The 42,503-nt window shown below is 61.0% G+C and carries 29 protein-coding genes; 20 read left to right on the top strand and 9 right to left on the bottom strand.

All coding sequences use genetic code 11. From position 1 onward, the window contains the following. A partial coding sequence (locus HX786_RS16990) for a ribonucleotide-diphosphate reductase subunit beta (RefSeq protein WP_073525043.1) occupies window positions 1–366 on the top strand: 366 nt, incomplete at its 5' end. A gap of 52 nt (window positions 367–418) precedes the next feature. After that, window positions 419–907 (top strand): DUF1289 domain-containing protein, encoded by a 489-nt coding sequence (locus HX786_RS16995; protein ID WP_003208512.1) that lies wholly within the window; start codon window positions 419–421, stop codon window positions 905–907. Window positions 908–1,031: 124 nt separating this feature from the next. On the opposite strand, the gene mdeB is transcribed toward HX786_RS16995, so the two are convergent. Continuing rightward, window positions 1,032–3,710: an alpha-ketoglutarate dehydrogenase gene (mdeB, locus tag HX786_RS17000; RefSeq protein WP_178912363.1), complete on the bottom strand. Its 2,679-nt coding sequence runs from the start codon at window positions 3,708–3,710 to the stop codon at window positions 1,032–1,034. A gap of 191 nt (window positions 3,711–3,901) precedes the next feature. On the opposite strand from mdeB, the gene HX786_RS17005 reads away from it, so the two are divergent. The 3 genes from HX786_RS17005 to HX786_RS17015 all read left to right on the top strand — a co-directional run bounded on the left by HX786_RS17005 (window position 3,902) and on the right by HX786_RS17015 (window position 6,668). After that, a complete protein-coding gene (locus HX786_RS17005) occupies window positions 3,902–4,828 on the top strand; it encodes a class I SAM-dependent methyltransferase (RefSeq protein ID WP_178912364.1) in 927 nt (308 codons plus the stop codon). A gap of 148 nt (window positions 4,829–4,976) precedes the next feature. Next, window positions 4,977–5,693: a phosphatidylcholine synthase gene (pcsA, locus tag HX786_RS17010; protein WP_003208507.1), complete on the top strand. Its 717-nt coding sequence runs from the start codon at window positions 4,977–4,979 to the stop codon at window positions 5,691–5,693. 195 nt (window positions 5,694–5,888) lie between these two features. Beyond that, window positions 5,889–6,668 carry a TSUP family transporter gene (locus HX786_RS17015; protein ID WP_178912365.1) on the top strand — a complete coding sequence of 260 codons (780 nt, stop codon included), beginning with the start codon at window positions 5,889–5,891 and terminating at the stop codon, window positions 6,666–6,668. Here HX786_RS17015 and nudC read toward each other — a convergent pair. From nudC to HX786_RS17035, 4 genes are all read right to left on the bottom strand, one after another. After that, window positions 6,636–7,469 (bottom strand): NAD(+) diphosphatase, encoded by an 834-nt coding sequence (nudC, locus tag HX786_RS17020; protein WP_008430294.1) that lies wholly within the window; start codon window positions 7,467–7,469, stop codon window positions 6,636–6,638. The genes HX786_RS17015 and nudC overlap by 33 nt on opposite strands. A 6-nt stretch (window positions 7,470–7,475) precedes the next feature. Then, window positions 7,476–8,288, bottom strand: a complete 813-nt coding sequence (locus tag HX786_RS17025; protein ID WP_177036883.1) for a crotonase/enoyl-CoA hydratase family protein — start codon at window positions 8,286–8,288, stop codon at window positions 7,476–7,478. A gap of 223 nt (window positions 8,289–8,511) precedes the next feature. Further along, window positions 8,512–9,807, bottom strand: coding sequence for an ATP-binding protein (locus tag HX786_RS17030; protein ID WP_177039754.1), 1,296 nt, complete (start codon window positions 9,805–9,807; stop codon window positions 8,512–8,514). 3 nt (window positions 9,808–9,810) lie between these two features. After that, the gene (locus tag HX786_RS17035; protein ID WP_008430287.1) at window positions 9,811–10,512 is read right to left on the bottom strand and encodes a response regulator transcription factor; all 702 of its coding nucleotides are present in this window, start codon (window positions 10,510–10,512) and stop codon (window positions 9,811–9,813) included. Between the two features lie 305 nt (window positions 10,513–10,817). Between HX786_RS17035 and HX786_RS17040 the strand changes: the two genes are divergently transcribed. The 7 genes from HX786_RS17040 (at window position 10,818) to HX786_RS17070 (ending at window position 25,771) form a co-directional block, all read left to right on the top strand. Further along, window positions 10,818–11,975, top strand: a complete 1,158-nt coding sequence (locus HX786_RS17040; RefSeq protein WP_177068195.1) for an efflux RND transporter periplasmic adaptor subunit — start codon at window positions 10,818–10,820, stop codon at window positions 11,973–11,975. A 12-nt stretch (window positions 11,976–11,987) separates the two neighbouring features. Next, entirely contained in the window at window positions 11,988–15,080 is a 3,093-nt protein-coding gene (locus tag HX786_RS17045) for an efflux RND transporter permease subunit (RefSeq protein WP_003214052.1), read from the top strand. A 43-nt stretch (window positions 15,081–15,123) separates the two neighbouring features. Beyond that, a complete protein-coding gene (locus HX786_RS17050; protein ID WP_003214055.1) occupies window positions 15,124–15,765 on the top strand; it encodes a DUF1345 domain-containing protein in 642 nt (213 codons plus the stop codon). Between the two features lie 82 nt (window positions 15,766–15,847). Beyond that, the gene (locus HX786_RS17055; protein ID WP_177055816.1) at window positions 15,848–16,687 is read left to right on the top strand and encodes an AraC family transcriptional regulator; all 840 of its coding nucleotides are present in this window, start codon (window positions 15,848–15,850) and stop codon (window positions 16,685–16,687) included. 125 nt (window positions 16,688–16,812) lie between these two features. After that, window positions 16,813–21,009 (top strand): YncE family protein, encoded by a 4,197-nt coding sequence (locus HX786_RS17060; protein ID WP_178912366.1) that lies wholly within the window; start codon window positions 16,813–16,815, stop codon window positions 21,007–21,009. A 188-nt stretch (window positions 21,010–21,197) separates the two neighbouring features. Next, window positions 21,198–21,797, top strand: a complete 600-nt coding sequence (locus tag HX786_RS17065) for a LysE family translocator (protein WP_178912367.1) — start codon at window positions 21,198–21,200, stop codon at window positions 21,795–21,797. 125 nt (window positions 21,798–21,922) lie between these two features. After that, complete coding sequence (locus HX786_RS17070) at window positions 21,923–25,771, top strand: Ig-like domain-containing protein (protein ID WP_178912368.1); 3,849 nt, start codon at window positions 21,923–21,925, stop codon at window positions 25,769–25,771. Between the two features lie 89 nt (window positions 25,772–25,860). Here the strand turns inward: HX786_RS17070 and HX786_RS17075 are convergent, their stop codons facing one another. From HX786_RS17075 to HX786_RS17085, 3 genes are all read right to left on the bottom strand, one after another. After that, complete coding sequence (locus tag HX786_RS17075) at window positions 25,861–28,128, bottom strand: autotransporter outer membrane beta-barrel domain-containing protein (protein ID WP_178912369.1); 2,268 nt, start codon at window positions 28,126–28,128, stop codon at window positions 25,861–25,863. Window positions 28,129–28,360: 232 nt separating this feature from the next. Next, on the bottom strand, window positions 28,361–30,394 hold the full coding sequence (locus HX786_RS17080; protein WP_087694387.1) for a hypothetical protein: 2,034 nt from the start codon (window positions 30,392–30,394) through the stop codon (window positions 28,361–28,363). A 144-nt stretch (window positions 30,395–30,538) separates the two neighbouring features. Continuing rightward, the gene (locus HX786_RS17085; protein WP_178912370.1) at window positions 30,539–32,530 is read right to left on the bottom strand and encodes a hypothetical protein; all 1,992 of its coding nucleotides are present in this window, start codon (window positions 32,528–32,530) and stop codon (window positions 30,539–30,541) included. Between the two features lie 276 nt (window positions 32,531–32,806). Between HX786_RS17085 and HX786_RS17090 the strand changes: the two genes are divergently transcribed. The 5 genes from HX786_RS17090 (at window position 32,807) to HX786_RS17110 (ending at window position 38,001) form a co-directional block, all read left to right on the top strand. Then, window positions 32,807–33,865, top strand: a complete 1,059-nt coding sequence (locus HX786_RS17090; protein ID WP_003214073.1) for a LacI family DNA-binding transcriptional regulator — start codon at window positions 32,807–32,809, stop codon at window positions 33,863–33,865. Between the two features lie 88 nt (window positions 33,866–33,953). After that, window positions 33,954–34,736: a sugar phosphate isomerase/epimerase gene (locus HX786_RS17095; protein WP_178912371.1), complete on the top strand. Its 783-nt coding sequence runs from the start codon at window positions 33,954–33,956 to the stop codon at window positions 34,734–34,736. Beyond that, a complete protein-coding gene (locus HX786_RS17100; protein WP_087694383.1) occupies window positions 34,729–35,673 on the top strand; it encodes a sugar kinase in 945 nt (314 codons plus the stop codon). The genes HX786_RS17095 and HX786_RS17100 overlap by 8 nt, the downstream gene beginning before the upstream one ends. Window positions 35,674–35,728: 55 nt before the next feature. After that, on the top strand, window positions 35,729–37,024 hold the full coding sequence (locus HX786_RS17105; RefSeq protein ID WP_003214078.1) for an MFS transporter: 1,296 nt from the start codon (window positions 35,729–35,731) through the stop codon (window positions 37,022–37,024). After that, window positions 37,024–38,001 (top strand): D-glycerate dehydrogenase, encoded by a 978-nt coding sequence (locus tag HX786_RS17110; RefSeq protein WP_178912372.1) that lies wholly within the window; start codon window positions 37,024–37,026, stop codon window positions 37,999–38,001. The genes HX786_RS17105 and HX786_RS17110 overlap by 1 nt, the downstream gene beginning before the upstream one ends. Window positions 38,002–38,151: 150 nt before the next feature. Here HX786_RS17110 and HX786_RS17115 read toward each other — a convergent pair whose 3' ends face one another. Then, window positions 38,152–39,777: a methyl-accepting chemotaxis protein gene (locus tag HX786_RS17115; protein WP_178903679.1), complete on the bottom strand. Its 1,626-nt coding sequence runs from the start codon at window positions 39,775–39,777 to the stop codon at window positions 38,152–38,154. A 235-nt stretch (window positions 39,778–40,012) separates the two neighbouring features. Here HX786_RS17115 and HX786_RS17120 point away from each other — a divergent pair, with 235 nt between their 5' ends. The 3 genes from HX786_RS17120 to HX786_RS17130 are packed head-to-tail and all read left to right on the top strand — an operon-like array spanning window position 40,013 to window position 42,471. Then, window positions 40,013–41,440 carry a nucleobase:cation symporter-2 family protein gene (locus HX786_RS17120; protein ID WP_008431217.1) on the top strand — a complete coding sequence of 476 codons (1,428 nt, stop codon included), beginning with the start codon at window positions 40,013–40,015 and terminating at the stop codon, window positions 41,438–41,440. A gap of 13 nt (window positions 41,441–41,453) precedes the next feature. Continuing rightward, complete coding sequence (locus HX786_RS17125; RefSeq protein ID WP_003214086.1) at window positions 41,454–41,915, top strand: LEA type 2 family protein; 462 nt, start codon at window positions 41,454–41,456, stop codon at window positions 41,913–41,915. 4 nt (window positions 41,916–41,919) lie between these two features. After that, complete coding sequence (locus HX786_RS17130; RefSeq protein ID WP_087694381.1) at window positions 41,920–42,471, top strand: GNAT family N-acetyltransferase; 552 nt, start codon at window positions 41,920–41,922, stop codon at window positions 42,469–42,471. Window positions 42,472–42,503: the final 32 nt, after the last annotated feature.

The following is a 42,503-nucleotide window of genomic DNA, read 5'->3' on the forward strand; positions in this document are numbered from 1 at the left end:
TCGATGCACCTGAACTTCGGCATCGATGTGATCAACCAGATCAAAATCGAAAACCCGCACTTGTGGGATGCCGAGATGAAGGAAGAAGCGACCCAGATGATCCTGCAAGGGACTCAGCTGGAGATTGAATATGCGCGTGACACCATGCCGCGTGGGGTGCTGGGGATGAATGCGGCGATGATGGAGGATTACCTCAAGTTCATCGCTAACCGTCGTCTGTCGCAGATTGGGTTGAAGGAAGAGTATCCAGGCACCACCAACCCATTCCCGTGGATGAGCGAGATCATGGACTTGAAGAAAGAGAAGAACTTCTTCGAGACCCGTGTGATCGAGTACCAGACTGGCGGCGCGCTGAGCTGGGATTGATTTAAAGCGGCCCCTTCGGGGGCCGTGTTGTTTCACCTGTCGATGTTTTTTTATGCCCAATCAAACCATCAAGACACCCTGCGTCGGCCTGTGCTCCACCGTCTACGGAGACCTGGTGTGCCGGGGTTGCAAGCGTTATCACCATGAAGTGATTCAGTGGAACGGCTACAACGCCGAGGAGAAACAGGCGGTGTGGCTGCGCCTGGAACAACTGCTGGTGCAGGTGATGACCAGCAAGCTGCAGGTACTGGACCCGCAGCGCCTGCGCCAGCAACTGGAGGACCGCAAGATCCGCTTTGTGCCCCACCAGTCGCCGTATTGCTGGGCGTACCAGTTGATTGCCCGGGGCGCGCGGGTGATTTCCAAGTTGGATGCGTATGGATTGGCGCTGTTGCCGGAGTTTCGCGAGCGCAATCTGGCAGATTTGCGGGATGCGATTGACCGGGAGTTTTTCCTGTTGTCCGAGGCGCATTACGAGCGGTATATCGCACCGGGGTTTCTGCGGGAATCGTTTGGGGCGCCGTTGATAGCCAGTATTTAGACAAACACACAGAACCAGTGTGGGAGCGGGCTTGCTCGCGAAAGCGGTGTATCAGTTGCCGGATATATTGACTGACACACCGCATTCGCGAGCAAGCCCGCTCCCACATTTAGATCTTTGTCGCTCAGGAGGTCCAGGACGGCTCGCGATCGGTCTGCACCCCATAACGCTCTATCGCCTGCTGGCAAACCTGCCTGTCCAGACTCCCCTGCTCCACCAACGCCGTCAGCGCCGCCAGCACGATGTGATGGCGGTCCACCTCGAAGAAATCCCGCAACGCCGCCCGGGTATCGCTGCGACCAAAGCCATCCGTCCCCAGCACGGTGTAAGCCGAATCCACGTACGACCCAAGCATCTGCGGCACCGCCCTTACATAGTCAGATACGGCCACCACCGGCGCGCCCTTGGGCAAACACTCCGCCAGGTGGCTGCGCCGCGCCGGCTGTTGCGGATGCAGGCGGTTCCAGCGTTCCACGTCACGGGCGTCCCGGGCCAGTTCGCTGAAGCTGGTGACACTGAACACTTCAGCGTCAACCTGCCAATCTTCCGCCAACAATTGCGCCGCTGCCTGGGCTTCGCGCACCAGCGTGCCGGAGCCGAGCAACCGGACCATGCCGCCAGGCTGCCCGCTCAGACGGTACATGCCTTTGATGATCGCCGCTTCGACGCCTTCCGGCAGGCTCGGCTGCGGGTAGTTTTCGTTCATCAGGGTCACGTAGTAGAACTCGTCCACATCGTGCTCCAGCATCTGGCGCATGCCATGGTCGAGGATCACCGCAAACTCGCCGGCAAACGCCGGGTCGTAGGCACGGCAATTGGGCACGGTGGCGGCCATCAGGTGGCTGCTGCCGTCCTGGTGCTGCAAGCCTTCGCCACCCAGGGTGGTGCGCCCGGCAGTGGCGCCCAGCAGGAAACCTCGGGCACGCTGGTCGGCGGCGGCCCAGATCAGGTCCCCCACGCGCTGGAAACCGAACATCGAGTAGTAGATGTAAAACGGCAGCATCCGCAGGCCATGCACCGAATAACTGGTGGCCGCCGCGACCCAGGAACTGATGGCGCTGGCTTCGCTGATGCCTTCTTCAAGGATCTGCCCGTCGGTGGCTTCGCGGTAGCTGAGGATCGAGCCGATGTCTTCGGGCTCGTAGCGCTGGCCGACGCTGGAATAGATGCCGATCTGCTTGAACAGGTTGGCCATGCCGAAGGTGCGCGCCTCATCGGCGACGATGGGCACGATGCGCGGGCCGAGGGCCTTGTCCTTGAGCAGATTGGTGAGCATGCGCACAAAGGCCATGGTGGTGGACATTTCCTTGCCCTCCGCCTGGGTGGCAAACGCGCCGTAGCCCGACACCGGCGGGACACTCACGGTGGGCGCCTGCTGGCCACGGCTCGGCACATACCCGCCGAGGGTGGCGCGGCGCTGGTGCAAGTAGCGCATTTCGAGGCTGTCTTCAGCCGGTTTGTAGAAGCTCAGGGATTCGGCCTGTTCATCCGACAGCGGCAACTGGAAGCGATTGCGGAAGGCGATCAAGGCCTCGCGGTCGAGCTTCTTCTGCTGGTGGGTGGTCATCTTGCCCTGCCCGGCCTCGCCCATGCCAAAGCCCTTTTTGGTCTGGGCCAGGATCACCGTGGGTTTGCCGGCGACCCGGCGCGCCGCGTGATAGGCCGCGTGGATCTTGACCATGTCATGGCCGCCACGCTTGAGCCGGTCGATCTGCTCGTCGCTCAGGCCCTCGACCAGTTTGGACAGCGCCTCGCTCTGGCCGAAGAAATGTTCGCGGTTATAGGCGCCGTCCTTGGCGGCGAAGGTCTGGAACTGTCCGTCCACCGTCTGCGACAAGGTGCGTACCAGCGAGCCGTCGGCGTCCTTGGCCAGCAAGGCGTCCCAATCCGAGCCCCAAACCAGCTTGATCACGTTCCAGCCGGCACCGGCGAACAACGCCTCCAGCTCGTCGATAATTCGCCCGTTGCCACGCACCGGGCCGTCGAGCCGTTGCAGGTTGCAGTTGACCACCCAGGTCAGGTTGTCCAGGCCTTCACGGGCGGCCAGGGTCAGGGCCGACATGCTTTCCGGTTCGTCCATCTCGCCGTCGCCGAATACGCCCCATACGTGGCGGTCGGTGGTGTCCTGCAAGCCGCGGTGTTGCAGGTAGCGCATGAACCGCGCCTGGAAAATCGAGCTGATGGGGCCAATGCCCATGGACCCGGTGGGAAATTGCCAAAAGTCCGGCATCAACCACGGATGGGGATAGCTGGACAAACCTCGGGCGCCCGCCTTGCCGGCACCGATTTCCTGGCGATAGTGGGCCAGGTCGGCCTCGCTCAGGCGCCCTTCAAGGAAGGCGCGAGCATAGATGCCGGGGGCGGAATGTGGCTGGTAGAACACCAGGTCGCCGCCAAAACTGTCGTTGCGGGCACGGAAAAAGTGGTTGAAGCCCACCTCGAACAAATCCGCCGCGCTGGCGTAGCTGGCGATATGCCCGCCCAGTTCGCCATAGGCCTGGTTGGCGCGCACTACCATGGCCAGGGCGTTCCAGCGCACCACTGAGGCCAAGCGTTCTTCGGTGGCCAGGTCGCCGGGAAACGGCGGTTGCTGCTCCACGGCGATGCTATTGATGTAGGGCGTGCCATGCCGGGGTTTCCAGGCGATGTGCGGCGCGCCGCCGGCATCCGCCAGCATGTCGAGGATCTCCCGTGCGCGCGCCGCGCCGGCGTTGGCCACCAGGGAGGCCAGGGCATCGCGCCATTCGGCCAGTTCTTCCTGGTCCATCGCTGTCTGACTCACTGCACTCGCGAAACCGTTCATGGGCACCTCCGGGCTTTTTTTCCAGTTTATGTCGGTGCCAAGGGATTTTTTGACTGTTGTGCGCCGCCTCTCGGGGCCTTTTGAGCATAAATCACTGCCAATCAGCAAATTCAAAGCACGTTGTGCTTCAACTCCCGAACACCCCGCAATTGTGTTTAAAATGCCGCCCGCTCAATGACCGACGTTGCCCGATGAACCCAGACGCACTCGCCACCCTGCACACCCATTTGCTGAACGCCCTGCAAACCGTCCCCGCCGAGACCCGGCGCCTGTTTCACGGGCGTGGCCGCTGCTGGCCGGGCCTGGAGCAACTGACGGTGGACTGGCTGCAAGGCGTGGTGCTGGTCTCGCTGTTCAAGGAGCCAGAAGCCACGGAGCTTGAGGCCTTGAAGCAGATGCTGGTGCAGATCGACTGGCGGTCATTTGGCGCCCATACCGTGGCGCTGCAACACCGCTACCTACCGCAAAGCACCACCGAATGGCTGCTGGGCGAGGTGGTCGACGAACTGACCATCACCGAAGGCGGCCTGCGCTACCTGATCGACCTGGGCAAAAAGCAGAACAGTGGGCTGTTCCTCGACATGCGTTACGGCCGCAACTGGGTACGCGAACAGGCTCATGGCCTGCGGGTGCTGAACCTGTTCGCCTACACCTGTGGTTTCTCCGTGGCGGCCATCGAAGGCGGCGCCGAGCATGTGGTGAACCTGGACATGGCCCGAGGCGCCCTGAGCCGTGGCCGTGACAATCACCGCCTGAACGGCCACGACCTGAGCAAGGTGACGTTCCTCGGCCACGACCTGTTCAAGTCGTGGGCCAAGGTCACCAACAGCGGCCCGTTCGACCTGGTGATCATCGACCCGCCCTCGTTCCAGAAAGGCAGTTTCCTTTTGACCAAGGACTACCAGCGGGTGCTGCGTCGCCTGCCGGATTTGCTCACGGCCCAGGGTACGGTGCTGGCGTGCATGAACGACCCGGCGCTCGGCGAAGACTTCCTGATCGACGGCGTAACCCGCGAAGCGCCTGGCCTGCGCTTTGACCAGCGGCTGGAAAACCCGCCGGAATTCCCCGATATCGACCCGCAAAGCGGCTTAAAGGCACTGGTGTTTCGCCAAGGCTGATGCCGAAACGTCCTGCGCTTGCTACGCTTAACCTACGCCGGGTGGTGAACCTTATCCCACCCTTCCCGGTCGATACCTGCACACTCTGGCCAGATTCGACGGTGCTACCCCGTCGGCTGCCCTGTTTCACCTTTTGGAGAACGCCCCTGTGATATCGACCCTGCATGTAGCCCGTCTCAAGGCCTGGGGCGCCCATGGTTTTACCGCCACCGGCGTGGTGCTGGCCTTCCTGGCCACCCTGGCACTGCTCGACAACCAGCCCAAGGCTTGCCTGCTGTGGCTGGGCCTGGCCTTGATCGTCGATGGGGTCGACGGCTCTCTCGCGCGACGGGTGAATGTGCAAACAGTGCTGCCAAGCTTCGATGGCTCGGTATTGGACCTGGTGATTGATTACCTGACGTACGTGTTTATTCCGGCGCTGTTTATCTATCGCTATATCGCCCTGCCGGACTTCACCCCGTTGTTTACGGTGTCGGTGATTCTGGTGTCGTCGCTGTTCTGCTTCTGCAACGTCAACATGAAGAGCAAGGACAACTACTTCGTCGGCTTCCCCGCCGCATGGAACGTGGTGGCGCTGTGCGTCTATATCATCCAGCCGGAAGCCTGGGTCACCTTGCTCACCGTGATCGGCCTGGCGTTGCTGACCGTGACGCCGATGAAGTTCCTGCACCCGTTCCGGGTCAAGCGCTTCATGCCGATCAATATTGCCGTGACCACCATCTGGTTGCTGTGCAGCCTGCTGCTGGTGATCGACTTCCCGTACACCAATCGCCTGACCCTGGGCCTGTGGTTGCTGATGTCGGCGTACTTCCTGGGGATCTGCATCTGGCGGACCGCACTGGAGTGGGTCGAAACACATAAATAGCCAAGCGGGCACGGTTGAAATGTGGGAGCGGGCTTGCTCGCGAATGCGGTGGATCAGCCACTCTATCCGGTGACTGACACTGCGCATTCGCGAGCAAGCCCGCTCCCACATTTGGATCGCCTCGACCCAGGGTTATGGGTAAGATACCGGCCTTTCGCGCAGCCCTTGCTGCGCCCTGCCGACTAAGTCTTGCCCATGCCCTTCGAACTCAGCGTTGACCTCACCACCCTGGCGATCCTCGCCGTGGTTGCCTTTATCGCCGGTTTCATCGACGCCATCGTCGGCGGTGGCGGCCTGCTCACCACGCCCGCCCTGCTGACCGCCGGCATGCCGCCCCACCTGGTGCTGGGCACCAACAAGCTCAGTTCCACCTTCGGCTCGGCCACTGCCAGCTTTACCTTCTACCGGCGCAAGCTGTTTCATCCGCGCCAGTGGGTGCATGCCATCGTCGGCACCCTGGTCGGTGCACTCACCGGCGCGGTCGTGGCCCATTACCTGCCGGCAGAAACCCTGAACAAGATGCTCCCGGTGATTGTGTTCGGCTGCGGTTTGTATTTGCTGTTCGGCGGCACGCCCAAGGCGGCGCTGGACAACGACGCACCGATCAAGAAGAAATGGCAGTCCCCCCAGGGCTTTGGCCTGGGTTTCTACGACGGCGTCGCCGGCCCGGGCACCGGGGCGTTCTGGACCGTGAGTACCATGCTGTTGCACCCCATCGACCTGGTAAAGGCCAGCGGCGTGGCGCGCAGCATGAACTTCGTCAGCAACGCGGCGGCGCTGACGGTGTTCATTTTCAATGGCTCGGTAGACTGGATTGTCGGCCTGTGCATGGGCGTGTCGGTGATGTGCGGCGCGTTTTTTGGCGCACGCAGCGCCATCAGCGGCGGCGCCAAGTTCATTCGCCCGGTGTTCATCACCGTGGTGCTCGGCCTGACGGTGCGCCTAGCCTGGCAGCACTGGTTCAGCGTGACCTAGGCGACGGGCCAGGTAGAGGTCGATCAGGTAGCGCGCAATCGAGCGCGACGCCGGCAACGGCGGCAGTTCATGGATGTTGAACCACTGCGCGTCTTCGATCTCGTCAGCCTGGGGCACGATGTCGCCGCCGGCGTACTCGGCGTGAAAGCCCAGCATCATCGAGTGCGGGAACGGCCAGCACTGGCTGCCCATGTACTGGATGTTCTTGACCTCCACCTGCACTTCTTCACGCACCTCGCGAATCAGGCAGTCCTCGGCCGACTCACCCGGCTCGGCAAACCCCGCCAGGGTGCTGTAGACCCCCGTGACAAAGCGCGGCGAACGGGCCAGCAGGATCTCGTCGCCACGGGTCACCAACACGATCATGCTCGGCGAGATCCGCGGGTAGCTGCGCAGGTCACAGGCCTGGCAGAACATCGCCCGCTCCCGCGGCACCTGCACCATCGCCTGGCCGCAACTGCCGCAAAAACGATGCTCCCGGGCCCAGGTGCCGATTTGCGCGGCGTAGCCCAGGACTTTGTACAGCGTGTGATCGCCCTGCAGCATGAATGCCCGCAGGCCCTGCCAGCCGCAGCCCGGCACGTCGGCGGGGCTGTTGAGTTCCAGCAGGTACACCGGCTCGCCGTCCAGGTGACCGATGCCATGCTCGGCGAACACCGAGAGGTCCTGGCGCTTGAGCCACTCCCGGGGAAACAGCGGGCCGTTCTGGTCGTGTAAAAAGCCTTCACGGCTGCGGGCCACGGCCCAGCCGCCCGGGGCGTCGTTGTCCAGCAGCGTTGTGGTAATCCAGCCTGGGGTCATGTTCAGTCAATCCACGAAGTCGGGTTTCTGCTTGCTCATATGGGCCGCGATGGCCACGCGCAGGTCGTTGGATTGCAACATAGCTGAGTTCCAGGTGGCAACGTATTCCAAACCGTCATTGATCGTGTGGTCACGCATGTAGCTGATCATCGCCTTGGTGCCGGTGACCGCGATCGGTGATTTGGCGGCGATTTCCCGGGCGATTTCCAGCACGCCGGCCAGCAGGCTCTGGTGATCGCTGTACACCCGATTCACCAGGCCGATGCTGCGGGCCTCTTCGGCGCCGAACTGGCGGCCGGTGTAGGCCAGCTCGCGCAGCATGCCGTCGCCGACGATGCGCGGCAGGCGTTGCAGGGTGCCGACGTCGGCGGCCATGCCGATGTCGATTTCCTTGATGGAGAATTGCGCATCTTCGGCGGCGTAGCGCATGTCACAGGCGCTGATCAGGTCGATGGCGCCGCCGATGCAGTAGCCATGGATCGCCGCGAGTACCGGCTTGCGGCAGTTGTCGACGGCGTTGAAGGAGGCTTGCAGTTCGAGGATCTTGCGCCGCAGCAGGCGCGCGTTGCGGCCCACGTCCTTGCCGAAGTCATTGGCCACCGAGGCCAGCAGCATCAGGTCGATGCCGGAGGAGAAGTGCTTGCCGGCGCCGCTGATGACTACGGCACGCACCGCGTCAGTGTCTTCGACCCATTGGAAGATGTCGATGATCTCGGTCCAGAACGCCGCGTTCATCGCGTTGATCTTTTCCGGGCGATTGAGCTGCACATGGGCGACGTTGCCGCTGAGTTCGACGACAAAGGCTTGGTATTCGGACATGGCAGTGATCCTTGACTGGCGGCTGGAATAGGGGCCGAACTATAACAAGGCACCGCGTGAGGTGGTAAGGCTGTGCAAACGCCAAATTCGGGACTGAAGAACAATGAAGATCAAATGTGGGAGCTGGCTTGCCTGCGATGGCGGTGTATCAGTTAGCAAAGATGCAAGCTGACCCACCGCCATCGCAGGCAAGCCAGCTCCCACAATGGTTTTGTGGTGTTCTTTAACTCGGCAGCCAGAGCCGGAAGCGTGCACCACCCAATGGCGAAGCCTGGGCCGTCAATGTTCCGCCCTGCGCCTCCAGCGCCCGCCGGCTGATGGCCAATCCCAGGCCAAAACCGCCAGTGGCTCGATCCCGGCTGCGATCCAGCCGGTAGAACGGCTCGAAAATCCGCTCTCGCTGGTCAACCGGAATGCCAATACCGTCATCATCCACGCAAATCTCGCACCCCCTGGGACACACCTTCACCCCCACCTGAATTCGCCGCTCGCAATACCGCATGGCGTTGCGCAGCAGGTTTTGCAGGGCCCGGGCGGTCAGGCGCGGGTCCAGGGTGAAGCGTTCCACGGCGCAGTCCAGCACCACGTCCATCACGATATCGGGGTTTTCCAGTTCGTCGTCGACGCTGCCCAGGATGCTGTCGATGAACTCATCCAGCACCACTTCCACCCGCTCGGGTGTTTGCGCCGGGTTTTGCAAACGGCTGTAGGAGAGCAGCTCCAGCACCAGCTCATCCAGCTCGCGAATGTGCGCCACCAACCCTTGCAGCCGCTCACGGCTGGCCGCCGGGAGGTCGTCGGACAGCGCCAGGGCCAGGCCGAAGTCCAGGCGCGTCAGCGGCGTACGCAGTTCATGGGAGACGGCATTGAGCAAGTCGCGTTGCTGGTTGAGCAGCTGTTCGATGTCGTTGGCCATGGTGTCGAACACCGCCGCCAGGCTGCCGATGTTGGAGCTGGGCGGGATTTTTGTGCGGGCCGCAAGGTTGCCCTGGCCGAGTTGCGCGGCGGTGCTTTTCAGGCGTTCCAGGTCACGCCAGTGGGGCCGCAGCCAGAACAGCAGGCATGCCAGCAGCGCCGCGCCGATCAGCACGTTCATGCTCCAGTACAGCAGGTTCATGTCCAGCGGGTCCGGCGGTACCGAGACCTTGACCACCAACTGGTCGTCCAGGGCCGAGCTGACGTCGTCCGCCCAGCCCCACTCGCCCAGGCGAATCACCATCTGGTCTTTTTCCAGCAGGCGCTGTTCTTCAGGGGTGTAGCTGGCGTCCTGGATACGCAGCAGTTGCACCTTCAGCGGCGCGAAATCCGCCGACAGGCGCACGGTGATATTGGCCCACTGCTCCATCGGCACCCGTCGGTACTCCTTGACGATCAGGCTCTGCATGCCTCGGGACTGCTCGATGTTGTAGTTCATGTAACGGTGTTCAAACAGCTGGATCACCGCCCGGGGCACCAGGTAGATCGCGGCGGCGAAGGTGACGATGGTGATCAGGTACAGCCGAATCAGGACGCGAAACATGGCTCAGCATTCCCACTCGGAACGGCTGAACAGGTAGCCCTTGCCCCACACCGTCTTGATCTTGCGCGCCTCGCCCGCGTGGTCGTCGAACTTGCGCCGCAGCTTGGAAATCGCCACGTCCACCGAACGGTCCGTGCCGTTGAACTCGATGCCGCGCAGGCGTTGCAGGATCTGGTCGCGGCTGAGCACTTCGCCGGCGTGTCGGGCCAGCACCACCAGCAAGTTGTATTCACCGCTGGACAGCTCAACCGGCTGGCCGCGCCAGGTCACGGTGCGTTCCGACAGGTCGATGCACAGGTTGCCCATCAGGATCTGGTCGTTGGCCACCTGGGGTTCGGTGAGGCTGCTGCGGCGCAGCAAGGTTCGCACCCGCGCCAGCAATACCCGCGGCTCGCAGGGTTTGGTGACGTAGTCGTCGGCGCCCATTTCCAGGCCCAACACCTGGTCATGGCTGTCGTCGCGGGCGGTGAGCATCAGGATCGGCAGCGTGGCCGAGTCGGCCCGCAGCAACCGGCAGACCTGCAGGCCGTCGAGGCCCGGCAGCATCAGGTCGAGAATCACCAGGTCCGGTGGGTTGAGCCGCGCACGCTCACGCACGTGGTCGCCACGGCTGAGCACACTGACGTGATAGCCGTTGCGTTCCAGGTAACTGGCGATCAATTCGGAGAGCGCGGCGTCGTCTTCCACCAGAAGAATGTTGGGCATGGTATTTCCAAATAATACAATTTCTGAGTAGTACGCAAATCCAATGTGGGAGCGGGTTTGCTCGCGAAAGCGGTGTTTCAGTTAACGCACACGGCGACTGACACACCGCCTTCGCGAGCAAGCCCGCTCCCACATTTGATCTTCGGTGTCAGGAAGATCGTGTAAGGTTCGGCGGTTATGAAGGATATACGCCCGCGTGCATCTGTGGGCTGCACCTTACATTTCTTCACACACCACCTACAGAGCTTCACAGCACTGTGGCGGGGGCGCCCGTAGGATGCGCCAGTCAATATTGGGATATGAGCATGTCGAAGAATCTGTTTGCGCCGTTTTGCCTGTTGGCCCTGACACTGGCGTTGAGCGCGTGTGGCAAGTCGGCGGACGACGCCGCCGAGGCGCCGCTGGCCAAGGTGCGGATCGAAACCCTGGAAGCCAAGCCCCTGTCCATCACCAGCGAGTTGAGCGGACGGATTGCCGCGCCACGCATCGCCGAAGTGCGCGCCCGGGTGGCCGGCGTGGTGTTGCAACGGGTGTTCAAGGAAGGCCATGACGTCAAACAGGGCGATGTGCTGTTCCGGATTGACCCGGCGCCGTTCAAGGCCGACCTCGACAGCGCCCAGGCCAGCCTGCGCAAGGCCGAGGCCAATGCATTCCAGGCGCGCCTGCAAGAGCAGCGCTACAGCCAACTGGTGGAAGGCAACGCCATCAGCGGCCAGGAATACGACAACGCCCGCGCCGCCGCCAGGCAAACCGCCGCCGATGTGGCCGCCAACCAGGCCGCCGTGCAGCGCGCCAAATTGAACCTGGGTTATGCCACCGTGACTGCGCCGATTTCCGGTCGGATTGGCCGTGCGCTGGTGACCGAAGGTGCGCTGGTGGGCCAGAACGAAGCCACACCGATGGCGCTGATCCAGCAACTGGACCCGATCCACGCCGACCTGACCCAATCCACCCGCGAGCTGAACGACCTGCGCCGGGCCTTTCGCGCCGGGCACTTGAAGCAAGTCGGCCAGGACCAGGCCAAGGCCACGCTGATCCAGGATGACGGCAGCCTGTATCCGCTGCCGGGCAAGTTGCTGTTCGCCGAGATCAGCGTCGACCCGGGCACCGGGCAGATCATCTTGCGCAGCGAGTTCCCCAACCCGGATCTCGACCTGCTGCCCGGCAGCTTTATCCGCGTGCGCCTGGAGCAAGCCGTCGACCAGCAAGGCATCAGCGTGCCGCAACGGGCGATCACCCGCGACAGCGCCGGGATCCCGATGGTGTTGCTGCTGGACGCCGAGCAAACCGTGAGCCAGCAGCCGGTAGAACTGGGTTCGGTGGTCAATGACCGCTGGGTGGTCAACAGCGGCCTCAAGGCCGGTGACCGTATCGTCGTCGAAGGCCTGCAACACGCCCGCCCTGGCGAGAAAGTCCAGGTCGACGACAGCCCCGCGCCCATCGCCCAGGCATCCGGCCAATAAGGATCGTTAAACATGCCGCAGTTCTTTATTGACCGCCCGATCTTCGCCTGGGTGGTCGCCCTGTTTATCCTGCTGGCCGGCGCCCTCGCCATCCCGCAGTTGCCAGTCGCGCAGTACCCCAACGTCGCGCCGCCAAAAGTCGAGATCTATGCGGTGTACCCGGGTGCCTCCGCGCAAACCCTGGACGAAAGCGTAGTCAGCCTGATCGAGCAGGAGCTTAACGGCGCCGATCACCTGCTGTATTTCGAATCCCAGAGCAGCCTCGGTTCGGCCACCATCACCGCCACCTTTCAGCCGGGCACCGACCCGGAGATGGCCCAGGTTGACGTGCAAAACCGTCTCAAGGCGGTGGAGCCGCGCCTGCCCCAAGCCGTGACGCAGCAAGGTTTGCAGGTGGAGAAAGTCTCCGCCGGCTTCCTGCTGCTGGTGACCCTGACCTCCAGTGACGGCAAGCTCGATGACGTGGCGCTCAGCGATTACCTGGCGCGCAACGTGATGAACGAACTCAAGCGCCTGGACGGTGTGGGCAAGGCCCAGCTGTACGGCGCCGAACGCGCAATGCGCATCTGGATCGACCCGCAGAAGCTGATCGGCTTCAACCTGACCCCGGCCGACGTCAACGCGGCGATTGCGGCGCAGAACGCCCAAGTGTCGGCCGGCAGCATCGGCGATTTGCCGGGCACCAAGACCCAGGAGATCACCGCGTCGATCCTGGTGAAAGGCCAACTGTCGACCCCGGCCGAATTTGCCGACATCGTGCTCAAGGCCAACCCGGACGGTTCCACCGTGCGCGTCGGTGACGTGGCGCGGGTGGAAATCGGCAGCCAGGAATACCAGTTCTCCACCCGCCTGAACGGCAAGCCGTCCACCGCCGTCAGCGTGCAGCTGTCACCGGGCGCCAACGCCTTGAGCACCGCGACCCTGGTGCGGGCGAAGATGGACGAACTGGCGCGCTACTTCCCGGCCAACGTCGAATACAAGATCCCTTACGACACTTCGCCATTCGTGAAGGTCTCGATCACCAAGGTGGTGTACACCCTGGGCGAAGCGATGTTGCTGGTGTTTGCGGTGATGTTCCTGTTCCTGCAAAACATCCGCTACACATTGATCCCGACGCTGGTAGTGCCCATCGCGCTGATGGGCACCTTTGCGACGATGCTGTTGCTGGGTTTCTCGATCAACGTGCTGACCATGTTCGGCATGGTATTGGCCATCGGCATTTTGGTGGACGATGCGATTGTGGTGGTAGAGAACGTCGAGCGGATCATGGTCACCGAGGGCCTGTCGCCCAAGGAGGCCACCCGCAAGGCCATGGGCCAGATTACCGGGGCGATTGTCGGCATCACGCTGGTGCTGGTGGCGGTTTTCCTGCCGATGGCGTTCATGCCGGGTTCGGTGGGCGTGATCTATCAGCAGTTCTCGTTGTCGATGGCCACCTCGATCCTGTTTTCGGCATTCCTCGCCCTGACCTTGACCCCAGCCCTGTGCGCGACCTTGCTCAAGCCGATTGCCAAGGGCGAGCACCATGAGAAAGGCGGGTTCTTCGGCTGGTTCAACCGGCGCTTCGAGCAGTTCACCGACCGCTATGAAGGCTGGGTGGCCTACGCCCTCAAGCGCAGTGGCCGTTACCTGTTGATCTATCTGGTGCTGGTGGTGGGGCTTGGGGTGTTGTTCGCCCGCCTGCCCTCCTCCTTCCTGCCGGTGGAAGACCAGGGCTACACCATCACCGATATCCAGCTGCCGCCGGGTGCCAGCAAAAACCGCACGGTGCAGGTGGCCGAGCAGATCGAGGCACACAACGCCGGCGAGCCAGGCGTGGGCGATACCACGATGATCATGGGTTTCAGCTTCTCCGGTTCGGGGCAGAACGCCGCGCTGGCGTTTACCACGCTCAAGGACTGGTCGGAGCGCAGCAGCAAGGATTCCGCCGCGGCCATTGCGGACCGTGCCAACGCGGCTTTCAGTGAGCTGAAGGACGCGATTGCCTATGCAATCCTGCCACCGCCGGTGGATGGCCTGGGCACCTCCAGTGGTTTCGAGTTCCGCCTGCAGGACCGTGGTGGCGTCGGCCATGCCGCGTTGATGGAGGCCCGCACCGAACTGCTGGCCGCTGCCGAGAAAAGCCCGATCCTGGCCAACGTGCGTGAAAGCGCCCTGGCCGAAGCTCCGCAAGTACAGCTTGAGGTGGACCGCAAGCAAGCCAATGCCCTGGGCATTTCCTTTGCCGATATCGGCAATGTGCTGTCCTCGGCCATCGGTTCGGCCTATATCAACGACTTCCCCAACCAGGGCCGCATGCAGCGGGTGGTGGTGCAGGCCGAAGGTGATCAGCGCAGCCAGGTGGCCGACCTGATGAAGATCCATGTGCGCAACAATGCCGGGAAGATGGTGCCGCTGTCGGCCTTCGTCGAGGCGCGCTGGATTCAGGGCCCCGCCCAGTTGACCCGCTACAACGGCTACCCGGCCATCGCGATTTCCGGTGAATCGGCACCGGGCCACAGTACCGGCGAGGCGATGGAGGAAATCCAGCGCCTGGTCAGCCAACTGCCCGCCGGCCTGGGCCAGGAATGGACTGGCCTGTCGTTGCAGGAACGCTTGTCCGGCTCCCAGGCACCGCTGCTGCTCGGTTTGTCGCTGCTGATCGTGTTCCTGTGCCTGGCGGCGCTGTATGAGAGCTGGTCGATTCCGACCTCGGTGCTGCTGGTGGTGCCCCTCGGCGTGCTCGGCGCGGTATTGGCCGTAAGCTTGCGCGGGATGCCCAACGATGTGTTCTTCAAGGTCGGCCTGATTACTATCATTGGGCTGTCGGCGAAGAACGCGATCCTGATCATCGAGTTTGCCAAGGACCTGTATGACCAGGGTGAAGACCTGATCGACGCCACGTTGAAAGCCGCACGCCTGCGCCTGCGGCCGATCATCATGACGTCCCTGGCGTTCATCCTCGGCGTGGTGCCGTTGGCGATTGCCACGGGCGCCAGCTCGGCCAGCCAGCAGGCCATCGGTACCGGGGTGATCGGCGGCATGATTACCGCGACGCTGGCGGTGGTGTTTGTGCCGGTGTTCTTCGTCGTGGTCATGAAGCTGGTGCGCAAGCGCCACACGTAATAAATGCGCTATGGTGCTTACACATCCCTGATTTGTGAGCGCCATGCCTTTCCTCGCACGCACCCACCCTCGCCTGTCCTCCGCCGCCGTCCTGGGCCTGGCGGTGGGGCTCCTGGCTCCCGCCGACACGATCATCAGCAAAATCCTCATCGGCTGGAACGCCGGGGTCTGGACCTACCTGGTGCTGATGCTGTGGCTCACCAGCCATTCCCGCGCCGACGACGTAAAACGCATCGCCGAGATCGAGGACGAAAACGCCGGCCTGGTGTTGTTCATGGTGTGCATCGCGGCGATTGCCAGCCTGGCGACCATCACCCTGAACCTGGTGGGCACCAAGGACCTGAGCGATAGCCAGCGCCTGTTGCACTACGGTTTTACCGGCCTGACGGTGGTTGGCTCATGGCTGCTGATCGGGGTGATTTTCAGCGTGCACTATGCGCGCCTGTATTACACCTGGGACGGTCCCGAGCCGGCACTGCGCTTTGCCGAGGATTTACGCACGCCCAATTACTGGGACTTCCTGTACTTCTCGTTCACCATCGGCGTGGCGGTGCAAACGGCGGATGTCGGGGTTGCCACGCGTACCATGCGCAAGGTGGTGCTGGGGCAATCGTTGATCGGGTTTCTGTTCAACACGGCGATCCTGGGGTTCTCGATCAACATCGCCGCCGGATTGTTTGGATGAAGCTGCACAAACCTTCTAGACGCTAAGCCCCTGCAGGAGCGAGCTTGTTCGCTCCTGCAGTGTTCCATTCCATAGGTATTTTATGGCCGCCCACAACTGGATCGACCTGGCTCAGGACGCCGACACCGGCATCGAGACCCTGCGCGCGCATTTCGAGGGCCACGCCTACGACCCGCACTGGCACGACAGCTACCTGGTGGGCGTCACGGAACAAGGTGTGCAGCAGTTCAACTGCCGGCGCACCCGCCATAACAGCGTGCCCGGCCAGGTGTTCCTGGTGGAGCCCGGCGAGCTGCACGACGGCGACGCGCCCACGGCGGACGGTTTTACCTACCACATGCTTTACCTCGACCCGCAGTGGTTGGCGCGGGAAGTCAGCGCAGTGTTCGAAGAAGCGCCGCTCGACAGCCAGCTGGGGTTTGCCAGCACCCTGGCCAGCGACCCGCGCCTGGCCCTGGCCACCAGCCGGGCCTTCCAGACCTTGCACGGAGGTGAGCTGCGCATCGTGCGGCAACAGGCGATGGACCAACTGCTCGAACGCCTCACTGCGCAACTGCACTGGCGCACCCGCTACCATGAAGACCCTCGCCTGCCACGGGTGGCGCACAAGGCCCGGGAATACCTGCATGCGCACCTGCAGCAAGATGTGGGCATGGATGAACTGGCGCTGGCCTGCGGCGTCGATCGCTTTCGCCTTACCCGCGCCTTCAAGAGCGCCTTCGGCCTGCCACCCCATGCCTACCTGGTGCAACTGCGCCTGGCCCGCGCCCGGCATTGGCTGGCCAACGGCAAGCAACCCGCCGACGTAGCGATTGCCCTGGGCTTTGCCGACCAGAGTCACCTGGGGCGCTGGTTCGTGAGGGCGTATGGCCTGACGCCGGCGGCGTATCGCAAGCGGTGTTCAAGCGTTTTTCAGCGCTAGCTGCGCCACCACCACTCGTCGGCACTGTCAATTCTCACAGGTTCGCCACGCCCCCCGATAGGTGTTTGATCTCCTTGTCAGCAGTCGGCCACTCAGGGCCGCGCCTCATTCAAGGAAGCCTGTCCATGCCCAATTTTCCCATAGCCCCGGATAATGCGCCGCTGGGCGACAACAACCCGCCCGGCAACGCCCTCGTGCTGCATAACCCATCGTCAGGCCTGGCGTCGCGCCGCGTCGAAGACCTCGACCCACCCAAGTCAGCCTATCCGTCGGTCCCGCTGGATGGCACGCTGTATCCTGAAAGAGGGGTCTACGGCCTGGGCATCCGCCACGTGCGCCCCTTTGCCCAGTGGACCTTCGAACGCTGGTTCAACTTCAATTACGACTTCTACGCCCTCTACCTCAACGACCTGGTCAATGCAGTCGCCGCCGATATTGCGCTTGAAGACCGGGACCGTTACGACTTGTTCGTCCCCGAAGAATTCATCCCCGAAGGCGACGTCCAGATATACGGCCGCGTAGTGCGGGCCGGCAGCGGCCAGGAGAGTACGTCGCCGCTGCAAACCATCCTGATCAAGACCACCCGCCCCGGTGGCCGCGATAACGACCCCGGCAGCAAATGGCACCCGGGCCTGGTGATGACGGTGGAAGGCCTGCCTGAGGGCTCCACCGTTAATATAGATAATGCCAACAGCGGGGTCTGGTGCCTGATCCAGCGCTATGAAAACCTGCGCCAGAATGACCAGATCGAGCTGTCGTGGGATGGAGTTTTAGTCACGCATATCGTCAGCCCGGCCGAAGTCGCGGGTTCAGGGCCGATTCGCGTCTTTGTCTCCAGGGACATCATTTTGCAGGGGGGGCATTTCGGCAAGCTGACCCTGCGGTTCCGGGTCTCGGACGTGGTGCAAAACTTCTCCGGGGATAAGTACCAGTATTCCAAACCCTACTTCCTGGACAGCGAGCTGGATCCGAACCTGCTTTTTGCACCGATCTTCCTGGTGGATTACGAAGAGGCGACCCAGATCGACTTCGATACCCAGAGCGAGGCAACCTTCGAAGTGCTGGTGACGGTGCCTCGGCAAACCCCGGCGCCCCTGCCGCGGCACCAATTGGCGGTGACCTTGTTCGGTACCCTGGGCGACGGTTCGACCCAGGTGTTCCCCTTGGCCCCGGTGGTGGACAGAAACCTCAGCGTTGAATTTGTCACCGTCGACCGCGAGATTATCGAACAACTGGTGGGCGGGTCCTTCCGGGTCTCGTTCCAGTGGCTGAAAAACGACGGCCGCGTGGAGCAATCCGGCAGTACCTCCGTCAGTGTGGTGGGCACGCCGGTGGCGATGCCGGCAGTGACGGTCGCACCGATCGAGGTGGGGCTGATCGAGCCCGATCAGGACATCACCGTGCAGATCCCCTTCTACGAACCCCACGACCCGGACTGGCTGGAAACCCTGGTGATTGAGCATATCCGCCCGGGCGGCGGTGGCGAAATCTACAAGGAAGAACAACTGGCGGGCGCCCAGGGCGGCACGCGCTACGTCAGCAAAGAAAACCTGAAACAGTTTGAAGGCGTGGGCGACATCGCGTTTTATTACCTGGTCAACGATGGCGCCGGCCACGTCCTGGACGGCAACGCATTGACCACTCGCAAGTCCCGCGAGCTGTTCGCCCACGTGGGTGAGCGCATCGGCAACATGCCGACTGCACACCTGGAAGGCGCCCTGGGCAACAACATCGACCCCAGCCATGTGACCACGCCCACCTTGCTGCTGACCCTGCCCCTGACCTTGCCCGCCCCGCACGGGCAGACCGAAGAAGGTGACCTGATCCACTGGAACGCCATCGGCTCCGGCCTTGACGGCTCGGCCAGTGGCGTTGTGCGCATCAACGGCGGCACGGCAGGCAAGCCCCTGGTTTTCCCGGTGAGCCGGGCGATCCTCGACAACAACAATAATGGCAGCCTGCGCATTACCTATAGCCTCGAACGCAGCGGCCCGCCACGCCTGGTATTGCGCTCCGAGGTGCTCAACCTGACCGTGGGCCGCGGCGTGCAACTGGACCGTCCGGTTATCGACGGCGCCACCCTGTTCCCCGACGCACTCAACCCCCTGGCCGCATTGAGCGGCGCCAAGGTCATCGTGAGATACCGGCCGATGCAGGCCACCGACCAGATCAAGGTCGACTGGTTGAGCCGCGACGGGCTGGGCAGTGCCACCGAGTACACCCTGGGCAACCCGTCCACCAACGAAGTATTCGTGACCATCCCGGCCCGCACCATCGCCAGGGGTATTCGCCCCGGTGGCAACCAGATCAGCGTGCAATACCACTTCAACCGTGGCGCCTTTCCGTACCCTTCGGACACTGTCGACCTGCACCTGCTTCCCCTCACCGGGCTGCCCACACCGACGATCGACGGCATTGGCGACAGCACCCTGCTCGACCTGTCGAAACTCAATGACCAGGCCCGTGCCCGTGTATCCGTCTGGCCGTTTATCGATGCCGGGCAGTTTATGTGGATGAGTTGGGAGGGCACGTTTGCCGACGGCAGCCCGTACCGCGAGGACACCTACACCGCCAACCTGGTCACCGAAAACGGTGCCGCCAACGGTATCTCGCCACCCGCGCCAGTGGACAAACTGCAGCGCTTGATGGATGGCTCGCACCTGACCATCCGCTTCTGGGTCAGCCTGGCAGAAAGCCCCGACAAAAACACCGCCGTGCTGTTTGGCGTGCGTGAACACCGTGTGCAAACCCTGCCCGCCGTGCTGCCGCACCCACGGTTCAACGACCAGCCCGGGGCAACGCTGACCATTCAGCCGCTGGACCACGTAGACAACGCCAGTGTCACGGTGGCGTATGGCGGCATGAATCCAAGCCATTCCATCCAGTTGCAATGGATTTTCCCGGATGGTGGTGTTGCGGATATTGGCGCCAAGGACGGCCTGGACGGCGGTCGTGTGGATTTCGTCATTACCAATGAAGTGCTGGCAGACAGCGTCGGCAAAACCATTGAGTTGCGCTATGTCGCCACCATCAATGGCAGCCCGGTGCCTTCAGAAACGCAGGTATTGACTGTGGCCAGGATCCCGGCGGGCAGACCGCCACAACCGCGAATCAATAACATGAACAGCGGCACAATCCTGGACCTCCAGGCGTTCACCGGGGATGCACACGCCTCTGTAGCCAAATGGGAATTGAGCAAGCAAGGTCAACGTGTATGGATCACGCTGGAGGCGGCAGGTGTAGAACCTTTGTCGGTGCTGAGGGCACACGCCATTACTGCTGCTCAAGCGGCCAACGGCATCACCAACCAAGCTGTCTCCCGCAGCTGGCTGGCAAGCCTGGGGAAAAACACTACGTTCACGGTGACCTGCAAAGTGACCTATGACGGCAGTGACGATGAGTCAAAAGCCATCCCGCTCCTGCAAAGTACCTATACCGTGACATGGCTAGCGGAGGTCAAATTTATTCCTACCCTCCTCCACTCATCAAACGGGGTCGTCGTCAGCCCTGACGGGCGCCGCGTTTATGTCGCTGTTGGCGCGGGTGGTAGAACTGCGATTTACGTTATCGACACAGCAACGGACGCCATTATTCACTCGGCTTCGTATGACATTCAGTCCAGTGGGCACCTTGCAATTCACCCGGACGGATCAAGACTCTACTTGGACCTGGTCCGCACCAGCATAGCGGTAATCAGTACAACCTCCTTCGCCAGAGTTGCGACCTATGCCACCGTAAATGAAATTATAGTGGACTTGGCGATCAATACTGCAGGCACTCGGCTATATGTTACTGCGGGGAGCGGTGCTTATACTTACGACGCCGCCACCGGCAATCGGATAGCTCAAATAGCGGGTCAGTCTCGCTTCATCGCCCGCTCACCTAATAATACGCGTGCCTATCTTACGACCTATGGCGGCGGTTTCAACGCGGTTGATACGACTGTTATCAATACTGCAAACAATAGTGTTGTAACTGTCATTCAGGGAGTGATTGGGCCCATGGCTTTAAGTACCAACACCCCTCGCCTCTATTTGGCGAGAGCTGATGGCTTGGCGATAATAAACACCAACACCAACAGTTTGGTGACCGTGATTGGGGTGGGATGGGGAAGGTCGGTTGCAGTCAACCCGGTACTTCCTCATGTCTATACGGCGGGGTACAGGGCCTTCAACATATTTGACACAAATACGGACAGGCTTATAGCGACTATACCCGTGGACATTGGGTTTGGATCTGGCAATATTGCAGTACTACCAAACGGTTCAAAAGCTTATTTCACCGACAGTGACTCGCAAGGACTCTACGTCATGCGTTATTGATTAACTAACCGAGGTATAACCGGGACAGGTCCATCTAAATCATGGACTTGTTCCTTTTTTTGTCCCCTATAACTCTCCCGCTACTATCCCCTCCCCGTGTCCGCACGCCCCTGCTCAAACCTTCCAGACACGCCACCACGCACCTGCAACCATCGACTCCGTCGCCCCACTTACGGAGTCGCCCCACCATGTTCCCTACCCTGTTGCCCTTCCTGTTATTCGCTTTTGTAGCCTCCATCACCCCTGGCCCCACCAATATCCTGGTGCTGAGTAACAGCGCACGGTATGGCTTCAAAGCCGCACTGCCTATCGTGCTGGGGGCATGCGCGGGGGCGGCGGGGATTGTGCTGCTGGTAGGCTCCGGCGTTGGCCAGTCGCTGGCGCACTGGCCCCGGGTGCAGGCAGCGATGCAATGGCTGGGGGTCGCCTGGCTCAGCTACCTTTCCTGGCAGATTTTCAGCGCCCCCGCCGAGTCAATCGACCCGGCTGCCGTGCAAACACCCCTGGGCCTGGCCGGCGCCGCCAGCCTGCAACTGGTCAACCCCAAGACCTGGATGATGGCCCTGGCGGTGGTGAGCGTGTTTGCCGGCAATGGCGATGAACGCCAGAGCCATGTGCTGTACCTGTCGCTGGCGTTCTTTGTGATCGCCTTGCCGTGCCTCGGCGCGTGGGCATTGCTGGGGGTTGGAAGCAGCCGGGTGTTTCGTTCGCCCAAGGCCATGCAACGGTTCAACCGCTGCATGGCGGTGTTGTTGCTGGTCTCAAGCTGGCTGAGCATCTGGGTGTAGACACAACCATTCGTCGGCACTGTCAGTTTTCACAGCTATCCGCTATCGGGGCTGCGGGTGTTTGATTTCCCTTGCCTATATGCACAGCCAGCGCTGTGCGTGACTTCCAGCAAGGAGTGGTCAGCATGCCCAACCAACCGATCGACCCCGATGACAATGCCTCGGTCATTGAAGACCCAGGTGTACCTGTTTCCGACAGCCCCCTGGCCCTCCTTGAGCCCGCGCTCCTGCCGGTGATCACGGCTGAAGACCTGGCCCCGCCCTATTCGGCGTTCCCGCCGGTCTCGCTTGACCAGTATCCCGATGAACCTTACGCCTATGGCCTGGGCATTCGGCATGTTCAGCCCTATGCGTATTTCGTCCTGGAAAAATGGCACACCTGGGCCATCTTCGACGCCTTTGAGTTGTACCTCAATAACGATCTTCAGGCGTCTGGTGTCGTCGAGTTGGACCAGGATCGTTATGGCATGTACGTCATCGCCGAACGCATGCCTGAAGGTGAAGTGCAAGTGCGCGCGCGGGTACTGCGCGCAGGCAGTGGCCAGGAAAGCACCTCGCCGCCGCAAAGCATATTGATCAAGACCACCCGTCCCGGCGGGATAGAGAACAATGGTGACGACAAATGGCACAGTAAACTGAGCCTGAGTGTCGACGGCTTGCCCGAAAGCAGCACGATCAACATGGAGACGATCAGTCGCGGGTTATACGCCGTGATTGCGCCCTATCCGAACGTGCGCAAGAACGACACCATTGAGTTCTATTGGGACGGAGTTGAGATCAGGCACCTGGTCACGGCCGCCGAGGCCGCCGGTATCCAGCCGATCAGGGTATTTATCAGCAAGGAAAATATTCTCAAGGGCGGCCTCAACGGCGCACTCACCCTGCGCTTCAGGGTGTTCGATGTGGTTCAGAATTACTCAGGGGAAAAATACCAGTACTCCAAGCCGTATGGACTGGTCGCCGAACTGGATCCCAGCTTGATGAGCGCGCCGTTTTTCCTGGTGGATGACGCGGAAAGCCGGCAAATCGATTACGACACGCAAAGTAATTCACTGTTCGAAATCCTGTTGCAGACCCCACGGGTGACACCGGCCCCGCTGCCCCCTAACCAGGTCACGATTACCCTGACGGCCACACTGGCGGACGGCACGATCGAAGAACTGGTGCTTGATCCTGTCGAAGTCAGGAACGGTCGGGAAGAGATCTTCCCGGTGGACCGCGATTTGATCGAGCGCGTCATCGGCGGCTCGTTCAGGGCTTCATTCGTCTGGCACACGGCCACCGGTGGCCACCTCGGGCAGTCTGGCAGTGTCACCGTGACGGTGGTGGGTACACCGACCTCGATGCCGGCAGTGACCGTGACCCCGAGCGAGTTGGGCCTGATCAACCCGGACGATGATGCGTTTATCAGCATCCCGTCCTACCAGCCCCACGCCTACGATTCGATGGAAACCCTGGTCATCGAGCAGATCGTTCCAGGGGGCGGTGGAATGCGCTATTCCGACCCGCAACTGGCCGGGGACCAGGGTGGCACGCGCCGGGTTCCAAGCGAAATACTGCAACAGTTCAAGGGGCTCGGTGATGTCGCGGTGTATTACCTGGTCGATGACGGCGCAGACAGCCAGTTGCATGCCTACGGTGCGCTGATTGAACGCAAATCCCGGGTGCTGACAGTACGCATCGACGAACGCCTCGAAACCATGCCTGCCCCCACCCTGCAGGGGGCGATTGACGACAACGTTGACCCGGTTGACGTAGTGGGCGACAGCGTGCTGCTGACGCTACCCTATACGGCAACCAGGAGCCGCGACCATATCCAATGGAACATTGTGGGCACGGGTACAGGCGGTTCCGCCAGCGGTTCGGTGACGATCAACGGTGCGACACAGGGCCAGCCACTGGTACTGCCGGTGAGCCGCGCGGTGCTGGATAACAACTTCGATGGCCAACTGCGCATCACCTACAGCCTGGAACGCGAAACCCCGCTGCCGAAACTCACCTTGCGCTCGTTTACAACCCTCCTGACCGTGGGCCGTGGCGTGGAACTGGATGCGCCTGAAGTCGTGGAAGCCGAGCAGTACCCTGACCGGCTTGACCCGCTGGCAGCTCAATCGGGTGCAACGGTGCTGGTGAAATACCGGCGCATGCGCGAGAGCGAATCGTTTTCAGTGAAATGGGTGACGGCCGATCTGCTGGGCAGCACCGTCGAAACGGGTTGGGGCAACCCCGACACCAATGAAGTGGGTGTGCCGATAGAGGCTCGTACCATTGCCAAGGGCATTCGCAACGAGCGTAACCGCATCAGTGTGCAATACAGTTTTACCCGCAGCGGGTTTCTCCATGAGTCGGATACTCTGAACCTGGACTTGCTGCCGTTGAGTGGCTTACCCACACCAACCATCGACGGGGTCGGCAACAGCGTGATCCTGCCGACGAACGAGCTCGTCGCTCAAGCCCGCACCCGTGTGGCGGCCTGGCCTTTGGCCTTTGAAGAGCAGTTCATGTGGCTGCAATACACGGGTACCAACACCGACGGCAGTACGTTCAACCTGGACACTTTTATCGCCGCCCCTGTTGGAGAAAGCGCCACCCTGGGTGTCTCGCAACCCATACCGTTGGCGGAGCTGCAAGGCCTCAGGAACGAGTCGCACCTGACCATTCGCTTCTGGGTCAGCCTGGCCGAAAGCACTGATAAAAACACCGCAGTATTGTTTGGTGTACGCGAGCATATTATCCAGTCGATCCCCGCCACATTGCCGCGCCCGGCCTTTGCCAATCTGCAGGGCGCCACCTTGACCATCGACCCACAGGACTGGCAGAACAACGCCTATGTGGCGGTGGCCTATAACGAAATGACCGCGGCCCACCGCATCGCCCTCGAGTGGATTTACCCGAACGGCACCATGGCGACCATCCCGGCGCAGAACGGTAACACCAATAAGCGCGTCGACTTTCAGATCAGCCGGGACATCCTCGCCAACAGCGCGGGCAAATTGATCGAGCTCCGTTATATGGCGACGATAGGGACGAATATTGTCCCGTCAGAGCCCCAGAAGCTGAGCGTTAACCGCGTTCCGTCGTCGGCCCTGCCTCGGCCGTCTATTAACGGGATTGCCAATGGCGGCGTTCTGAACCTGAACAATTTCAGCGGTAATGCCACGCTCAGCGTTGCACCATGGCCGTTGGCTGTTGCAGGGCAGAAGGTTTGGGTACAACTCTCCAGGTCCGGTAGCGCGCCTTTGAACGTGCTGACAAACTACAGCCTGCAGGCGGGAGAAGTATCTACCGGCTTGGTGAATAAGCCTGTGCTGCGCTCATGGCTGGATGGGCTACCCAACAACAGCACCATTACCGTAACCTGCAAAGTGGCTTTTGATGGCAGTAGTGTTGAGTCAGCCGCCATTACCTTCCCCATTGCAAGTTACAGCATTATCTCTTCACTGAGGATCGATCAAAGCCAGCTTAATTTGAATGGTATTAAGGTGGTCACTAACTGGCCAGCAACCGGGCTGGACTGGCCAGGCAATACAGCAACCCGCACAGCAAGCGGCGGCGTGAGTAACTATAGCTACGCTTCCAGCAACCCTAATGTTGCTTTTGTGGACGCCAACACAGGCAAAGTAACCGGCCTCCGTAACGGTCAAGCGACTATTACTGTGAGAGACAGGAACAACGTCTCGCGAGCGTATGCAGTGGTTGTTTCCAATATTTTTCAACTACGCATTAACGAAACACAGCAATCTCCACAAGCTCAAATAAATTGGATGAGATCAATTGGAGGCAGCATAGTTTCCAGTTGGACGCTACTGCAAACACGCTACACCCCTCCGGCTCGCTCAATTCCGTACGGATTGTGTTATTTCGATGCTAGCGGCAGGTGGTATTACTTTGTTCAGGCGTCAAACAGCGGAACACCAATTTATTCCATTAACGGACTGCCGAATTGGCCGGCATGGTGCATCACTCCGTTTTAGCAAATAACCGGGACAGATTTATTCAACTCCCAAAAACCCACCCACAAAAAAAGGAAGCCTCGGCTTCCTTTTTTCTTTACCCCTGTTTCCTAGAAATCGTAACGCACTCCCACATTAACCCCCCACGGCTGATCCACCTTCTTGCCTTGGGCATGTTCAATATCAGCGTGCAGCTTGACGTTCTTCGACACCGACATCGCCACGCCCGCTGCCACTTCGATACGCGAACCGAACACATCGTTGTTGAAGCGCTGGTCGTTCACCTTGACCTTGTTGCTGTGGTTGAACTCATGGGCCAACGCTGTACGCAGGTAGGGCTGCAGCACCCCGCCGCTCTCCAGCTGGATATTCTTGCCACCTGTCACGCCGAGCTTGCCCACCACGGAGGCGCTGCGATCACCCTTGGCCTGCAGGCCATTGTCCAGCTCGTAACTTTGCGCCTGGATAATCGCTGTGCTCAGTTGCGAGTACGGTTCTACAAAGTAACCATCGTCGAGCTTGATATGCCGGCCGACTTCCGCCGATGCGCTCACGGCATTCTGCGTGTAGTTGCCCTTGGCACGCTTGCCGTCGCTCATGGTCACGTTGACCTCGTTGTGCAAGCGGTTGAGCTTGACCACGCCGTCGAAGTACAGCCCGCTCTCGTCGTCGATCCAGGTGGCATAACCCCCCAGGTAGTAGCTGTTGACCTTGCCGCTGCCGGAAGTGTTGGCGCTGATGTCGGACGTGCTGTGACCCGCCATGACACCGGCCATCCACTGGCCATCTCCGCCCGACAATGGCGCATCGGCTCCCAGGCTCAGGCCACGCTGGTTTTGCGTGTAGCCACCACCGTCTTTGTTCCCGGCTACCTCGTATTTGTTGCCGTAGCCACGCATCCAGAACCCGTTGCTCTGGCCGTCGCTGAAGCGCAGTTCACCCATGCGGGTACGCAGCAGGGACATCTCGCCGTACAGCACGGTGGGGGCCGTGTTGAACAACGCCATCACGGTTTTGGTGCTGTTGCTGGTGCCACGACGGTTAGGGTCGAGGTACCAGTCGGTGTCTTCCTTCTTCAGCCCGTAGGAATAGGCGCCCACATCCACGGTGTCGCCGTCCAGCGAGAAGTGCGCATCGCCACCTTCGGTGTGCACCACGCGAATCGGCAAGGCACTCGCCAACTCGGAGCCGGTCGCCGCCAACAGCAGGCTGTGGTTGCCCGTGGCAACCCCGTTGACGTTGAGCAAGTCGGTCTGGCCGGTGCTGAAGTCGGTGTGCATCACATAGCTGCCGTCACCCGACAGGCTGTTGACGTCCAACTGGAAGAACTCATCGGCGCCGCCAAAGTGCACGGTGCCGCCGCCCATGATCAGGTCGCCGACTGAACTGTCATCCACCAGCATCCAGTGGGACGCTGAATTGACGCTCAACTCGGCGACGTTCTGCAGTTTGCCGGTGAGCCAGGAGCCATTGTTGAGCTGCAACCTGGCGGTGCTGCCGTCTTCGACCACCACGTCACCGACCAGGAAGCTGCGGTCGACGTTCATGTTGGCGGTGGCGCCGTTCATGACTTCCAGCAGCACACCGTTTGCGCCGGTCAGCGTGGAGCCATTGAGTACATGAATATCAGCAAGGGTGGATTCCCCGGGCCTGAACGAGCCGACCTGAATCGCCGAACCGGTCTTGCCCTCGACGCTCGAGCGGTCGAGGATCAGGCTGCTGGCCAAAGTCGGGTCGTTATCCACGCCCATCTTCACGCCAATGTCTCCACCAACGATGCTGGTATTGAACGCACGGGCCTGGCCATTGAACAGTTCGATACCCACGCCATCATCTGCGGTCGCCTCGACACGCGAATCGGTCAGGTCCAGCACACTGTGGGCACTGGCCGAGGCACCGCGGGTGCTGCCGGTGATGTGACTGTTGAGGACCGTGACGCTGGAACCATTGGTGGCGCCCAGGGAACGGGCCGCTGCCAGCCCGGTTCCGTTGTTGTGGGTAACGTTGCTGTTGGTGATCAGCACGTTGCTGCCCGTGACATGAACCCCGGCCCTTCCCGAATCCCGCGCAATGACGTCCGAACCATCGATGCGGATGTCGGAGTTGATTGCGGCAATGTCCCGGGTGCTGCTGCCGGCATTGACAATCAGGGTTGCGGAATTGGCAGTGATTTGCAGGGTGGGCACTCCATGAACCGTCAGGCGGGAACCTGCACGCAATTCAAAAGTGTCAGGGCGCGGGCCAGGCCCCACCGTTTCATCCGGGCCGGTCACGACACGCGCTTCGGACAGCTGCGCCATGAGCATCAGCAGTGTGACGGCCTTGGCCTTGAAGGCAAGGCTTAAGGGAGTTGGTTTGAAATTGAATGGAGCTGACATCTTTACGGACCTCTGGGTTGGCGTTCCTTTACGGAAAAAAACTGGCCGGTTCCGAAAAGCGTGTGGACCCTGCCAATCAAGCGGCGCCCAAGGTACCCAGAGCTGTTCCCAACATCTGTAGGACTAATCCCAAGGTGCTGTGCTGAAAGTGAATGCAGTTTGTAGTCGACCCAACGGCAAAAATGCCAAAGAGGAGCAAGGCTCCTCTTTGGCATTAGGGCTCAAACAAGTATCAAGGAAGCGGGACGGCAGTACCGTCGCAGAAAAAGCCATTCGTTCCACCTATCCGAACCCCGCGAACAAGAGGATGCGCTTCATCGGAAGGTAATGGTCCTTCAGGTAGGTTGATGGTGTACCAGATCCGCGCGGAGCCGGCCAGCCTTGCACCCGAGTTGGGCTGGATGGGTTTGTAGATGGTCTCATAGGGCCCCAGGAGCAACTCGAACCCAGAATTGATCATGGCTTGCGTGAGCGGTATGGAGTCCACACGACCCACTGCTGCCGGGACCGCTACCATTCCTGCATTGTCGCTGTAGCCTTGCCAGTGCAGCGTAACCACCATCCTCAGTTCAAAGTGCTCCGAAGGCGGGATAAACACCACAACGTTTCCGGGAGGATTTTCAGGCCTGAACGTAGCGCAGTTGATCGCCCCTCCGTCCGACAGATGTCGTACCACCGGCGGGGCAAGCTCTTTGAAGTTGGCATTCACCGTCACCGTCGTGTCAGGGGAAAACTGGCGGTTGGTGCTGGCCCCTTGGGCAATGGTGTAGAACACCGTCTTGCGGCCATTGCCATGACGCTCAATGAAGCTCCACGGGATTGAGAGCGGAATCACCTGGCCAGCCGAGGCGCCGGTCACCGGTTGGGTAGCAACGAGTTCGCCCGAATAGTAAAGGCGGATCGTAAAGTCGCTGGCATCCGGTGTGGGTGCCGTACTCCATAACGTTACCCGAGCAATTGCAGGCCGGTTGGCGTGGTCGCGCTCCAGTTCGTCGTCGGGGCCCTCGGTACCGGTTGCGTCCACCCCGTTCACGACTACGGGCAGCAGGTCATCGTTGATCGGGTCCGGGCCAATGGGAGTGGGGCCGACAACAAACAGGTCCAGGTTGACGGTGGTGGTCGGTGTCGCCGGGTTGTTGACAGACCGCCGCCGCACCACATAGGAAACCGTCAACGGCAATAGCCCTCGAGTGGCCCCATACAGGATTTCCAGCACCCTGTACGGAACGTAAACCTCCGCCGGGAAACGGCTGTTGCCCAGTGGCTGGGCCTCCAAGTTAACGGTGGTGATGCTTGTCCTCAATGTGACGAGGAATTCATCTCCATCGACGCCGCGCAGAAAGTTCGTATATTCAGGAATACGCACGATCATGCCGCCGTCCAGCGCAACGTCCGCCCGATCAATCAATACATCGCCGGGGGGAGAGGTTCGGTCAACCAGGGGGGCCAGCAGGTTCTCGGGCGCTGGAAACAGGCCCACGTCCATCTCGTAGGCAGTCGAAAGCCGCGCCCAATTCCCTGCCGCGTCGAACAACTCATACCGCAAATTGCGCAGGCCATCCGGATTGGCGTCAACCACGGATAATGGCAATGGAAAGCTCAGGTCCGCAGGCAGATTCCAGCGTGGCGAAGGATCGGGCGGGTTGGGTGCATAGGGCGTATCGGAGCCATTATAGTAAAGATACGCCCAATCGCCGTCTGCCCGACCATGCGCCACATAATCCGGGATCGTAAACACTGCAGACTCATTGGGCTTGCTTTCAAAGTAGTCGCGGTCGGCAGGTGTCGGCAGGTCGGCAGGCGGAATCGGCGCCGGCGGTGCATCGGGGGAAATGGCATACGGTGGTGTCAGGTCAACGACAATGGTCTGCGGATCTGATTCGGAATGGTTGTCAACGCCACGTACGTAAATTCCGTACTTGATTTGGTACCGCCCCGCGGGCCGCCGACCTTGAGCAATGTTCACCACTGTCTCAGGCCCTGGGGCAGCAACGGTGAACCTATAAATGGGCTCGCCCCACTCGGTGTCATCGAAATTTTTCCACCAAACACTGACTTGATCGTCAAAAAACGGATGGGTATCGGCGTCAGGCCATAGTGGAATAGAGAAATTCAAATTCTCACGCAGGTTGTACTCCCGTGAAAGCAATCCAGGGTAGCCAGGCACCTCACCTTCAAGAATACCATCAGCCAAGGCGTCATCACTCGTATTGGCACTTCGATTCTTTGCATAGTTACGGATAAAGTCGAGCGTGTCCTTTTTCATTACGTGTCTCCAGATATTAAGACGAATTACATCTCACCCACACTTCCCTACCATTGACGTAGCCGTTCGCGTCGCGAGACAAAGCGCTTGCACGCCTATCACACGCCGACTATTCCCTGCACAACAACAAATACATCCAGTCCTTTAATCTTTGACCAACGTTGCCTTTCCATCACTGGTGCAACTAATGACATCCCCGGGTTTACAAAACCCACCCGTTGGAAAGGTCAGGTCGACACGGATATGTCCGCTCCCCTTGACGTCTGGCCGGGAGTCACCCACCTTGCCCAGGTTGCGCCACACTTCGAAACTGGCGACAGCTGAACCGTATTCGCGCATAGGCTCCAGGGTCCGGTCGAACGGTTCCACCACAACTTTAATACCGTTATCAATATGGGGTTGCAGCACCTGGATGGTTTCTTCGTATTCAGTGCCAGCAATAGGATCAACCCAGTTATTACGCGCATAGCCTTGCCAGTGAAAACGCACCTCGTCGTTAAGTTGCAGGCCGATATTGCCCGGAATCAACCAATGCACGCCATATAAAGGCGAAGGCGAAGAACAACAGGTCACATACTCGCTAGTGAGGGTGTGCTGAACTTGCGGAGGAGTAAAATCAATCAGCGCCGTCACATCGACATTCACAAAAGTTGGCGGCGACTGTTGTTCGTTGACCCCATTACTGGTGAGGTAATGGACCGGCAGACGTGGATTGACCGTCCCCTCGATCAGATTCCAGGGAATATCGGTAAACCACACCAACTGCCCTCCTACCTCCCCCAACTGCACGGGATGGCTGGCCACCGGGCCAACACCGTTCCAGAACAGACTGAGCAATTGACCCGCAACCGGATCTGCAAACAAAGGAACATATGCCTGGGCAGCCAGCCCACGATCCAGATGATTGAGCTGATTGGGAGTCTTGGAGCCGCGCCCTATCACCGTGACGCTGGCCAGGGTCGGGTTAAGCAATGCGGGCGCATTGGGATGGTCCTGGCCGGCAATCGTCAGGTCGACATTGAACCGTTCCGATAAGGAACGAAATGGAGGCAGGGCTCCGCGAATGATTTCGTAGCGCACCACCGCCGCTTCGGGAACCAGTACAGGCGCAGGCCCCCTGAGGGTCAGCCATGGAATTTCCACATCACAAGGGAAGCTCAGTACTGGCTGCGGGACTGTCGGACGGGCATTCCAGTAGGCGATTACCTGGTCCCCCGGCGCCCAATCGTCGTAGGCGGGGTCAATGCGCATGAACACGCCACGACGTGCATCATCGCGCTTGATCAGGCTGTCGTCGTATGCCGGTGGCCGAATTTGCGGACGCGGCAAGTTGCTCGGCAACGGCGTCAGTGCCAGCTGAAACAGCAGTCCGGCACTCTGGCTGCTGAAATTGCCTGCCTCGTCAAAAATGCGATAGAAAATATAGGCGTCACCGTTGTTCAACCTGCGAAAAATATCGGGGTCCACGTAAGCAACCAGCGGGTCTGAGGCTAACGCGATCACGTACTCGGCGTCCGCCGCGCTTAGCGGCGGGTTATCCCGGTTGGACAGGTAGAATTCAATCCGGTCCCTGTCCGCGCGCACGGTGTAGAACGGAATATTGAACGCCACCGGCACGTTATCGAGCAGGTATTGCTCATCGACGTTCGGGGTCGGGGCAACTACAAAATCCACAGTATCCAGAGGGTTCAGTAACTCAGGCGAGTCCAGATCGATGGTGAGTGTTCTCCTGGGATTCAGCACACTGACGCCGCCAAAGGAGTCCTGAACCGTGTAGTAGAGTTGCGCGGTGCCGGAGCCCTCGTCAGTCAATCGTGACAGGGGCACCTCCAGTGAGATCACCGCTGGCAAAGGGGGTGGCGGGCCAAACACCTGCCGCGAATCAACCTCCTCATCGACACCCGCCCACACCCAGCGGAGGCGCACGATGTGCGGCTCATCCAGCAGCGGCTCGGGTCGCGGGTTCCACATCGGAATGTTGACCTGCAGCGGGCCCTGCAGGCGCGAGCGCGGGATCACGCCCCGGGGGTCACCACTGTCGACGCCGGGTATGTCCATCGGGTCCAGCAACACAGTGCCCCCGTCGTCCGCGCCCAAGGGTTTGATCAGGTAAGTGGATTCAGAGACGTCAGACATGGGTTTAATCCTCAACACGGTGGACAGTGGCCTGCCGGCAGGCGGCGTGTGTATACCAAGTGGCGTTGAGAGAATTAAGCGCCCGATTCCTCCGGCCGGATACTGTCAGAATTAACAGGTAGCCCCCTCCATTCGTCGCTTTTTGCTCGGCCTTGCTGCCAGGGCGGTTACTGAGCAGCGCTTGACGAAATTTCCTACTTGGTGTTTCCTGAAACCGGTTTCAGCAATTGGTTTCGCCTTGGAACCCAGATAAATCCAATAAGAAAGGCCGCCGCCGTGACTACTTTTTCCGCCGCCCAACGCAGCCGAGTGACCATGCTGGACGTCGCCGAGCGCGCCGGTGTATCCAAGGCCAGCGTGTCGCGCTTTATCGGCGACGACCGTGCCCTGCTCTCCGATGCCATCGCCCTGCGCATCGAGCAGGCCATCGATGAGCTGGGCTATCGCCCCAACCAGATGGCCCGCGGCCTGAAACGCGGGCGCACCCGCCTGATCGGCATGCTGGTAGCCGATATCCGCAACCCCTATTCGATTGCCGTGATGCATGGCGTGGAAACCGCCTGCCGCCAGCACGGCTACAGCCTGGTGGTGTGCAACACCGACCGCGATGACGAGCAGGAGCGCCAGCACCTGGCGGCCCTGCGTGCCTACAATATCGAAGGGCTGATCGTGAATACCCTCGGCCATCACCTGGACCAATTGCTGGAACTGCAACGGGAAATGCCCCTGGTGCTGGTGGACCGCAAGGTCGAACCGCTGCACAGCGACCTGGTAGGGCTGGACAACCCGGTGGCGGTGCGCATGGCCGTGGAGCATCTGGAACAGCAAGGCTATCGCGACCTGCTGTTGGTGACTGAAGCCACCGACGGCACCAGCTCGCGGCTTGAGCGCCTGGACAGTTTCAAGGCGGAGATGACCAACCGTCCGACGTTGACCGGCGCCGTACTGGAGTTGGACGGCGAACTGGAACAGCGTCTGCAAAAGTTTCTAGGCAAATCCGGCCCCAAGGCGTTGTTCTGCGCCAACGGAATCGCGGCACTGGCGTGTACCCGTGCATTGAAAAATCTAGGCTGCGACCTGTTTGATGACGTGGGCCTGATCGCCCTGGATGACCTCGACTGGTACCCGCTGGTGGGCAACGGCATCACCGCCCTCGCCCAGCCCACCGAGGCCATCGGCGCCAGTGCGTTTGACTGTTTACTCAAGCGTTTGCGCGGCGATAGCCAGCCCCCACGCACCCTGGACTTCTTGCCACAACTGATTATCCGGGGCTCGACCCAATCCCTTGTGGGAGCTGGCTTGCCTGCGATAACGGTTTCTCCGGCGAAGCAGTAGGCGGCTGACCGCCGCCATCGCAGGCACGCCAGCTCCCACACGTTTATTTTGCGAATAAAAATGAAACCGGTTTCAGAGGTACACAACAATGCATAAATACCCCGTCTCCATCAGCCTTTCCAGTTACGGCGCCGACCTGGTCCGCCAGCAAGGCCAGTTGAGTTTCGTCGAGGTGCTGGCTGCCGCCGGCGCGCAACGCATCGAATGGCGCGAAGAGCTGCTGACCACCGAACAACCCCATGAGCTGGCGCAAGCTGCAGCCGATCAAGGCCTGGAGTGCGTGTTCTCATCGCCCCTGGAACTCTGGGTGGCCGGTCGCTCGCAGCCCAATGCCGAACTGGCCGCCACCCTCGACCGCGCCCAGGCATTCGGCGCCCGCTGGCTGAAAGTCTCCCTGGGCTATTTCACCGACACCAACGACCTCGACAGCTTGAGCGCCCTGCTCAACCGGCATCCGGTCAAGCTGCTGGTGGAAAACGACCAGACCCTGCACGGCGGGCGCATCGAGCCGATGCAGCGCTTTTTCAACGAAATCGAGCGGTTGGCGGTGCCGGTGAAAATGACCTTCGATATCGGTAACTGGCAATGGCAGGACCAGTCGGCGACCACCGCTGCACGCCTGCTGGGCCGCCACGTGGATTACCTGCACTGCAAGGCGGTGGCCCGCCGCGCCGACGGCAAGCTGGTGGCCCTGCCGCCGGGCGCCGCCGACCTGCATCTGTGGGAACAACTGCTCAAGCACATGACTCAAGGTATTACCCGGGCCGTGGAATTTCCGCTGCAAGGCAATGACCTGGTGCAGGTCACCGCCCAGCAGGTCGCCACCCTCGCCGTCCTCGGCCAGCCCCGCGTGGAGAACGCACATGTCTGAGATCGATATCCTGTCGTTTGGTGAAACCATGGCGATGTTTGTCGCCGAACAGACCGGCGACCTGGCCCAGGTTGCCCAGTTTCACAAGCGTATTGCCGGCGCCGACAGCAACGTCGCCATCGGCCTGTCACGCCTGGGCTTCAACGTCGCATGGCTGAGCCGCGTGGGTGCCGATTCCCTCGGGCGCTTCGTGGTGGACACCTTGCAGAACGAAGGCCTGGACTGCACCCATGTGGCGGTGGACCCGCTGCACCCCACGGGCTTTCAACTCAAGTCCCGCGAGGAAGCCGGCGATGATCCGCAGGTGGAGTACTTCCGCCGTGGCTCGGCCGCCAGCCATCTGTCGGTCGAGGCGATCAAGCCTGAGCTGTTGCAAGCCCGGCACCTGCACGCCACCGGCATTCCGCCGGCGCTGTCGGACGCCACCCGCGACCTGTCGCGCCAGTTGATGACACAAATGCGCGAGGCCGGGCGCAGCGTGTCCTTCGACCCGAACCTGCGCCCGTCCCTGTGGGCGAACGAGCAACGCATGATCAGCGAAATCAACGCCCTCGCCTGCCTGGCGGACTGGGTGTTGCCGGGCTTGAGCGAAGGCCGCTTGCTCACCGGTTTTGAAGACCCGGCCGACATCGCCGCGTTTTACCTCGACCAGGGCGTGGAAGCCGTGGCCATCAAGCTCGGGCCCCACGGCGCGTATTACCGCACCCAGCTGGACCAGGGGTTTGTCGCCGCCGTGCCAGTGGCCAAGGTGGTCGACACGGTCGGCGCCGGCGATGGGTTTGCCGTGGGCATGATCAGCGCGCTCCTGGAAAACCTGAGCTTCAGCGAAGCCGTGCAGCGCGGCAACTGGATCGGCAGCCGCGCGGTGCAGAGCCGTGGCGACATGGAAGGCTTGCCGTTCAGGACCGATCTGCCCCACACCCAGAAAGCCGGTTAATCAGCATCACCGAGTTACCTGTTGCCACAACTACAACAAGCTCAGGAGCAACCTTATGGAACCGTTGAAACTCGCCACCCGCCGTTGGTGGTACATCATGCCCATCGTGTTTATCACCTACAGCCTGGCGTACCTGGACCGCGCCAACTACGGCTTTGCCGCCGCCTCCGGGATGGCCGAAGACCTGATGATCACCCCGGGCATGTCGTCATTGCTCGGCGCGCTGTTCTTCCTCGGCTACTTTTTCTTCCAGGTGCCCGGTGCGATCTACGCGCAGAAACGCAGCGTGAAGAAGCTGATTTTCGTCAGCCTGATCCTGTGGGGCGGCCTGGCCACCCTGACCGGCATGGTGTCCAACGCCTACATGCTGATCGTGATCCGCTTCATGCTCGGGGTGGTCGAAGCCGCCGTGATGCCGGCGATGCTGGTGTACCTGTGTCACTGGTTCACCCGTGCGGAACGCTCGCGAGCCAACACCTTCCTGATCCTCGGCAACCCGGTGACCATGATGTGGATGTCGGTGGTCTCGGGCTACCTGGTACAGCATTTCAGCTGGCGCTGGATGTTTATCATCGAAGGTTTGCCGGCGGTGCTGTGGGCGTTTATCTGGTGGAAGCTGGCGGATGAAAAACCCGCAGACGCCAAATGGCTGAGCGCCCAGCATAAAAAAGACCTGGAAACCGCCCTCGCCGAAGAACAAGTGGGCATCAAGGCGGTAAAGAACTACGCCGAGGCCTTTCGCTCACCCAAGGTGATCATCCTGGCGCTGCAGTTTTTCTGCTGGAGCATTGGCGTGTATGGCTTCGTGCTGTGGCTGCCGTCGATCCTCAAGGCCGGCCTGAAAATGGACATGGTCGAGGCCGGCTGGCTCTCGGCGCTGCCGTACCTGGCGGCGGTGATCGGCATGCTGGCGGTGTCCTGGGGCTCGGACAAACTGCAAAAACGTAAACGTTTTGTGTGGCCACCGTTGCTGATCGCCTCCATCGCGTTTTATGCGTCCTACGTGCTCGGCGCCGAACACTTCTGGTGGTCGTACACCCTGCTGGTGATCGCCGGGGCCTGTATGTACGCGCCTTACGGGCCGTTTTTCGCAATCGTCCCCGAGATCCTTCCGGCCAACGTCGCCGGCGGCGCCATGGCGCTGATCAACAGCATGGGCGCCCTCGGTTCGTTCGGCGGTTCGTACCTGGTGGGCTACCTCAACAGCAGCACCGGATCGCCCGGCGCCTCGTACTTGCTGATGAGCGGTGCGCTGCTGGTGTCGGTGGTGTTGACGATCTTTCTCAAGCCCGGCGCCAGCGACCGCGAACGCGCCCCGCTGCAATCCCTTGAATTGAAGGTAAAGACCTGATGAAAAAGTCTGTCGTGCTCTACAAGAAACTCTCAGCACCGCTGATGGCCCGCCTGCATGAACAGGCCGAGGTCACGCTTATTGAATCGCTGGATGAAAGCGGCCTGGCCAAACTGCGTGAAGCCTTGCCGACCGCTCAGGGCTTGCTCGGTGCCAGCCTGCGCCTGGATGCCAAACTGCTGGATCTGGCGCCAAACCTTGAGGCGGTGGCCAGCGTGTCGGTTGGTGTCGACAACTACGATATCGACTACCTGACCGAGCGCGGCATCCTGCTCAGCAATACCCCCGACGTACTGACCGAAACCACCGCCGATACCGGCTTCGCCCTGATCCTGGCGACCGCCCGGCGAGTGGTGGAGCTGGCCAATATGGTGCGTGCCGGCAACTGGAACCAGAACATCGGCCCGCTGCATTTCGGCAGCGACGTGCATGGCAAGACCCTAGGCATTATCGGCATGGGCCGGATTGGTGAAGCATTGGCCCAGCGTGGACACTTCGGGTTTGGCATGCCGGTGATCTACCACAGTCACTCGCCAAAACCTGCAGTGGAGGCGCGGTTTGACGCGCAATACCGCAGCCTGCCGGACCTGCTCCAGGAGGCCGATTTTGTGTGCCTGACCTTGCCGCTGACGGCTGAAACCGAAGGTTTGATCGGTGCTGAAGAGTTCGCGTTGATGGGCCCGGAGACGATCTTTATCAACATCTCCCGGGGCAAGGTGGTGGACGAGCCGGCGCTGATTGAGGCGTTGCAACAACGCACGATACGCGCGGCGGGACTGGATGTGTTTGTGCGCGAGCCACTGCAGCATGACTCGCCGTTGTTGCGTTTGAACAATGTGGTGGCGACGCCGCATATCGGTTCAGCGACTCATGAAACGCGGGAGGCGATGGCCAAGTGTGCGGTGGACAATCTGCTGGCGGCGCTGGCGGGTGAGAAGCCGAAGAACCTGGTGAATCCGGCGGCCTGGAAACACTGATTCCTGAAGCACCACAGAAGCCAATGTGGGAGCGGCGGTGCGACGATTCGACTTGCTCGCGAAGGCGGTGTGTCAGCCACCGAATGCATCAACTGACACACCGCTTTCGCGAGCAAGCCCGCTCCCACATTTTTTTGATCGCATTTCAGATCAGATGACGAATCTGGCCACCATCCCGTTCAAATCCACCGCCAGGCGCGACAGCTCATGGCTGGCCGCGCTGGTCTGGTTGGCGCCCGCCGCCGACTGCGTCGCCAGGTCGCGGATGTTCACCAGGTTGCGATCCACTTCGCGGGACACCTGAGCCTGTTCTTCCGAGGCACTGGCGATCACCAGGTTGCGCTCGTTGATCAGGCTGATGGACTGGGTGATCTGCTCCAGGGCGACACCGGCAGCCCGCGCCATTTCCAGGGTGCTTTGGGTGCGCTGGTTGCTCTGCTGCATGGACTGCACCGCTTCACCCGTACCGCTCTGGATGCCGGCGACCATTTTCTCGATTTCCTGGGTCGACTGCGCCGTGCGATGGGCCAGGGCCCGCACTTCGTCCGCCACCACCGCAAAACCACGCCCGGCTTCACCGGCACGCGCCGCTTCAATCGCCGCGTTGAGTGCCAGAAGGTTGGTCTGCTCGGCAATCGCGCGAATCACATCCAGTACCTTGCCAATGTCACGGCCCTGGGTGGCCAGGCCTTCGATCAGCACCGAGGTGTTTTGCACGTCCTGGGTCATGGTCTGGATCGCGCCGACGGTTTCCACCACTCGGTCGCGCCCTTCCCGCGCAGCCTGGTTGGACTGGCTGGACGCCTCGGAGGTGGACACCGCGTTGCGCGCCACTTCTTCCACAGCGGCCGTCATTTCGTTGACCGCGGTGGCGGCCTGGTCGATTTCGTTGTTTTGCTGTTGCAGGCCCTTGGAGGCTTCTTCGGTGACGGCGCTGAGCTCTTCAGCGGCGGAGGCCAACTGCGTGGCTGAGCCGGCGATGTGCTGGATGGTCTGGCGCAGGTTGTTCTGCATCGCGGCCAAGGCGCCGATCAGGCGGGCCGGTTCGTCCTTGCCGTCGACTTCGATGGGTTTGCTCAGGTTGCCGCCGGCGATGGTTTCAGCAACCTCCAGCGCTTTGCGCAAGGGCGTCACGATACTGCGCGTCAGCAGCCAGGCCAGCAGTACGGTCATCAACGCAGCAATCACGGAGACTGCGATGATGCCAGTGATTGCATCCTGATAACTTTGCCCGGCCTCGGTGTCGGCCTGCTTCGCGTCAGCAGCGTTGATGGCGATCAGTTTATTCAACTGCTCGCCCATCTGGTCTGTGCCATCCTTGATACGGCTATTGATCAAGGCACGCATCTCTTCGACCTTGTTCTGCTGTGAAAGGGCAACCATCTCGGCCTGGGCCTTCAGATAATTGTCGAGCGTGAGGGAGAACGTTTTGTAAAGCGCCGCCTCTTCGTTCCCGGCTGGCATGCCTGCATAAGCGGCCTGTGCCGTCTTGACCTTGTCCACCAGCACACCCATGCGGGTTTGAGCCTCATCCAGAGCCGCCGGCTCACGGTTTACCAGCACACGAAAAGAGAGAATCCGCAGGCGCAGGACGTTTTCGGTCATGGTCGCCAGATACCCGACGCTGGGCAGTTGGTTGGAGCCCATGTCGACCGATGCCTGACGAATCAGGGTCATGCGGTTCGCCGCAAACACCCCAAGAATAACGACAAGCAACGCGATGAAGGCGAAACCGAGAAAAGCTCGAGGTGCGATATTCAGGTTACGAAGGGACATAGGGGGCGCTCTTAGAAGTAGTGGCTGCGAGCATCCCTGCCGCGACACGGTCAGTGGGCGTCAACGCGCCGCTCTGACCGGCTGGCGCCACTGTTGTAATAGGTATGTGGGCCTATAAACGGTATCGGCCGGCTTGAGGATTTAATGGGGGATGTTTCGAAATATTTTTTCACACTTCTGACAACTGGCACTTTCTGGCATCCTGCGCCTCCTTTTTCCTACCCGGGCCCGTATTTTGTCTGACACTCAAACCCCTCGCCCCCGTTATAAATCCGACCTGATCTACGGCCTCGACGACCGTCCGCACTTCAGCGCGGCGATATTTGCCGCCCTGCAGCACGTGCTGGCCAGCTTTGTCGGGATCATCACCCCGACGCTGATCGTCGGCGGCGTGCTGGGCCTGGAAAGCGAAGTGCCGTACCTGGTCAGCATGGCGTTGTTTGTGTCCGGGCTCGGCACCTTTGTGCAGGCCCGCAAGTTCGGCCCGGTGGGTTCGGGCCTGCTGTGCCTGCAAGGCACCAGTTTTTCGTTTATCAGCGTGATCCTCAGTGCCGGCTTCATGGTCAAGGCCCGGGGCGGCGGCACCGATGAGATCCTGTCGACGATCTTCGGCATCTGCTTTTTCGCGGCGTTTATCGAAGTGGTGCTCAGCCAGTTCATCGGCAAGCTGCGCAAGCTGATCACCCCGGTGGTCACCGGCACCATCATTACCTTGATGGGTTTGTCGCTGATCAAGGTGGCCGTCACCGACATGGCCGGCGGTTATGGCGCCAGCGACCTGGGCGCCGCCGGCAACATGGGCCTGGCGGCCCTGGTGCTGCTGACCATCGTGGTGCTCAACCGCTTCAACAACCCGTTCCTGCGCCTGGGTTCGATCGTGATCGGCCTGACCCTGGGTTTTGTGGTGGCCTGGTGGATGGGCCGCGTCGACCTGGGCGCCCTGCCCCAGTTGCCGCTGATCAGCGTACCGGTGCCGTTCAAGTACGGTTTTTCGTTCGACTGGGTGGCGTTTATCCCGGTGGCGGTGATCTTCCTGATTTCGCCCCTGGAAGCCGCCGGTGACCTGACCGCCAACTCGATGATCTCGCAACAGCCGGTCAAGGGCCCGCTGTACATCAAGCGCATCAAGTCCGGCCTGCTGGCCGACGGCCTCAACTCGGTGATGGCGGCCACCTTCAACAGCTTGCCGATGGTGACCTTCGCCCAGAACAACGGGGTGATCCAGTTGACCGGCGTGGCCAGCCGTTATGTGGCGTACTTCATTGCCGGGCTGCTGGTGCTGCTGGGGCTGTTCCCGATGATCGGCGCGGTGTTGCAACTGATGCCCAAGCCGGTACTCGGTGGCGCCACGTTGATCATGTTCGGCACCGTGGCCGTGGCCGGGATCAAGATCCTCGCCGAAGCCGGGCTGCACCGGCGCAATGTGCTGATCGTGGCGATCTCCCTGGGCATGGGCCTGGGTGTGGCGGCAGTGCCGGAAGTACTGCGCGAGCTGCCCAAGGCACTGCACAACATCTTCGAGTCGCCGATCACCGTGGGGGCGTTCTGCGCTATCGTGCTGAACATCTTCCTGCCTGAGGAGTTCATAGAACTGGAAGAAGATGAATTTGATCCGGAAGCCTCCACCCTCAAAGTGATGCAGGACCCGGACGTCACGAAATAGGAGAACCCGTTTTATGCGCAAGCTCATGGTTTTGTCACTGCTGCTACTCACCCTGAGCGCGTGCGCGCTGTTTCCCAATCGCGACCCGGTGAACATCAACGTGGTGGGCATCGAGCCGCTGCAGAGCCAGGACCTGGAAGTGCGGTTCGCGGTGAAACTGCGCATACAGAACCCCAATGAAACCGCCATCGACTACAGCGGCGTGGCCCTGGACCTGGAGGTCAATGGCCGGCCGCTGGCGTCCGGGGTGAGTGACCAGGGTGGCTCGATCCCACGCTTTTCGGAGACGGTGCTGACGGTGCCGGTGAGCGTTTCGGCGTTTTCCGTGTTGCGCCAGACCCTTGGCTTGAGCCAGACCCAGAGTTTGAATAACCTGCCGTACGTGTTGCGCGGGAAACTCGCGGGTGGCCTGTTCGGCACCATGCGTTTTGTGGATCGCGGGACCCTGGACTTTCCCAACACTGCCACTTGGTAACGACATGGATGCGCAACCTACGCTGTATACCGAACGGCTGATCCTGCGGCCGTTGACGCTGGAGGATGCCGAGGGTGTCCAGCAGCAATTTCCGCACTGGGAAGTGGTGCGTTACCTGAATGCCCTGGTGCCCTGGCCGTACCCGGCGGACGGTGCGCGCAGCTATCTGGAGCAGGTTGCATTGCCGGCGATGGCTCGGGGTGAGGAGTGGCATTGGTCGATCCGCCTGAAAAGCGCGCCTGGGGTGTTGATTGGTAATGTCAGCCTGATGGATGAGGTGGACAACAACCGCGGCTTTTGGCTGGCGCCGCAGTGGCAGGGCCAGGGGTTGATGGCCGAGGCCAGTGCGGCGGTGACTGAGTATTGGTTTGAGGTGCTGGAGCGGCCCGTGATGCGCGTGCCCAAGGCGGCGCCGAACGTGGCGTCTCGCAGGATTTCCGAGCGGACGGGGATGCGGTTGGTCAGGACCGATGAGGGGCAGTTTGTCGCTGGGAGTTTGCCCAAGGATATCTGGGAGATTACCCGGGAGGAATGGCTGGGGAGTCGGCGGGGCTGAGGTGGGTTTTGGGTGTATATCCGTTATTTGGG

The sequence above is a fragment of the Pseudomonas sp. 21615526 genome (assembly GCF_013386245.1).
GTDB lineage: Bacteria > Pseudomonadota > Gammaproteobacteria > Pseudomonadales > Pseudomonadaceae > Aquipseudomonas.

What these genes read in the sequence shown, in the direction of transcription:
- HX786_RS17035 (WP_008430287.1), bottom strand. Translation starts at nt 10,512, where the DNA reads ATGCCCAACATTCTTCTGGTGGAAGACGACGCCGCGCTCTCCGAATTG.
- HX786_RS17030 (WP_177039754.1), bottom strand. Translation starts at nt 9,807, where the DNA reads ATGTTTCGCGTCCTGATTCGGCTGTACCTGATCACCATCGTCACCTTC.
- HX786_RS17070 (WP_178912368.1), top strand. Translation starts at nt 21,923, where the DNA reads ATGCCCAACCAACCGATCGACCCCGATGACAATGCCTCGGTCATTGAA.
- HX786_RS17080 (WP_087694387.1), bottom strand. Translation starts at nt 30,394, where the DNA reads ATGAAAAAGGACACGCTCGACTTTATCCGTAACTATGCAAAGAATCGA.
- HX786_RS17085 (WP_178912370.1), bottom strand. Translation starts at nt 32,530, where the DNA reads ATGTCTGACGTCTCTGAATCCACTTACCTGATCAAACCCTTGGGCGCG.
- mdeB (WP_178912363.1), bottom strand. Translation starts at nt 3,710, where the DNA reads ATGAACGGTTTCGCGAGTGCAGTGAGTCAGACAGCGATGGACCAGGAA.
- HX786_RS17015 (WP_178912365.1), top strand. Translation starts at nt 5,889, where the DNA reads ATGCCCTTCGAACTCAGCGTTGACCTCACCACCCTGGCGATCCTCGCC.
- HX786_RS17045 (WP_003214052.1), top strand. Translation starts at nt 11,988, where the DNA reads ATGCCGCAGTTCTTTATTGACCGCCCGATCTTCGCCTGGGTGGTCGCC.
- HX786_RS17055 (WP_177055816.1), top strand. Translation starts at nt 15,848, where the DNA reads ATGGCCGCCCACAACTGGATCGACCTGGCTCAGGACGCCGACACCGGC.
- HX786_RS17005 (WP_178912364.1), top strand. Translation starts at nt 3,902, where the DNA reads ATGAACCCAGACGCACTCGCCACCCTGCACACCCATTTGCTGAACGCC.
- HX786_RS17050 (WP_003214055.1), top strand. Translation starts at nt 15,124, where the DNA reads ATGCCTTTCCTCGCACGCACCCACCCTCGCCTGTCCTCCGCCGCCGTC.
- HX786_RS16995 (WP_003208512.1), top strand. Translation starts at nt 419, where the DNA reads ATGCCCAATCAAACCATCAAGACACCCTGCGTCGGCCTGTGCTCCACC.
- HX786_RS17060 (WP_178912366.1), top strand. Translation starts at nt 16,813, where the DNA reads ATGCCCAATTTTCCCATAGCCCCGGATAATGCGCCGCTGGGCGACAAC.
- HX786_RS17025 (WP_177036883.1), bottom strand. Translation starts at nt 8,288, where the DNA reads ATGTCCGAATACCAAGCCTTTGTCGTCGAACTCAGCGGCAACGTCGCC.
- HX786_RS17125 (WP_003214086.1), top strand. Translation starts at nt 41,454, where the DNA reads ATGCGCAAGCTCATGGTTTTGTCACTGCTGCTACTCACCCTGAGCGCG.
- HX786_RS17115 (WP_178903679.1), bottom strand. Translation starts at nt 39,777, where the DNA reads ATGTCCCTTCGTAACCTGAATATCGCACCTCGAGCTTTTCTCGGTTTC.
- HX786_RS17040 (WP_177068195.1), top strand. Translation starts at nt 10,818, where the DNA reads ATGTCGAAGAATCTGTTTGCGCCGTTTTGCCTGTTGGCCCTGACACTG.
- HX786_RS17095 (WP_178912371.1), top strand. Translation starts at nt 33,954, where the DNA reads ATGCATAAATACCCCGTCTCCATCAGCCTTTCCAGTTACGGCGCCGAC.
- HX786_RS17100 (WP_087694383.1), top strand. Translation starts at nt 34,729, where the DNA reads ATGTCTGAGATCGATATCCTGTCGTTTGGTGAAACCATGGCGATGTTT.
- HX786_RS17130 (WP_087694381.1), top strand. Translation starts at nt 41,920, where the DNA reads ATGGATGCGCAACCTACGCTGTATACCGAACGGCTGATCCTGCGGCCG.
- nudC (WP_008430294.1), bottom strand. Translation starts at nt 7,469, where the DNA reads ATGACCCCAGGCTGGATTACCACAACGCTGCTGGACAACGACGCCCCG.
- HX786_RS17075 (WP_178912369.1), bottom strand. Translation starts at nt 28,128, where the DNA reads ATGTCAGCTCCATTCAATTTCAAACCAACTCCCTTAAGCCTTGCCTTC.
- HX786_RS17110 (WP_178912372.1), top strand. Translation starts at nt 37,024, where the DNA reads ATGAAAAAGTCTGTCGTGCTCTACAAGAAACTCTCAGCACCGCTGATG.
- HX786_RS17105 (WP_003214078.1), top strand. Translation starts at nt 35,729, where the DNA reads ATGGAACCGTTGAAACTCGCCACCCGCCGTTGGTGGTACATCATGCCC.
- HX786_RS17065 (WP_178912367.1), top strand. Translation starts at nt 21,198, where the DNA reads ATGTTCCCTACCCTGTTGCCCTTCCTGTTATTCGCTTTTGTAGCCTCC.